The organism is Marinactinospora thermotolerans DSM 45154, from assembly GCF_900167435.1.
GTDB lineage: Bacteria > Actinomycetota > Actinomycetes > Streptosporangiales > Streptosporangiaceae > Marinactinospora > Marinactinospora thermotolerans.
Genome location: NZ_FUWS01000013.1, coordinates 1 through 55073, shown reverse-complemented (window position 1 = coordinate 55073; position 55073 = coordinate 1). Strand labels below are relative to the sequence as shown.

At 70.2% G+C, this 55073-nt stretch carries 59 protein-coding genes and 2 pseudogenes (1 of these 61 running past the window's edge); 36 read left to right on the top strand and 25 right to left on the bottom strand.

Features of this window, described 5'->3' with window-relative positions:
* The 4 genes from B5D66_RS21215 to B5D66_RS21200 form a co-directional block, all read right to left on the bottom strand.
* A protein-coding gene (locus B5D66_RS21215; RefSeq protein WP_159457295.1) for a type II secretion system F family protein crosses the window boundary here: on the bottom strand, positions 1–583 show its 5' portion. Its footprint begins 161 nt before the window's first position; only the first 583 of its 744 coding nucleotides appear in the window; it begins with the start codon at positions 581–583; the stop codon falls past the left edge of the window.
* Between the two features lie 5 nt (positions 584–588).
* Complete coding sequence (locus tag B5D66_RS21210; RefSeq protein WP_078763562.1) at positions 589–1797, bottom strand: TadA family conjugal transfer-associated ATPase; 1209 nt, start codon at positions 1795–1797, stop codon at positions 589–591.
* Positions 1798–1928: 131 nt separating this feature from the next.
* The gene (gene ssd, locus B5D66_RS21205) at positions 1929–3044 is read right to left on the bottom strand and encodes a septum site-determining protein Ssd (RefSeq protein ID WP_078763561.1); all 1116 of its coding nucleotides are present in this window, start codon (positions 3042–3044) and stop codon (positions 1929–1931) included.
* Positions 3045–3787: 743 nt separating this feature from the next.
* The gene (locus B5D66_RS21200; RefSeq protein WP_078763560.1) at positions 3788–4597 is read right to left on the bottom strand and encodes a Fic family protein; all 810 of its coding nucleotides are present in this window, start codon (positions 4595–4597) and stop codon (positions 3788–3790) included.
* 199 nt (positions 4598–4796) lie between these two features.
* Between B5D66_RS21200 and B5D66_RS21195 the strand changes: the two genes are divergently transcribed.
* The 5 genes from B5D66_RS21195 to B5D66_RS21175 all read left to right on the top strand — a co-directional run bounded on the left by B5D66_RS21195 (position 4797) and on the right by B5D66_RS21175 (position 10225).
* The gene (locus B5D66_RS21195; RefSeq protein ID WP_235001141.1) at positions 4797–5231 is read left to right on the top strand and encodes a phage holin family protein; all 435 of its coding nucleotides are present in this window, start codon (positions 4797–4799) and stop codon (positions 5229–5231) included.
* Between the two features lie 31 nt (positions 5232–5262).
* Positions 5263–6189, top strand: a complete 927-nt coding sequence (locus B5D66_RS21190) for an alpha/beta fold hydrolase (protein ID WP_078763559.1) — start codon at positions 5263–5265, stop codon at positions 6187–6189.
* A gap of 101 nt (positions 6190–6290) precedes the next feature.
* Positions 6291–6677: a DUF309 domain-containing protein gene (locus B5D66_RS21185; RefSeq protein ID WP_327309144.1), complete on the top strand. Its 387-nt coding sequence runs from the start codon at positions 6291–6293 to the stop codon at positions 6675–6677.
* A 540-nt stretch (positions 6678–7217) separates the two neighbouring features.
* Positions 7218–9563 carry a sodium-translocating pyrophosphatase gene (locus B5D66_RS21180; protein WP_394330079.1) on the top strand — a complete coding sequence of 782 codons (2346 nt, stop codon included), beginning with the start codon at positions 7218–7220 and terminating at the stop codon, positions 9561–9563.
* A gap of 182 nt (positions 9564–9745) precedes the next feature.
* On the top strand, positions 9746–10225 hold the full coding sequence (locus B5D66_RS21175) for a SixA phosphatase family protein (protein WP_078763556.1): 480 nt from the start codon (positions 9746–9748) through the stop codon (positions 10223–10225).
* A gap of 34 nt (positions 10226–10259) precedes the next feature.
* Here the strand turns inward: B5D66_RS21175 and serB are convergent, their stop codons facing one another.
* The 4 genes from serB to B5D66_RS21155 all read right to left on the bottom strand — a co-directional run bounded on the left by serB (position 10260) and on the right by B5D66_RS21155 (position 13766).
* Entirely contained in the window at positions 10260–11480 is a 1221-nt protein-coding gene (gene serB, locus B5D66_RS21170; RefSeq protein ID WP_144390240.1) for a phosphoserine phosphatase SerB, read from the bottom strand.
* A gap of 111 nt (positions 11481–11591) precedes the next feature.
* A complete protein-coding gene (locus B5D66_RS21165; protein ID WP_078763555.1) occupies positions 11592–12209 on the bottom strand; it encodes a DUF1707 SHOCT-like domain-containing protein in 618 nt (205 codons plus the stop codon).
* A 47-nt stretch (positions 12210–12256) separates the two neighbouring features.
* The gene (locus B5D66_RS21160) at positions 12257–12886 is read right to left on the bottom strand and encodes a DUF1707 SHOCT-like domain-containing protein (protein ID WP_078763554.1); all 630 of its coding nucleotides are present in this window, start codon (positions 12884–12886) and stop codon (positions 12257–12259) included.
* Positions 12887–12989: 103 nt separating this feature from the next.
* Positions 12990–13766 carry a hypothetical protein gene (locus tag B5D66_RS21155; RefSeq protein WP_078763553.1) on the bottom strand — a complete coding sequence of 259 codons (777 nt, stop codon included), beginning with the start codon at positions 13764–13766 and terminating at the stop codon, positions 12990–12992.
* Between the two features lie 78 nt (positions 13767–13844).
* Between B5D66_RS21155 and B5D66_RS21150 the strand changes: the two genes are divergently transcribed.
* A complete protein-coding gene (locus tag B5D66_RS21150; RefSeq protein WP_078763552.1) occupies positions 13845–14630 on the top strand; it encodes an ABC transporter ATP-binding protein in 786 nt (261 codons plus the stop codon).
* A gap of 347 nt (positions 14631–14977) precedes the next feature.
* Positions 14978–15742 (top strand): sulfite exporter TauE/SafE family protein, encoded by a 765-nt coding sequence (locus B5D66_RS21145; RefSeq protein ID WP_078763551.1) that lies wholly within the window; start codon positions 14978–14980, stop codon positions 15740–15742.
* Between the two features lie 37 nt (positions 15743–15779).
* On the opposite strand, the gene B5D66_RS21140 is transcribed toward B5D66_RS21145, so the two are convergent.
* Complete coding sequence (locus B5D66_RS21140) at positions 15780–16406, bottom strand: HD domain-containing protein (protein WP_078763550.1); 627 nt, start codon at positions 16404–16406, stop codon at positions 15780–15782.
* Positions 16407–16586: 180 nt separating this feature from the next.
* On the opposite strand from B5D66_RS21140, the gene B5D66_RS21135 reads away from it, so the two are divergent.
* The 3 genes and pseudogenes from B5D66_RS21135 (at position 16587) to B5D66_RS26365 (ending at position 18875) form a co-directional block, all read left to right on the top strand.
* Positions 16587–18008, top strand: coding sequence for an FAD-dependent oxidoreductase (locus B5D66_RS21135; protein WP_327309139.1), 1422 nt, complete (start codon positions 16587–16589; stop codon positions 18006–18008).
* A gap of 67 nt (positions 18009–18075) precedes the next feature.
* Positions 18076–18417 (top strand): annotated as a pseudogene (locus B5D66_RS26370) (SDR family NAD(P)-dependent oxidoreductase); the annotation flags it as partial.
* Positions 18418–18458: 41 nt separating this feature from the next.
* Positions 18459–18875 carry an SDR family oxidoreductase gene (locus B5D66_RS26365; RefSeq protein ID WP_268805623.1) on the top strand — a complete coding sequence of 139 codons (417 nt, stop codon included), beginning with the start codon at positions 18459–18461 and terminating at the stop codon, positions 18873–18875.
* 123 nt (positions 18876–18998) lie between these two features.
* Here the strand turns inward: B5D66_RS26365 and B5D66_RS21125 are convergent, their stop codons facing one another.
* Together B5D66_RS21125 and B5D66_RS21120 are read right to left on the bottom strand one after the other, a co-directional pair.
* Complete coding sequence (locus B5D66_RS21125) at positions 18999–19871, bottom strand: prolyl oligopeptidase family serine peptidase (protein ID WP_078763548.1); 873 nt, start codon at positions 19869–19871, stop codon at positions 18999–19001.
* Positions 19872–20187: 316 nt separating this feature from the next.
* The gene (locus B5D66_RS21120) at positions 20188–20760 is read right to left on the bottom strand and encodes a TetR/AcrR family transcriptional regulator (RefSeq protein WP_078763547.1); all 573 of its coding nucleotides are present in this window, start codon (positions 20758–20760) and stop codon (positions 20188–20190) included.
* Between the two features lie 241 nt (positions 20761–21001).
* Between B5D66_RS21120 and B5D66_RS21115 the strand changes: the two genes are divergently transcribed.
* The gene (locus B5D66_RS21115) at positions 21002–22456 is read left to right on the top strand and encodes a GH1 family beta-glucosidase (protein WP_078763546.1); all 1455 of its coding nucleotides are present in this window, start codon (positions 21002–21004) and stop codon (positions 22454–22456) included.
* 93 nt (positions 22457–22549) lie between these two features.
* The gene (gene add, locus B5D66_RS21110) at positions 22550–23578 is read left to right on the top strand and encodes an adenosine deaminase (protein WP_078763545.1); all 1029 of its coding nucleotides are present in this window, start codon (positions 22550–22552) and stop codon (positions 23576–23578) included.
* Positions 23579–23595: 17 nt separating this feature from the next.
* Here add and B5D66_RS21105 read toward each other — a convergent pair whose 3' ends face one another.
* Both B5D66_RS21105 and B5D66_RS21100 read right to left on the bottom strand, forming a co-directional pair.
* Positions 23596–24198: a pyridoxamine 5'-phosphate oxidase family protein gene (locus B5D66_RS21105; protein ID WP_078763647.1), complete on the bottom strand. Its 603-nt coding sequence runs from the start codon at positions 24196–24198 to the stop codon at positions 23596–23598.
* Between the two features lie 399 nt (positions 24199–24597).
* Positions 24598–25533, bottom strand: a complete 936-nt coding sequence (locus tag B5D66_RS21100) for a CapA family protein (RefSeq protein ID WP_327309136.1) — start codon at positions 25531–25533, stop codon at positions 24598–24600.
* A 216-nt stretch (positions 25534–25749) separates the two neighbouring features.
* Between B5D66_RS21100 and B5D66_RS21095 the strand changes: the two genes are divergently transcribed.
* The 3 genes from B5D66_RS21095 to B5D66_RS21085 all read left to right on the top strand — a co-directional run bounded on the left by B5D66_RS21095 (position 25750) and on the right by B5D66_RS21085 (position 29438).
* Positions 25750–26208: a Fur family transcriptional regulator gene (locus tag B5D66_RS21095; protein WP_078763544.1), complete on the top strand. Its 459-nt coding sequence runs from the start codon at positions 25750–25752 to the stop codon at positions 26206–26208.
* Positions 26209–26300: 92 nt separating this feature from the next.
* A complete protein-coding gene (locus B5D66_RS21090; RefSeq protein WP_394330077.1) occupies positions 26301–27746 on the top strand; it encodes a catalase in 1446 nt (481 codons plus the stop codon).
* A 564-nt stretch (positions 27747–28310) separates the two neighbouring features.
* Positions 28311–29438 (top strand): chaplin, encoded by a 1128-nt coding sequence (locus B5D66_RS21085; RefSeq protein WP_078763543.1) that lies wholly within the window; start codon positions 28311–28313, stop codon positions 29436–29438.
* A 123-nt stretch (positions 29439–29561) separates the two neighbouring features.
* On the opposite strand, the gene B5D66_RS21080 is transcribed toward B5D66_RS21085, so the two are convergent.
* Positions 29562–30071 carry a lytic polysaccharide monooxygenase auxiliary activity family 9 protein gene (locus B5D66_RS21080; RefSeq protein ID WP_078763542.1) on the bottom strand — a complete coding sequence of 170 codons (510 nt, stop codon included), beginning with the start codon at positions 30069–30071 and terminating at the stop codon, positions 29562–29564.
* A 653-nt stretch (positions 30072–30724) separates the two neighbouring features.
* Here B5D66_RS21080 and B5D66_RS21075 point away from each other — a divergent pair.
* From B5D66_RS21075 to B5D66_RS21055, 5 genes are read left to right on the top strand one after another with little or no spacing between them, the layout of a single operon-like run.
* Positions 30725–31558 carry an SURF1 family cytochrome oxidase biogenesis protein gene (locus B5D66_RS21075; protein WP_327309131.1) on the top strand — a complete coding sequence of 278 codons (834 nt, stop codon included), beginning with the start codon at positions 30725–30727 and terminating at the stop codon, positions 31556–31558.
* A 46-nt stretch (positions 31559–31604) separates the two neighbouring features.
* Complete coding sequence (locus tag B5D66_RS21070) at positions 31605–32438, top strand: class I SAM-dependent methyltransferase (protein WP_078763540.1); 834 nt, start codon at positions 31605–31607, stop codon at positions 32436–32438.
* 1 nt (position 32439) lies between these two features.
* Entirely contained in the window at positions 32440–32691 is a 252-nt protein-coding gene (locus tag B5D66_RS21065) for a Smr/MutS family protein (RefSeq protein WP_078763539.1), read from the top strand.
* A gap of 49 nt (positions 32692–32740) precedes the next feature.
* The gene (locus B5D66_RS21060; protein ID WP_078763538.1) at positions 32741–33019 is read left to right on the top strand and encodes an antitoxin of toxin-antitoxin stability system; all 279 of its coding nucleotides are present in this window, start codon (positions 32741–32743) and stop codon (positions 33017–33019) included.
* Positions 33016–33297, top strand: coding sequence for a type II toxin-antitoxin system RelE family toxin (locus B5D66_RS21055; RefSeq protein ID WP_078763537.1), 282 nt, complete (start codon positions 33016–33018; stop codon positions 33295–33297). The genes B5D66_RS21060 and B5D66_RS21055 overlap by 4 nt, the downstream gene beginning before the upstream one ends.
* A 616-nt stretch (positions 33298–33913) precedes the next feature.
* Here B5D66_RS21055 and B5D66_RS21050 read toward each other — a convergent pair.
* The 3 genes from B5D66_RS21050 to B5D66_RS21040 all read right to left on the bottom strand — a co-directional run bounded on the left by B5D66_RS21050 (position 33914) and on the right by B5D66_RS21040 (position 36190).
* Positions 33914–34360 carry a Clp protease N-terminal domain-containing protein gene (locus tag B5D66_RS21050; protein WP_078763536.1) on the bottom strand — a complete coding sequence of 149 codons (447 nt, stop codon included), beginning with the start codon at positions 34358–34360 and terminating at the stop codon, positions 33914–33916.
* Between the two features lie 134 nt (positions 34361–34494).
* The gene (locus B5D66_RS21045; protein WP_078763535.1) at positions 34495–35187 is read right to left on the bottom strand and encodes a class I SAM-dependent methyltransferase; all 693 of its coding nucleotides are present in this window, start codon (positions 35185–35187) and stop codon (positions 34495–34497) included.
* Positions 35188–35224: 37 nt separating this feature from the next.
* On the bottom strand, positions 35225–36190 hold the full coding sequence (locus B5D66_RS21040; RefSeq protein ID WP_078763534.1) for an alpha/beta hydrolase: 966 nt from the start codon (positions 36188–36190) through the stop codon (positions 35225–35227).
* Between the two features lie 127 nt (positions 36191–36317).
* On the opposite strand from B5D66_RS21040, the gene B5D66_RS21035 reads away from it, so the two are divergent.
* The 4 genes from B5D66_RS21035 to B5D66_RS21020 all read left to right on the top strand — a co-directional run bounded on the left by B5D66_RS21035 (position 36318) and on the right by B5D66_RS21020 (position 39205).
* Positions 36318–37127, top strand: coding sequence for an SDR family NAD(P)-dependent oxidoreductase (locus B5D66_RS21035; RefSeq protein WP_078763533.1), 810 nt, complete (start codon positions 36318–36320; stop codon positions 37125–37127).
* A gap of 141 nt (positions 37128–37268) precedes the next feature.
* Complete coding sequence (locus B5D66_RS21030) at positions 37269–37532, top strand: phosphoribosyl-ATP diphosphatase (protein ID WP_078763532.1); 264 nt, start codon at positions 37269–37271, stop codon at positions 37530–37532.
* 83 nt (positions 37533–37615) lie between these two features.
* Complete coding sequence (gene hisG / locus B5D66_RS21025; RefSeq protein WP_078763531.1) at positions 37616–38470, top strand: ATP phosphoribosyltransferase; 855 nt, start codon at positions 37616–37618, stop codon at positions 38468–38470.
* Positions 38471–38509: 39 nt separating this feature from the next.
* A complete protein-coding gene (locus tag B5D66_RS21020; RefSeq protein ID WP_078763530.1) occupies positions 38510–39205 on the top strand; it encodes a spermine/spermidine synthase domain-containing protein in 696 nt (231 codons plus the stop codon).
* Positions 39206–39284: 79 nt separating this feature from the next.
* On the opposite strand, the gene trxA is transcribed toward B5D66_RS21020, so the two are convergent.
* Positions 39285–39668, bottom strand: coding sequence for a thioredoxin (gene trxA, locus B5D66_RS21015; protein ID WP_078763529.1), 384 nt, complete (start codon positions 39666–39668; stop codon positions 39285–39287).
* A 203-nt stretch (positions 39669–39871) separates the two neighbouring features.
* On the opposite strand from trxA, the gene B5D66_RS21010 reads away from it, so the two are divergent.
* Both B5D66_RS21010 and B5D66_RS21005 read left to right on the top strand, forming a co-directional pair.
* Positions 39872–40234 (top strand): YidH family protein, encoded by a 363-nt coding sequence (locus tag B5D66_RS21010; protein ID WP_078763528.1) that lies wholly within the window; start codon positions 39872–39874, stop codon positions 40232–40234.
* Positions 40231–40602 (top strand): DUF202 domain-containing protein, encoded by a 372-nt coding sequence (locus B5D66_RS21005; RefSeq protein ID WP_078763527.1) that lies wholly within the window; start codon positions 40231–40233, stop codon positions 40600–40602. Before B5D66_RS21010 ends, B5D66_RS21005 begins: the two co-directional genes overlap by 4 nt.
* A gap of 15 nt (positions 40603–40617) precedes the next feature.
* Here B5D66_RS21005 and B5D66_RS21000 read toward each other — a convergent pair whose 3' ends face one another.
* From B5D66_RS21000 to B5D66_RS20990, 3 genes are all read right to left on the bottom strand, one after another.
* On the bottom strand, positions 40618–41607 hold the full coding sequence (locus B5D66_RS21000) for an NAD-dependent epimerase/dehydratase family protein (protein ID WP_078763526.1): 990 nt from the start codon (positions 41605–41607) through the stop codon (positions 40618–40620).
* Positions 41608–41671: 64 nt separating this feature from the next.
* Positions 41672–42385, bottom strand: coding sequence for a PIG-L deacetylase family protein (locus tag B5D66_RS20995; protein ID WP_078763525.1), 714 nt, complete (start codon positions 42383–42385; stop codon positions 41672–41674).
* Positions 42386–42480: 95 nt separating this feature from the next.
* Entirely contained in the window at positions 42481–43179 is a 699-nt protein-coding gene (locus B5D66_RS20990) for a WbqC family protein (protein ID WP_200813738.1), read from the bottom strand.
* Positions 43180–43548: 369 nt separating this feature from the next.
* Here B5D66_RS20990 and B5D66_RS20985 point away from each other — a divergent pair, with 369 nt between their 5' ends.
* Together B5D66_RS20985 and B5D66_RS20980 are read left to right on the top strand one after the other, a co-directional pair.
* Complete coding sequence (locus B5D66_RS20985; protein ID WP_078763523.1) at positions 43549–45108, top strand: glycosyltransferase family 2 protein; 1560 nt, start codon at positions 43549–43551, stop codon at positions 45106–45108.
* A gap of 123 nt (positions 45109–45231) precedes the next feature.
* Positions 45232–45582, top strand: coding sequence for a DUF3817 domain-containing protein (locus B5D66_RS20980; RefSeq protein ID WP_078763522.1), 351 nt, complete (start codon positions 45232–45234; stop codon positions 45580–45582).
* Here the strand turns inward: B5D66_RS20980 and B5D66_RS20975 are convergent.
* On the bottom strand, positions 45549–46388 hold the full coding sequence (locus B5D66_RS20975; RefSeq protein ID WP_078763521.1) for an SURF1 family protein: 840 nt from the start codon (positions 46386–46388) through the stop codon (positions 45549–45551). The two genes, B5D66_RS20980 and B5D66_RS20975, sit on opposite strands and share 34 nt — an antisense overlap.
* 469 nt (positions 46389–46857) lie before the next feature.
* Between B5D66_RS20975 and B5D66_RS20970 the strand changes: the two genes are divergently transcribed.
* Positions 46858–47964 (top strand): hypothetical protein, encoded by a 1107-nt coding sequence (locus B5D66_RS20970; protein ID WP_078763520.1) that lies wholly within the window; start codon positions 46858–46860, stop codon positions 47962–47964.
* 498 nt (positions 47965–48462) lie between these two features.
* Here B5D66_RS20970 and B5D66_RS20965 read toward each other — a convergent pair whose 3' ends face one another.
* Positions 48463–49020 carry a DinB family protein gene (locus B5D66_RS20965; protein ID WP_078763519.1) on the bottom strand — a complete coding sequence of 186 codons (558 nt, stop codon included), beginning with the start codon at positions 49018–49020 and terminating at the stop codon, positions 48463–48465.
* Positions 49021–49386: 366 nt separating this feature from the next.
* Here B5D66_RS20965 and B5D66_RS20960 point away from each other — a divergent pair, with 366 nt between their 5' ends.
* The 7 genes from B5D66_RS20960 (at position 49387) to B5D66_RS20930 (ending at position 53864) form a co-directional block, all read left to right on the top strand.
* A complete protein-coding gene (locus tag B5D66_RS20960) occupies positions 49387–50154 on the top strand; it encodes an alpha/beta fold hydrolase (protein WP_078763518.1) in 768 nt (255 codons plus the stop codon).
* A gap of 32 nt (positions 50155–50186) precedes the next feature.
* Positions 50187–50627 (top strand): fluoride efflux transporter FluC, encoded by a 441-nt coding sequence (locus tag B5D66_RS20955; protein WP_200813737.1) that lies wholly within the window; start codon positions 50187–50189, stop codon positions 50625–50627.
* The gene (gene crcB, locus B5D66_RS20950) at positions 50624–50986 is read left to right on the top strand and encodes a fluoride efflux transporter CrcB (RefSeq protein ID WP_078763516.1); all 363 of its coding nucleotides are present in this window, start codon (positions 50624–50626) and stop codon (positions 50984–50986) included. Before B5D66_RS20955 ends, crcB begins: the two co-directional genes overlap by 4 nt.
* A 233-nt stretch (positions 50987–51219) precedes the next feature.
* A complete protein-coding gene (locus tag B5D66_RS20945; RefSeq protein WP_078763645.1) occupies positions 51220–52104 on the top strand; it encodes an ABC transporter ATP-binding protein in 885 nt (294 codons plus the stop codon).
* Complete coding sequence (locus B5D66_RS20940) at positions 52101–52955, top strand: ABC transporter permease (RefSeq protein WP_078763515.1); 855 nt, start codon at positions 52101–52103, stop codon at positions 52953–52955. The genes B5D66_RS20945 and B5D66_RS20940 overlap by 4 nt, the downstream gene beginning before the upstream one ends.
* Positions 52956–53023: 68 nt before the next feature.
* Positions 53024–53305, top strand: a complete 282-nt coding sequence (locus tag B5D66_RS20935; protein WP_078763514.1) for a helix-turn-helix transcriptional regulator — start codon at positions 53024–53026, stop codon at positions 53303–53305.
* A gap of 13 nt (positions 53306–53318) precedes the next feature.
* On the top strand, positions 53319–53864 hold the full coding sequence (locus tag B5D66_RS20930) for a hypothetical protein (RefSeq protein WP_144390239.1): 546 nt from the start codon (positions 53319–53321) through the stop codon (positions 53862–53864).
* Positions 53865–53924: 60 nt separating this feature from the next.
* Here B5D66_RS20930 and B5D66_RS20925 read toward each other — a convergent pair whose 3' ends face one another.
* The gene (locus B5D66_RS20925) at positions 53925–54569 is read right to left on the bottom strand and encodes a class II aldolase/adducin family protein (RefSeq protein ID WP_078763512.1); all 645 of its coding nucleotides are present in this window, start codon (positions 54567–54569) and stop codon (positions 53925–53927) included.
* Positions 54570–54722: 153 nt separating this feature from the next.
* Positions 54723–54982, bottom strand: a pseudogene (locus B5D66_RS26620) (IS982 family transposase); the annotation flags it as partial.
* Positions 54983–55073: the final 91 nt, after the last annotated feature.

Below are 55073 nucleotides of genomic sequence, written 5' to 3'. Positions count from 1 at the left end.
GACCGGCGACGGGGAGCAGGGAGAGCAGGAGCGCGGTGGTGCGAGGGCCGGCGAGGTGGGCGGAGAGCTCCCGCAGATGGGCCTCGTCCCGGGCGAGGGAGTCGGCCAGGCGGTCCATGACATCGGCCAGGCCGGCCCCGGTGTCGTAGGCGACCCGCCAGCAGGACGCGACATGCCGCATCCCGGCGAACCCCGGTAGTTCCGCAACGCGCGACAGCGCAGGGACAGGGTCGTCTCCACCGCGCAGGGCGGCGACGACCCTACCGAGGTCGGCGGCGACCGAGGCGTCGAGTTCGTCCACGGCGGAGGCCAGCGCGTCGGAGGGGGCACGGCCGCCCCGAAGCTCGGCGGCCGTGGCCCGGCACAGGTCGATGGCGGCCCTGCGCCGGCGTGCGCGGTCGCGGTCGAGGACCGCGCTCGCCCACCCATGCGGTCGTTGCCAGAAGGAACCCGAGGGTAAGGGGGCGTTTCCGATGATCCGGCGCAGCCGGACGGCGCTGGGGGAAGGGAGGGCGCACAGCACCGTCCAGCCGGCGGTTCCCAGGACGAGCAGTGATTCGGGGGAGAACGGGGGAACGGGCACGGGGATCACCCCTCTCCCGGGGGAGGGGCCCACAGACCGGCCAGGCGGGTGGCGAGGTCGGTGACGCCGGTGTGCGCGCGTACACCGCCCTCGGCCGGGAACTCGATCGCGGGCACGGTGTGGACGAGGCCGTTAGCGTCGCGACGCAACACGTGCAGCTCGGTGAGGCGGCGGACACCGTCGGGGAATCGGGCGAGGTGGATGATGAGTGCCCTGGTGGCGCAGAGCTGGCTGTGGACGGCCTGGCGGCTCATCCCCGCCGCGCATCCGAGCGCCTCGACGCGGGCCGGTACGTCGGCGGCCGCGTTGGCGTGGAGGGTGCCGCATCCCCCCTCGTGGCCGGTGTTGAGGGCCGCGAGCAGGTCCACGACCTCGGCCCCGCGGACCTCGCCGACGACGAGCCGGTCGGGACGCATGCGCAGCGCCTGACGGACGAGCTGGTGGAGATCGACGCCACCGGTTCCCTCGATGTTGGGGGGCCGGGCCTGGAGCCGTACCACGTGGGGATGCTCGGGGCGCAGCTCAGCGGAGTCCTCGACGAGGAGAAGCCGCTCGTCGTGCCGGGTCAGGGACAACAGGGCGGACAGCAACGTGGTCTTGCCGCTGCCGGTGCCGCCACAGACGAGGAACGCGGCTTTCGCCGCCACCACGGCTTGGAGCAGGTGCGCTCCTGCAGCGGGGAGTGTTCCCGAGGAGACGAGCTCGTCCATGGAGAAGACCCGGTGCCGGGGCAGGCGCAGGGAGACACAGGTGCCCTCGGGCGCGATGGGGGCGAGCACCGCGTGGAGCCGGGCGCCGTTGGGGAGACGGGCGTCCACCCATGGCGCGGCGGAGTCGAGGCGCCGTCCCGCCTGGGCCGCGAGTCGTTGGGCGAGCCGGCGGACCGCGCCGTCGTCGCGGAAGCGGATCTGCGGAACCCGGCGCAGGCCGCCGCCATCGTCGACCCACACCTGATCGGGGCCGTTCACCAGGATGTCGGTGATGCCGGGGTTGTTGAGGAGCGGATCGAGGGGGCCGGCACCGGTGAGGTCGGCCCGGAGCACCCGGACGATCGAGAGGAGTTCGGAATCGCCGAGCACACCCCCCTCGGCACGGAGCGCGGCGGCCACCCGGGCCGGAGTGGGATCGACGCGGTCGCGGATGAGCCGGGCGCGGACCGCGTCGAGGAGACCGGGGGAGAGGTGGGGCTGTCGGGGGGAGATCACCGTGTTCATGGGGTGGGCGTGGAGGATGGGCGCCGAACGGGAAGCGGCGCGGGCCGGAGGTCGGGAGGAGGGCAGGACATGGGGGTCCCTTCTCGAGGTCTCCTCGGGGAGGAGGGCGGCCTGTGTCGGGAACGTCGAGGTCAGGAGCGAGAACAGATATCCCGGACGACCGCGTCACCGAATGCGGCCAGCGGCGAACGGGGACCGGTCGCGGGAGGGGCGCCCTTGGCCAGGGTGGCCGAGAGCCGTGGTTCGTCGGTGAGCGAGCCGGCGAGCGGGAGATCGAGGGAGAGGGAGAGCGTGTCCGCGGTGAGGGTGGCCGGGGAGGCGCCGCGCACGACCAGCCCGAGATCGGTGACGCGTTCGCGGAGCAACGGGAGCAGGCGCGCGGCCGCGATCGTCGCGTGGACGTCGGCCGGCACCACGAGAAGGGCGCGGGTGGTGCGCCGTAACACCTCGTCGGTCGCGGGATCGAACGCGCGGGGGAGATCGGCGATGACGAGGTCGGCGCCGCGTAGCGCGGTGGCCACAACGGCCTGCATCGCGACGGCCGGAACGGGGGAGGGGCGGCCACGCCCCCAGGCGAGGAGCGCGATCCCGCGCGCCGATGGCAGGGAGTCGCGCAGAGCGGGCCAGTTGAGCCGTCCCCGGCGCGCGGCGAGGTCGGGCCATCGGGCTCCGGGCGCGTCCTCATGGCCGAGGAGCAGGTCCAGCCCGCCGCCGAGGGGATCGGCATCGAGCAGCACGGTCTGCTTCCCCGCCCGGCGCGCGGCGAGGGCGAGGGCGACGGCGAGCAGGCTCGCGCCCGCGCCACCCCGTCCGCCGATGACGGAGATGAGCGGGGCGCACCGTGGACCGCCGTCGGCGGCGTCGGCGAACAGGTCCACGAGCCGGGACTCGTGGTCGGGTAGGGACATGACCTCGTGGGCGCCGACGCGCAGCGCCTGGCTCCACACCTGGTCGCCGCCGGACGGGGCGCGCGCGGGCGCGGGCAGCACGACGACGGCGTTGGGATGGCGATCGGGGAGGGCCGCGGCGAGGGGAGCGAGCAGGTCGGCGCCGATCACGACGAGCGGTGCCGTGGACCACGCGCGTTCGGCATGGTTCACGGAGTGGGCGACGGTGACCTCGACGTCGGCCGCGGCGGCCAGGCGCAGCAGGTCGTCCAGGAGCGCGGGATGGTCGGTGACGAGCAGTGGCCGGGGCTCGGCGGGCCGGGCGGGGGGACGGGGAGCGGGGCGGGGATCGATGTCCATGACGGCCTTCCGTGCGGGGACTCCCCTCCACGGTGCGGGTGGGGAGGCCGTCACGGAAAGCGGAGACATCGACCTGTGGAAAACCGGAGGCGGGGAAAAGCGACGGCCCCCGCCGGGGGGAGCGCGGGGGCCGTCTCACGGCCCGGCCCCGGGGGGGAGAGCCGGATCCGTATCCGGAGGAGATCGTCGAGTGGCGACGGTGGGCGCACACGCCCGTGCCGGTCGCCCGTAACGGCGTATCGCGCCCGTGCCGCCACCGTGGTGCCCGGGGGAAGGTCGGGCACCTTCGGGGAAGGCGACACGCACGCGATGCGCGTAACAAATCTAATACGCAACGTTACCACGGCATTTTGCATCCTGGTCCGGGAATGGTCGGACGAGGCCCTTTTCAAGTGGGGGGAAGAAGCGTAGAAAGGAAGGAGGAGGTGGGCTTGTCCCACTGGGCACTGACACCGGGTACCCACGCGTCACCAAGCCGCGGGAGGCTCGTCCAGGCCAGGTTTCACCTGGTCGGACAACACCACAATGCACGCTTGCTAGCCCGGAAGCGAAGTGCCGTGGCGGCGCCCCGTTTCAGCCGTGGAGCCGGCGGGGCGCCGTCCGTCTTTTCCGGTGCCGGGAAAGGCGGCTTCGGGTGATATGGCGGAAAATTCGCCTAAGTGAGTCAGGTCATCGGGCCGGACCGCCCCGTCGGGGAACGCCCCCGATCGGAGGAGTGACGCCGGACACGGCGGGAGGCGGGTTCACCCCCGTTTGAGCGCCTCGCAGGTCGCCAACGAGTCGCGGGCGCCGGCCGCCACCGCACCGGCACAGTGGATGATCCAGGACGCCAGCCCTTCGGGACGACCACTCACGTAGCCGCGTAGCGCCTCGCCGTACTCCTCGCGCAACTCAGCGTGTCCCAGCTCCGAGGAGACCAGCGACTTGGGATCCAGGCCGCGTTCGACCAACGTCAACCGCTCGGCGGCCCGGGCCACGAGCCCGTCACCCCAGCCGAACGGACGCAACGCCATCAGCTCGCCGTGCACGATCGAGCTCACCACGAGGGCCGGGACCGAGGCGCGGGCCGCCAGGACCGTTCCCAGGGCCTCGATCCGCTCACCGACCTGTCCGGGGGCGGGCGCCGGGCCCAGACCGAAGGGGTCGCCGGCCTCCTCACCTGCCAGCCTCGGCCGGCCGAGCGCCTCGGCCGGTACGGCGTCGGCGCCGGCGAGCACGTGCAACCGGGCCAGGACCTGCCGGGGGGCCTTGCGCCAGGTCTCGACCAGCCCGCCGAGCTCGCCGGAGATGCGCAGCGCCCCCTTGACCCGGGGGTCCTCGACGTCCCCGGCGCGTACCTGTTCCAAGGCCACGTCCGCGCCCTCGAGCGCCGCGGAGGCGTGCGCGCCGCGCAGCGCCGACTCCAGGGAGACGTCGGCGCTGCGACGCCGCAGCACCCGATGGCCGAGAAGTCGGTCGACGAGTGCCCGGGCCTCCTGCACGGCCTCGTCGACACCGGGAAGTTCCGCGATCCGGACCAGCGGATCGGCTGACACAGCATTCACGTTGGTCACCCTACGCGCCGACGGCCGACGGCCTCCCCCGCGGCCCCGGCCCCGACGGTGGCCGTCCGGGTCCGGCCGTGTACCGCCCGCGCAGGTGGGGATGCCGGGCAGCCGATTACCGCGGCGCCGCCGTGGCGTCGAGGGTTTGAGCGAGGGGATATGTGCAAGGATGCGGAAGACGTTTGTCCGACTGAAGGGAGCCACCTCGATGCCCGAGACCCAGACGGGTGGCCAGGAACCGGGGGACCTCGACGCCGCCGAGCGCTCGCTGGGCGAGCTCGTCTCCGACGCCGGTGACAACATCTCCCGCTTGGTGCGCCTCGAACTGGAACTCGCGAAGCTGGAGATCGCCAGCGACGCGCGCAAGGTCGCCAAGAGTTCCGGGCTGTTCGTCGTCGCCGCGGTGCTGGGCCATCTGGTCCTCATCCTGGTGTCCATCACCATCGCGCTCGGGTTGGCCGCGCTCGGGCTCCAGCCCTGGCTCGCGTTCCTCATCGTCACGGTGTTCTACCTGCTGGTCGCCGGGGTCCTGGCGTTCGTGGGGGTCCGCTATCTCAGGCGGTTGCAGGGCACCCCGCGCACCAGCGCCACGATGACGAGGACCATGGCCGTGCTGCGGCGCGATCCGTCGGCCGGCAGGTAACCCGCCGCGGCGGGGCGATCGAGGGGGCGGGGTGTCCGACGAGTCGGTGGTCCTGGTCGACGGACCGTGGGAGCACCGGACGGTCAGCGCCGCCGGGACGCGGTTCCACGTCGCGGAGGCCGGCGAGGGGCCGCTGGTCCTGCTGTTGCACGGGTTTCCGCAGTTCTGGTGGTCCTGGCACCACCAGCTCACCGCGTTGGCGGAGGGCGGTTACCGGGCGGTGGCGGTCGATCTGCGCGGATACGGGGCCAGTGACAAGCCGCCACGCGGCTACGACCTGATCAACCTGGCCTCGGACACGGCCAGCCTGATCAGGGCGCTCGGCGAGCCGAGCGCGATCGTCGCGGGGCACGCCACGGGGGGCCTGCTGGCCTGGACGATGGGGGTGTACTTCCCGAGGTCGGTGCGCCGGCTGGCGGTGGTGTCGATGCCGCATCCTCTGCGGTTGCGCGCCGAGGTCCTGTCGGGGGTACAGGGCTGGCACGGACGGCACTTCTTCGGCTTCCAGGTGCCGATGCTTCCGGAGCGGCGACTGGTGGCCGATGACGCGGCGCTCGTCGGCAGGATGCTGCGCGCCTGGTCCCGCCCCGGCTGGCCGGACCCGCGGACGGAGCGGCTGTGTCGGGAGGCGTTCGGAATTCCCGGGGTGGCGCACTGCTCGCTGGAGTACCACCGTTGGCTGTTCCGCTCGCAGTTCCGTCCGGACGGGTACCGTTTCATGCGCCGGATGGCCCGTCCGATCGGGGTGCCGACGCTTCAGATCCACGGCAGGGGGGACCCGTTGCTGCCCGCGGCGACGGCTCGCGGGTCCGGCCGTTACGTCGACGCCCCCTACCGTTGGCGGCTGGTCGAGGGGGCCGGGCACTTTCCGCACCAGGAGCGGCCCCAGGTGGTCAACGAGGTGCTCCTGGGGTGGCTGGGCGACAGCGAGCCGGAGAGCCAGGGGGAGCGAAGATGACCGCCGACCGCGATCGCGATTCTGCGGGGCGTGCGCAGAACCAACGGCCGAGGGATCGTTTCGGACGGCCTCTGCCCTATGGCTCCCCCGGTGTGCCGCGGGTGCCCGACGACGCGGTGTTCACGCCGGAGGAGGGGCTGGCCGAGGCTCAGCGTCTGCTGGACGAAGGGTATGCCTTCCACGCGCACGAGGTGCTGGAGGCGGTGTGGAAGGCCGCGCCGGAACCGGAGCGGGAGCTGTGGCGGGGGCTGGCCCAGGTGGCGGTCGGTCTCACCCACGCCCAGCGGGGCAACGTGGCCGGCGCGGTCCGGTTGCTGCGCCGGGGCGCCGAACGGGTGGCGGCCTATGGCGCGCGTGCTCCCTACCGGATCGACGCGCCCGGTGTCGCGGCGCACGGGCGCGCGGTGGCGGATCACATCGCCGCGGATCCGGAGACATCGGTCGATCCCGCTCGACTGCGGTTGACCCTTACTCGCGATGTGGTGTAGTCCACATTTCCTCGAACGTGTGGCCGGACGGCCGTGATCCTGGTCTGCTGTAGGGGCGCTCTCGTCTTCGTTCCACGCCGCCCGGCCTCGAGGCCGCTGTGCCGCGTGGCGGAGCGATAGAGGTTATCGCCATCTTTCTCCTTTATGTTCCCTTTATCACTATTGTCACCTTAATCATTTTAAGTGACAAATGTAAATAAAGGACATTTATACCGATAATTGTCGGACTCTTTAGATCACCGAGTGATCACATATCCCCTGTGTGGCGTGGAAAATGGCGTCAGGCCCTCACTTTTTGCGACGGTGGTGCGTAGAATCCCGGCACACTGGTGCCGCCGTGCGCGGTGACACCAGTTGGCTGTTTCCGTAAGTGGTGGCACCCACACGACCCTGCACCGTGTGCCGTCGGGTCACCTTCGGTGCCCAGCTCCGGACGGCGGCACGCGAAAGCGCGGGGCGCGATGTGCCCGTCTCAAGGAGGACGGATTGTCTGGGCTCAACCTGGCCGCCGACGGCGGCACGGCACTGGTCCTGGACGGCATGAACCTCACACTGGTCATGGTGGTCCTGGTGGTGGCGCTGCTCGCGCTCGCCGTCGCCGGGATGCTCGTGCGTGAGGTTCTGGCCGCAGGCCAGGGGACCGAGCGGATGCAGGGCATCGCGCTCGCGGTCCAAGAGGGGGCGGCGGCGTATCTCAAACGCCAGTTCCGCACCCTGATCGTTTTCGTCATCGCCATTCCCATCCTTCTCCTCTTCCTGCCGGCGGATTCCGAATGGGTCCGTTACGGTCGTTCGCTCTTCTTCGCGCTGGGTGCCGTTTTCTCTGCCCTGACCGGATTCATCGGAATGTGGCTTGCGGTGCGGGGAAATGTCAGGGTCGCCGCGGCGGCGCGTGAGGGCGGTGAACACGCGGCCATGCGGATCGCGTTCCGCACCGGTGGCGTCGCCGGAATGTTCACGGTCGGGCTCGGACTGCTCGGCGCGGCGATCGTGGTACTCGTCTACCGGGGCGACGCGCCGATCGTGCTCGAGGGCTTCGGGTTCGGTGCCGCGCTGCTCGCGATGTTCATGCGCGTGGGCGGGGGCATCTTCACCAAGGCGGCCGACGTCGGCGCCGACCTTGTCGGCAAGGTCGAGCAGGGCATCCCCGAGGACGACCCGCGCAACGCGGCCACCATCGCCGACAACGTGGGCGACAACGTCGGCGACTGCGCGGGCATGGCCGCCGACCTGTTCGAGTCCTACGCCGTGGTGCTCGTCGCCTCGCTGATCCTCGGCCGGGTCGCCTTCGGCGTCGAGGGGCTGGTCTTCCCCCTCCTCGTCCCGATGATCGGTGTCATCACCGCGGTGATCGGCATCTTCGTCGTCGCGCCCCGCGCCAGGGACAAGAACGCCATGGCTGCGATCAACCGGGGTTTCTTCATCTCCGCGATCATCTCGGCCGTCCTGGTGGTCGTCACGGCGTTCCTCTACCTGCCGACGAGCTTCGCCGGCCTGGAGGGCGTCGGGCCGCAGATCGCGGCGCTGGAGGGCAACCCCCGTTACATCGCGATCGGCGCGGTGCTCATCGGCCTGGTGCTGGCCGCCGCGATCCAGCTGCTGACCGGATACTTCACCGAGACCAACCGCCGGCCGGTGCGTGAGATCGGGGAGAGTTCGGAGACCGGCGCGGCCACCGTCATCCTGTCCGGGATCTCGGTGGGCCTGGAGTCCGCGGTCTACTCCGCGCTGCTCATCGCCGGCGCGGTCTACAGCGCCTTCCTCCTCGGCGGCGGGGACATCACGACCAGCCTGTTCGCGGTCGCGCTCGCCGGTACCGGCCTGCTCACCACGGTCGGCGTGATCGTCGCGATGGACACCTTCGGTCCCGTGGCCGACAACGCCCAGGGCATCGCGGAGATGTCCGGCGATGTCACGGGTGCCGGAGCCGACGTCCTCACGAGCCTGGACGCTGTCGGCAACACGACCAAGGCCATCACCAAGGGGATCGCGATCGCCACCGCCGTGCTCGCCGCGACCGCGTTGTTCGGGGCCTTCCGGACCTCGGTCGAGGGCGCGCTCGGTCCGCAGGCCGACACGTTCAGCCTCTCCATCGACCGCCCGAACGTGCTGGTCGGTGTCATCATCGGGGCCTCCGTGGTGTTCCTCTTCTCCGGCCTGGCGGTCATGGCCGTGGGGCGCGCCGCCGGACGGGTGGTGCAGGAGGTGCGCGAGCAGTTCCGCACCCGGCCGGGGATCATGGACGGAACGGAGAAGCCCGAGTACGGGCGCGTGGTCGACATCTGCACCCGCGACTCGCTCCGCGAGCTCATCACCCCGGGCCTGCTCGCGGTGATGACGCCGATCGCCGTCGGCTTCGCCCTCGGCTACGCCTCGCTGGGGGCCTTCCTCGGCGGGGCGATCGCGGCCGGCGCGCTCATGGCGGTCTTCCTCGCCAACTCCGGCGGCGCGTGGGACAACGCCAAGAAGCTGGTCGAGGACGGACACCACGGGGGCAAGGGGTCGGAGTCCCACGCGGCCACCGTCATCGGCGACACGGTGGGGGACCCGTTCAAGGACACCGCGGGGCCGGCGATCAACCCGCTGTTGAAGGTGATGAACCTGGTGGCGTTGATCATCGCGCCCAGTGTGGTGATCTACGCCGACAACATGGTGCTGCGCGTCGTCGCCACCACGGTGGCGGTCGTCGTCATCGTCGGCGCGATCGTCTGGTCCAAGCGCCGTCCGGCGACCGAGACGCCGGGGACGCCGGTGCCCGACGCCCGTGATGGTTCGCCGGCGGTGGACGCGCCCGCGGCGTCGTACGGCGCGGGGGCGGCCGTCGGCGACACCGCGCCCAGGGAACGCGAGGAGGCCGGCGTGAGCGAGCGGTGCGCCGACGACTGATCGTCCCGTCCGCGCGGATGGCGCCCCGCTCCCGACAGGGGCGGGGCGCCACCTGCATACGGCCCCTGATGGGGACGTGGCAGACTGGCAACCATGTCCGGAATGAAAGGGCTCGCCGTCATCGTGGGGGCCATGCTGCTGTTCCTGGCCGCGCTGTCGGTCGTGGCCACCCTGCTGTCGCCGTGAACGGGCGTCTGGTCATCCTGCGCCACGCGCAGGCCGAGCCCGCGCTGGGCGGCCCAGACGCCGACCGCCCCCTCACCGCCGTGGGACGCTCCCAGGCCGAGGCCGTGGGGGCGGCGCTCGCCCGTGAGGGGCTCCTGCCCGACCAGGTCATCTGCTCCACCGCGCGGCGTACCCGCCAGACGTGGGAGCTCGTGGCCCGGCACCTTGCCGCGCGGCCGGAGACCGACTACTCGGACGCCGCCTACGGCGCCGGACTCGATGACGTGTTCGGCCTGATCAACCTCGTCGATCCCGCTGTCGGGACGCTGCTGTACGTCGGGCACAATCCCACGGCCGGGATGCTCGCCTCGGCCTTCATGGAGGAGGGGCCGGTCCCCTTTCCCCCGGCGTCCGTCGCGGTGGTCGACCTCGAAGTGGAGTGGCTCTACGCGGCGCCCGGCACCGGGACCGGGCGGATCCTGCCGGCCGTTCGGTGACCGGGGCCGGGCGCCGCACCCCGCTTCGGGGACCTCAGAGGCCGAGGTCGGCCGCCTCGATCTCCTCGCGCGAGACGCCCAACAGGAAGACGACCGTGTCCAGGTAGGGCACGTTCACCGAGGTGTCGGCCTGTTCGCGTACCACCGGCTTGGCGTTGAACGCCACGCCCAGCCCGGCCGCCTGGAGCATGTCGAGGTCGTTGGCGCCGTCGCCGATGGCGACGGTCTGGGAGAGCGGAACACCGGCCTCGGCAGCGAAGCGCTCCAACGCGATGGCCTTGCCCTTGCGGTCGATGATGGGACCGACCAGTTCGCCGGTGAGCCGCCCGTCCACGATCTCCAACGTGTTGGCCGCGGAGTAGTCGATGCCCAGGCGTTCCACGAGGGCGTCGGTGACCTGGGTGAACCCGCCACTGACGATCGCGCACTCATAGCCCAGCCGCTTGAGCGTGCGGATCAGCGTCCGGGCCCCCGGGGTCAGCACGATCCGGTCGCGGACGTCGTCGATGACGGAGGCGTCGAGGCCTTCCAGGAGGGCGACCCGGCGCCGCAGCGACTCCTCGAAGTCGAGCTCGCCGCGCATCGCCTCCTCGGTCACGCGGGCGACCTCTTCGGCGCAGCCGGCGTGTTCGGCGAGGAGCTCGATGACCTCGCCCTGGATCAGGGTGGAGTCGACGTCCATGACGACCAGGTGCTTCGCGCGCCGGTGCAGACCGGCCGGCTGCACGGCCACGTCGATCGACTGGGTGGCCGCCTCCAAGGCGAGGTCGGCGCGCAGCCGCTCGGGCTCGGCCCCCGAGACGACCAGTTCGATGGAGGTCACGGGGTAGCTGGCGAGACGCTCGATGCGGTCGATGTTGGCCCCCGCGCGCGCCACGCACGACGCGATGGCGCCCAGCGCGCCCGGCCGGAGCGGGTCGGCGAGGACGGTCACGTGCAACCGTCCCTGGGGAAGCGCGCCGACGCGGCCGTTGTCGCCGCCGTCGGCGAACTCCACGTCCATGCCCAGGTCGATGGCCGTCTTCTCGACGGCCGAGCGGACCTCGGCGAACGCTCGTTCGTGGCTGACACCGGGGGCGACGCGCTCATCGATGGCCAGCAGCGCGGCGAGGACGAGGCGGCCGCCGATGACGACCTGTTCCAGGTCGACCAGGGTCACGGGAAAGACCGACAGGGTGCTCAGCAGCCGGGCGCTCACACCGGGACGGTCGTGCCCGGTCACGGTCACCAGCAGCGTGGAGTTCGCAAGAGTCATGGCTCTACCACGGTACTGGGGGCCTTGTGGGACGTGGGCGTCAGGTGGGTGAACAATCGCCCCGGGAATCGTCTCCCGACGACCAGGACGGGGCCGGCGAGTGCCGGCCGGTCACCGCGCCTTTTTCTTCTTCGGTTTCTTCACCCGGACGTCGATGCCGCCGAACAGGCAGGTCCCGGTCAGCCGGATCGTGGGCGAGTTGGGGTCGGTCATGGTGTCGACCCCGTTCATGCTGGTGCCGCCGAAGATGGCGGTGGTGGAGTTGATCACCCGGACACCGGGGGGAACGATGATGTCGAGCCCGCCGAAGATCACGGCGCACTGGATCACCACCTCGCGTCGGCTCAGCACGGCCTCGCGCAGGTCGAGGTCGATGCCGCCGAAGAGGACCGAGGCGTTGGTGTGGGGTTCGACCAGCCAGCGGCCCTTGCGGTCGGCCCCGCCGAAGACGGCGATGATGTTCTCCCGCCCCTGTCCGCCGGCCGCGATCCGGTGGGCCTCCTCGGAGGAGACGGACAGTCCGGTGGGCTCGTCGGTGGACGGGACACCGGCGGCCGGGAGGTCGGCGGTGATGGGGACGAGGTCGCCGAGGGTTTTGGAGCGGTACAGCGCGTCGATGCGTTCGGAGTGCTCCTCGGGGGTGAGCCGCCCCTCAGCCAGTGCTTCGCGGAGCCGGTCGGCGACCCGGTCACGGTCGGCATCCGAGGCACGGATGTGGTCGGGCTCCATCGCGGTGCTTCCTCCTGGCTGGTCAACGGGTCCGTGTGTGATCAAGATTACTTCTTGGCTTCGCGGGAGCGGGTGCGTACGCTGACACCGCCGAACATGCACAGCCCGGTGAGAAGGACGACGGGGGCGTCCGGGGCGGCCGGGTTGTCCAGCTCGGCCGTGCTGACGCCGCCGAACAAGGCGGAGACCCTCGAGCGCACCCGTACCCCTGGCGGGACGGTGAGCGTGAGCCCGCCGAAGATCACGGCGCACTGGATGACGACCTCGGATTGGCTCAGCACGGCCTCGCGCAGGTCGAGGTCGACGCCGCCGAAGAGGACCGAGGCGTTGGTGCGTGGTTCGACGAGCCAGCGCTCCTTGCGTTCGGCCGCGCCGAACACGGCGACGATGTTCTCCGAGCCGACACTGGAGGCGAGCAGGTTCGGGTCGGCGCCGACGAGGTTCGGGGCGGGCGCGCTGGGACGCGCGCCCCCGGGCAGGTCGGCGGTCAACGGCGCGAGTTCGCCGATGGTCTTGGCCGCGTAGACGGCCTCCAGCCGCTCACCGTGCTCGTCGTGGTCGAGACGGCCTTCGGCCAGGGCCTCTCCCAGCAGCGCGGCGACACGGTCGCGGTCGGCATCCGACGCGCGCAACGATCCTGGGTCGGGGAGGGGAGCCGGGGTGTGAGGGTTCGCCATGATTCTCAGTATCGGTTCGTCTGGTCGGGCCCGGGATCCGGAGACGACCCTGGCGTTCCCCTGACCTTCGACCGTCCCGACCCTGATCGTCTTGTGGCGGAGGTCAACCGCCGACCGCGGAACAGTAGGCGGCGACCCTGGCCCGGCGGACCGCGCCGTCGAGGAGGCGCAGTGCCTCGCGCCGCGCCCGCATCTGGGCGGTGTCCAGTCCCCGACCAGGGTCTTCGCCGGCGAGGTGGACCACGACGGCCAACCGGTCGGCGAGGGCGGCGACCCGGTGTGCCCGCGGGGGATGGCCCGGGGGCAGCCCCGGCGTGGGGGAGCGCTCCGCGTCGCGCAGGGCGGACAGGGCCCGGACGACCTCGGGCCCCCACGGGGCGATGTCGTCGATCCGTCCGAACAGGTCGGTCGACTCGCGTACCGCGAGGGTGAGCCGGTGTTCGGCGTCGGCCAGGGGGAGCGGTTCGGGCATGCTGTCGACGGCGGGGTAGGGCGTCCAGAGGACACCCACGTAGGATGAGCCCCGCCGGTCTTCACCGGGGACGAGCCCCACCTGTCGGTCGCCCAGGCGCACCAGTACGGCCTCGCGGGCCTCGATCGCGGCCTTGTTGAGCTCTGCCGGCCCCACGAGCCCCAACGGGTCGCCGGGGACCGGCAGGCACAGCCGGAACGCGCTCAGGCCGCGCGGGCGCAATCCGGCCAGCGCCGCGCGTAGCGGAGTCCCGGCCGTGATGAGCGGGTCGCCGTCGGGGAGGGCGCCGACGACGTGGGGACCGGTGTTCCGCTCCACCGCGTCGACCGCGTCGTCCAGGCCGACCCGGCCGGACAGCCACGCGTTCCCCCAGGCGGTGAGCGGTGCGGAGGACAGTTCTCGAAGCATCGGTGCCAGCCTAGATCGGCCGCCGGACCACCAGGGGCGTCCAGTATGTTCGCTACTCGGGCGCGACGAAGGAGAGCGATGAACGGGCATGTGCTGCGCATGAGCGGTGTGGGCGTACGCCGGGGGGCGGCGGAGCTGCTGCGCGACGTGGACTGGGTCGTTGAGGAGGAGGACCGCTGGGCCGTCATCGGGCCCAACGGGGCGGGCAAGACGACGCTGTTGCGGATCGCCGCGACGCAGTTGTTCCCGACGTCCGGATCGGTGGACGTCCTGGGCGAACGCATGGGCGAGGGAGACGTGTTCGAGCTCCGGCCGCTCATCGGGTTCGCCGGGTCGGCGGTCGCCAACCAGGTGCCCGACACCCAGAACGTCCTCGACCTCGTCATCAGCGCCTCCTACGGTTACCTGGGCCGTTGGGGGGAGGAGTACGGGCAGCCCGACCACGACCGTGCGTATGCGATGTTGGGGCAGTGGGGGGCGCGTCACCTCGCCGATCGGGCGTTCGGCACGCTGTCGGAGGGGGAACGCAAACGGGTGCTGATCGCCCGGTCGCTGATGTCCGACCCGGAGCTGCTGCTGCTCGACGAGCCCGCCGCGGGGTTGGACCTGGGTGGGCGCGAGGACCTGGTACGCCGCCTGGCCACGTTGGCCGCCGACATCGACGCCCCGGCACTGGCGGTCGTGACCCATCACGTCGAGGAGATCCCGGCCGGATTCACGCACGGCCTGCTGCTGCGTGAGGGGCGGGTCGTGGCGGCGGGGCCGTTGGAGTACGTCATGACGGCCGACAACCTCAGCGAGACGTTCGGCCTGCCCCTGAAGGTGGAGCGTGTGGGCGACCGTTGGAGCGCGCGGGCGGTCTGATCGCTGTCGCCGCCGGCCGGGTCGCCGCAACGCCCGGCCGGCGCGTCGGCCCCGCGGTGCGCGCGTCTTTCCTCGGTGGTGGGCAAGCGTGCGGGGGGCGCCCGAACGCTCCCGCCGTAGGAGGGCCGGGAGGCCCGTCCGGACCTGACGGCCGACACGCCGGGGCGGCGTCGGGCCGTGCGCGTCCAGCGCGGCGCGTACCGTCCAGCCCGTCCCCTCCCTTCCCCCGGGGGGCGCCCACGCCTCACCGACACCAGATTCGTACACTGTATGCAAATCTGGTTCGGGCGTCATGGCACGGACAGGGCCGAAACGGGCGCGCGGCGTCCCCGACACGAAGGGCGCGGATGACGTGGTGGGAGGCGCTCGCCGTTCTGGCGGCGGGCATCGGCGCGGGGGGAATCAACGCGGTCGTGGGGTCGGGGACGCTGTTCACGTTCCCGGTGCTGCTGGCGCTGGGATACCCGCCGGTGGTGGCGACGGTCTCCAACAGCATCGGCCTGGCGCCGGGGTCGCTCACCGGCGCGATCGGCTACCGGCGTGAACTCGCCGGCCAGCGGACCCGGATACTGCGCTTCGGCGCCATGTCCTTCCTCGGCGCGATCACCGGCTGCGTGCTCCTGTTGACCCTGCCGGAGGAGGTCTTCACCTTCGTCGTCCCGGTCCTCATCCTGCTCGCCTGCACCCTGATCATCGCCCAGCCGCGGATCAACGCCTGGATGCGGCGACGGCGGCCCTCCCGCCCCAACGGTGGGCCACTGCTGCCGCTGGGGGTCTACGGAGCAGGCGCCTACGGCGGCTACTTCGCCGCCGCGCAGGGCATCGTCCTGATCGGGCTGCTGGGTTCGGCGCTGGACGACGACATCCAGCGGATCAACGCGCTGAAGAACGCGCTGACGTCGATCGTGAACGGTACCGCCGCGGTCTTCTACATGATCTTCGCCAACCCGAGCTGGCCGGTGGTCGGACTCATCGCCGGAGGGGCGATCGTCGGCGGTTATCTCGGGGCCAAGGTCGGCCGCAGGCTCAAGCCGCTGGCGCTGCGCATCCTCGTCGTGGTCATCGGGCTGACCGCGGCCGTCCAGCTGCTCATGGACGCGCTGGGCGGCTGAGCCCGTGCCCGGTGGCGGGCACGGGCGGGGTGAACGGCTACTTCCGCGAGAAGTAGCCGCGGCGGTCGGCGTCCTCGATGAGGGCGGTGGCGTAGGAGCCGAGCGCCTCGGACCCCTCGGCGATGATCCGGACCTTCTCCAGCACCTGGTCCTTGGTGACGCCGTACTGCACCCAGGTTCCGCCGTCGGTGTGCCAGTTGGCGAGCATGGGGGCGAGCCGGTCGATGGCCTTGGCGAAGCGGGCCTCGGGGGTGAGGCGGGCCTCGAACTCCTCCCACAGCCCGCGCGCGTAGGTGGCCTGGTCCTTGGGGAGCAGGGCGAAGATCCGGTCGGCGGCGACCCGTTCGCGCTCGGCCTGGGAGGCCGACATGCGCGTGTCGTAGACGAAGGTGTCCCCCGCGTCGATCTCGACGATGTCGTGGACGAGGAGGAGCTCCACCACGTGTTCGATGTCGGTCCCCTGGGGCGCGTACTCGGCGAACACCCGCGCGGTCAGGGCGAGGTGCCAGGAGTGCTCGGCGTCGTTCTCCCTCCGGGAACCGTCGACGAGCAGGTTGCGGCGCAGGATCCGCTTGAGCTTGTCGACCTCAAGGATGAACCGGAGCTGGGCCGTGAGTCGTTCGTGATCAACCCCGCTGGCGTACACCGGTGCCGGTTCAGTCACGTAAGTCGCCCTCCTAGAGAAGCTTGTCGCACGCGGGTCCCGGTGGAGAGGCGCTTGGCCACCTGGCGGAGCGGCGGCAGGGGGCGCTGGGGCCGTCCGGGCCGGGGAGGACACGCGTGATTAGCCATCACGTTAACCAAAACCAGGGGAAGATGCTCAGCCCACCATGGGGATGATCCCATGGAACGCGCACACGCTGACGCGAGAGCGTCCACCGAGGGAGGCTGCATGGAGCGACGGGTTAACGGCCGGTCACGTCTCATCGTGGTTGGCGGTGATGCCGGGGGGATGAGTGCCGCCTCTCAGGCGCGCCGCCGACGCGGTCCCGACGACCTGGAGATCCTCGCCCTGGAACGTGGCGCGCACACCTCTTACTCGGCGTGCGGCATCCCGTACCTGGTCGGGAAAACGGTATCGAGTGCCGACGAGCTGATCGCCCGCGCCCCCGACACCTTCCGCCGAGATTACGCCATCGATGTGCGCACCGGTACCGAGGTGACGGCCATCGACCTGGAACGACGTGTTGTCGGGATGATCGGTGGGGATGGGATGTTTCACGAGGAACATTTTGATCACCTCCTGATCGCGACCGGAGCCGTGCCGCGCCGTCCCGACCTTCCCGGTGCCGACGCCCAGGGGATCCATGGGGTGCAGACCCTCGATGACGGCATCCGGCTGCGCGCCGAGGTCGATGAGCGCTCCCCACGTCGCGCGGTGGTGGTCGGCGGCGGCTACATCGGGTTGGAGATGGCGGAGGCGTTCCTCGAACGGGGTGTCGAGGTCGACCTCATCGAGGCGGGGCCCGAGCCCATGGGCACGCTCGATCCCGACATGGGCCGTTTGGTGCGTGACGCGGTATGCGAGATGGGGGTGCGCTTCTTCCCCGGGACACGGGTGACCGGATTCGACACCAAGGACGGCCGGGTGCGCGCGGTCCTGACCGAGGACGCCGAGTTCCCCGCCGACATCGTCGTGCTGGGCATGGGGGTCCGGCCCAACAGCGACCTCGCGCGACAGGCCGGTCTGGAGGTCGGGCCCACGGGTGGGATCGTCGTCGACCCCCGGATGCGCACCTCGGTCGAAGGGGTCTGGGCGGCGGGTGACTGCGTGCAGACCGTCCACCGGATATCGGGGGCGCCCGTCGCGATCGCGCTGGGCACCCACGCCAACAAGCAGGGCCGGGTCGCGGGTATCAACATCGCCGGTGGGTACGCGCGCTTTCCCGGCGTCGTGGGGACGGCCATCACCAAGATCTGTGGGGTCGAGGTCGCGCGCACGGGGCTCGGCGAGGCCGAGGCCCGGCGGGCCGGGTTCGAGTTCGAGACGGTGACGGTGAGGTCCTCGACCCGTGCCGGGTACTACCCGGGAGCCTCGATGATGACGCTCAAGCTCATCGCCGAGCGCCGGACCGGCCGGTTGCTCGGCGGTCAGATCGTCGGTCGCGAGAACGCGGGCAAGCGTGTCGACGTGCTGGCCACCGCGCTGTGGAACGAGATGACCGTCGAGGAGATGGCGGGGATGGACCTCGGATACGCGCCGCCCTTCTCACCGGTGTGGGATCCGGTCCTCGTGGCGGCGCGGAAGCTGGAAGGGGCTCTCTGAGGGAGAGTGGCGTATCAGCGCACGTCAGAGCGGCGATGGCGAGAGTGGCATCCCGAATAGGACGTAAATGGTTTTTGTCTGTTTTTGGGAGGATTCTCGTGTAGAACAGGTTCGACGACAAGGTCGTCCCATCGCCGGCGGAGGCTCGGGACTGGGCCGGGCCACCGCTCTCCAGGTGGCCCGCGAGGGCGCGAAGCCCGCCCTTGTCGACCTGAACGAGGAGGGCCTCGCCGAGGCGGCCGCCGCCGTCAAGCGGGTCGCCCCGCAGGCCGAGGTCACCACGATCGTCGCCAACGTCGCGGCCGAGGACGGCACACGTGGCTACGTCGACAAGACGATCGAGGTCTACGGCCGCATCGACGCCTTCTCCGGCAACGCCGGCATCGAGGGCGGGCAGGACCTCACCCAGGACTTCGGGGCGAGGAGTTCGACCGTGTCGTATCGGTCAACCTGCGCGGGGTCTTCCTCGACCTCGAGTACGTCCTGCCCGTCATGCGGGAGCAGGGCCACGGCACGGTCGTCGACACCACCCGCGTCGGCGGAATCCGGGGTGTGGGCGACCGGTCCGGCTACGCCGCCTCCAAGCACGGCGTCGCCGGCCTGACCCGCGGCTCCGGCGTCGAGTACGGCCGGTTCGGGATCTCCGTCAAGGCCATCGCCCCCGGCGCCATCGTGACTCCCATGGTCGAGGCCTCGCTCAAGCAGATCGACCCCGTCAACCGGGAGGCCGCGGGCAAGGAGTTCGTCAGCGTCAACCCGACGAAACGGTCCGGCGGGCCGGTGGCGGCCTTCCTGCTGTCCGACCAGTCCTCCTCCAGCAACGCCACGGTCGTCGCGATCGACGGCGGGCAGTCCGAGAAGTACTGACCCGTTCCACGAGGACGGTCACACCGCCCTCGCCAGGCCCGCCGCGTTACGGGGGCGGACCGATCGCGTCGGCGCTCGGTGGGGCGGCGCGCGGAGAAGGAGCGCGGCGGGACACGGCGCGGATCAGCGGAACCGTACCGTCTCCTCCACCGCGGAGGTCAGGTGCAGGTGGAACCACTCGGTGAGCGCGCGGTCGACCAGCACGCTGCCGGGGGTCGGTGGTCCGGGGACCAGGCCGGGCTCGGGGCCCATCGTGTGAGCGAGGTCGGGGATCACCACGTGGCGCAGGGCCGGTGCCGGATGGTAGGGGGCGAGCGCGTCGTGGAAGGCCTGGCCGTGCTCGGGGCGGATCACCTCGTCGAGCCCGCCGGTGATCACCAGCAGGGGCGGCAGGGGCGCCCGCGCGCCGATCTCGGCGGCCCGCGCGGTGAAGTCCAGCCAGGCCGCGGCCTCGCGTGACTGCTCGCTCCAGTGGTAGGCGATGCCGAGATGGCGCTCGCGCGCCGCGAGCACCGGGGTGGGGTCGATGATGGGGTTGACGACCGCCATCGCGCCGATGGGAAGCCGGCTCTCGGCCAGCGCGAGAAGGGCCGCGGCCCCGCCGGCGCCGACCCCCGCCAACCCGAACGGACCGTCGTGGACGGGGAAACGTTCCCGCAGTTCCTCGGCCACCTCCACGAGCTCCATGGCGGCCTGCTCGATGACCGGACCGTAGAGGTGGAGGAGGTAGTCGGACTGGCCGAGATGGTTGACCTCGGCGACGCCGCCCTTGGGCAGGCGCGCCCCGAACATGGGCAGACCGAGGTAGAAGCGCCACGCGGGCAGGCGCGTCAACGGCAGTGTCCCGGCCAGGGCGGCCTCACTGCGCGGTGGCTCGAACGCGTGTAACGCGATGACCATCGGAGCCGCTCCGCCATCGTAGGGCGGCACCGCGACGTAGGGCACTCCGGCGGCGAATCCGGTCAACGGCCGGGCGAGCGTGCCGTCTGCTACCACTGAGGGTCCCTCCCCTGATCGAACCCCTCGTTACCGGACGCCGCGAGGACGGCCGGTCATACGCCTTGTCGTGTGGAGCCGACGAGGACGGAGCCGTCGGGAGCCCGGGGCACCGTGACGGCTGGGCACGTGGACAGGACGCTGCCACGCCACTCCCCCGTGACGTGTCGGCGCCGCTGCGCGTTCCCCCGATAGCCGACCGCCGTAGCGTCCGGTCCACCGTGTTCATCCTGCCAACCCGGGCACCGTCGTGAGGGTGCCGCGGTGAAATTACCTTATCGCCCTTTTTGTGAGAAACGTGGATCTCGTCCGAAATCTACCGTGGACCGAAGTGCCGACTGAGATAACTGTGGACGAGGAGTTTCGCTTCGGTGATCAGTGTCGGATCCCCATCCGGATCGTGGCGGAAGGCCAGTTTGAGGACCGCGTCGGAGGCTTCGACCGCGACCATGACGGCGCGGTCGAGTTCCTCTCCCTCCTTGGCCTCGGTGGTCGTGACGACGAGTTCGCGCAGTCGATTGGCGATGACCTGGTTGTTGTCCGCCTCGGGATCGAGGAGCCGGACGTCCACGACGTCACCGAAGTGCAGGCTGCGGAAACCCGGCACCGTCCGGTGCATGTCGATGTACTCGTCGATGATGGCCTCGACCGCCTCGGTCCAGTGCTCGAACGCCTCCTCGGCCAGGCGCTGGGTCACCCGCATGCTGAACAGGTCCAGGTAGCGCAGCCCCAACGCCTGGGTGATGGCCTTCTTGTCGGGGAAGAACTGGTACACCGACCCGATCGCCACACCGGCGCGTTCGGCGATCCGGGTGGTCGACAGCTCGCCGTAACCCCCCTCGTCGAGGAGCTCGGCGCAGGCGTCGAGCATCCGTTGCACGCGGGCCATGCTGCGCTGCTGTGCCGGAAGCCGGCGCAGGGGGGCGTGCGCCAGGGCAGGCTGGGACGTGTCGACACGCGCGTGGCGGGAGAGGGGCGGGGTGCCCGATCCGTCGGGGGTTCCGGAATCGCGACGCGGCCAGGGCGTGGCGGACGCGGAGCTGCGGGAAGTAGTCGTCACGTCTCTATCATGCCTTTCTGAATTCAAATGGTTCCCGTACTATTCCGGTTTTGGACGCGCGTCCGGTGGCATGAACCGTTCTGGCCACTTCCGGACTTCTCGTGTGTTCCCGGCCGGACACGCTCCCAGAGGAGTTGACGTGCCAAGCACCGACCATTCCGATTCGTCCACCGTTCTCTTCCCCAGGGATTTCCTATGGGGGGTTGCGACAGCGGCCTACCAGGTCGAAGGCGCGTCCGAACAGCGGGGAGCCTCGATCTGGGACGAGTTCTGCCGCATACCGGGCCGAATTGCCGACGGGTCCTCTGGGCGAGTCGCCTGTGATCACTACCATCGATTCCCCGGCGATGTCGCGTTGATGGCCGAACTCGGACTTAGCGCCTATCGCTTTTCCATCTCCTGGCCGCGGATCATGCCGCTGGGGCGGGGACGGATCGATACGGCGGGGGTCGATTTCTACGCCCGGCTGATCGATGAGCTCCTGGCCGTGGGTATCGAACCGGTCCCCACGCTCTACCACTGGGACCTTCCCCAGGCCCTGGAGGAGGAGGGCGGCTGGCTCGTCCGGAGCACCGCCGAACGCTTCGCCGACTACGCGCGGGCGGTCGCCGCCCGTCTCGGCGACCGGGTCACGCGCTGGATCACCCTGAACGAGCCGTTCGTGCACATGGCCTACGGCTACGCCTTCGGCGTGCACGCACCTGGCCGGACCCTCATGTTCGACGCCCTTCCGGTCGCCCACCACCAGCTGCTGGCGCACGCCTTGGCGGCCCGCGCGCTACGTGACGGTGGCCACCAGGTGCTCCTGGCCCACAACCACACCCCGGTCGTTCCGGCGAGCGGCGCGCCGCAGGACCGGGCCGCCGCCCAGGTCTACGACGCCCTGCACAACAGGCTCCTCCTCGACCCGCTCCTCCTGGGGCGTTACCCCGACCTGGCGGCACTGGCGGCGCTGGGGGCCCCGGACCTCGGGGATTTCGTGCGGGACGCGGACCTGGACCTGATGGCCGGGTCGTTGGACGGGCTCGGCGTCAACTACTACATGCCGACGCTCGTCGCCGCACCGGGGCCAGGGGAGGCGCTGCCCTTCGCCCTGCCGGACTACACCTCCCGGTTTCCGGGCACGCCGGTGACGGCCTTCGGCTGGCCGGTGGCGCCGGAGGGGCTGTACCGGGTGTTGACCGGGCTGCGTGACCGTTACGGTGCCGCGCTTCCGCCGCTCCACGTCACCGAGAACGGTTGCTCGCGGGCCGATACCCCGGACGGGGCCGGGCGCGTCGCCGATCCCGAGCGCATCGACTACCTCGACCGTCATCTGCGGGCCCTCGTCGCGGCGAAACGGGACGGGGTGGATGTCCGTGGCTATTTCGTGTGGTCGCTACTGGACAACTTCGAGTGGGCGGAGGGGTTCACCCAGCGCTTCGGCCTGGTGCACGTCGACTACCGGACCCAGGCGCGCACCCCCAAGGACTCCTTCGCCTGGTACCGGGACCGCATCGCCCGCGCTCGGGCCGGTACGGCGTGACGCCCGTCGGAGGCCCGGGCGTTTCTTACTTTTTGGGGTTAAAAACCCCCGCGTTTCCTTGGAGGGAGGGGAGAAGATCAGTAACGTCGCGGCATGACCGCTGCCGCAGAGATCCCCTCCAGCGTCGAGGCCTTCATCCGCGACCTGCCCAAAGTGGAACTTCACGTCCACCTGGAAGGGTCGATGCAGCCCGCCACGCTGCTCGAACTCGCCCGCAAACACGGCGTCGACGACCTACCGGACACGATCGAGGCGATCGCCGACTACTACGAGTTCCGCGACTTCCCGCACTTCATCGACGTCTATATCAACTCGGTGCGGACGCTGCGCGACGAGTCCGACTTCGCGCTGTTGACGCGCGACGTGGCGCGTCGCCTGGCCGCACAGAACGTCCGCTACGCGGAGGTGCACCTCAGCCTCTACAACCACCTGCTGCGGGGTGTCCCCGCACAGGTGGTGTTCGCCGGGGTCGAGCACGGGCGGATCGAGGCCGAGCGCGAACACGGCATCCGGTTGCGCTGGATCCCCGACTTCCCCGGCGACTACGGGGTCGAGGCGGGTGAGAGGACCCTGGAGGCGGTGCTCGCCCACGGCCCCGCCAGCGTCGTCGGCTTGGGCATCGGCGGGATCGAGGTGGACCGCGACCCGTTCGCCGACGTCTACGCGCGGGCCCGGGCCAACGGGCTGCACAGTCTGCCCCACGCCGGGGAGAACGGCGGTCCCGGACGGGTCTGGTCGGCGATCCGGGTCCTGGGGGCCGAACGCATCGGCCATGGCATCGACAGCATGAAGGATCCCGAGCTCGTGGCCTATCTGCGGGAGACGCAGCTTCCCCTGGACGTCTCACCGACCTCCAACCTGCGCACCCGCGCCGTCGAAGCGATCGGGGACCACCCGTTGCCGCGCATGGTGGAGGAGGGGCTCATGGTGACGCTCAACTCCGACGACCCGCCGATGTTCGGGACGGACCTGACCAACGAGTACCGCACCGCCTACCGGATCGGCCTGGGGCTCGACGACCTGGCGGGCCTGGCCCGTAACGGCGTCACGGCGTCCTTCCTGGACGACGCGGCGAAGCGGGAACTGACCGCGGAGATCGACGCCCTGGTGGCGCGCTCCTGAGGCGAGGGGCGGCGGCGTCAGCCCCTGGTGCGCAGCGGATCGCCCGACCAGGGGCTCGGCGTCCCCTTGGCGTCGAAGAAGTCGCCCCCCTTGCGGCGCATGTCGTCGCTTCCCCAGTTCGCGGGCTCCTGCGCGTCGACCCTGCGCATCCGCGGGATGTGCTTGCGGCAGTGGATGTAGGCCTCCTCGACCCGCGCCACCACCCACATCTGCGCGCGTTGGCCGGGGACGGCCGGTTCCGGCAGGTCGGGGCTGTGCCGGCGGAGTTCCACGTCGTCGAGGATGGCGGCGCGCCCGTTGACGTGCAGGCCGATGTGGTCGCGCTCGAAGTCGAGGAACATGAGACCGATATGCGGGTTCTCGCGGATGTTCCCGACGCTGGCGAGGACCCCGTTGCCCCGGTACTCGGGGTAGGCGAGGGTGCGCCGGTCGATGACGTGGACGAAGCCGGGCGGGCCGGCGCGCAGACTGGAGTCGCATTCGCCGCGTGAGTCGGAGGTGGCGACGAACACCATCTCCTGGCGTGCGATGAATTCGCGCATGCGGGGGTTGAGGTGGTCCAGGACCTGGTCCCGGTAGAAGCGTCGGGCGCGCTCCGAGGTGCCGTACAGCTCCTGCATGTGATGCTCACCGGCCGAGCCCGGGAGGCGTCCCGAGTCCTCCCCGGGCTGCTCCTGCCAGTGGGCGCGACGGTCGCCGGTTTCGGACATGCTCCCTCTCCATCTGCGATGATCGCGCCTGATTGTGCCATCTTCAACCTAGTTGTGGCGAGAAGAAGACGGAGTGAGGCCTTTCGCCTCTTGCTGTTTTGCTCCCGATTAGTGGCGATTTGTCGATAAAAATGGCTCCCGGTATTTCCTCAGGAGGCGGCCTCTGAACCAGAGGGGCCATCCAGTCCGGTCGCACAGGTGCTCCGGTCTTCCGCCCAGGTCAGTGGCGCCTGTTCCGCCGCCGCCCCCTCGTACAGGACGGGAACGCCCCCATCGTTCCGGGTGGGAAGCCACTCGCCCTCGATGACCTCATCGCCCGGCATGGCCAGCCGCAGTACGCCGGTCTCGGCGGTGGGAGGTGTGGAAGGCGAGGTTCCCCAAGCCGTAATGGACGTAGGCGCCGTCGAGGTGGCCGCCCGGTCCGAGGACGTGGGAGTGCCCGCCGACGACGGCGGCGGCGCCGGCCTCGACCAGCCGCCGGGCGAGATCGGACGCGTGCGGCAGTGGGCAGTGGTCGCCCTCACGGCCCCAGCGCAGGAACACGACGACGGTGTCGGCCTCGGCGGCCCGGACCGCGGTGACCAGCCGTTGGGGGTCTTCTCCCTTGGCGGAGGCCAGGCCGGCGGTCCACTCGGCCATCAGGTGGTCGTCCAGGACGTCGGTCGCCCCGAAGAGGGCGACGCGGTTGCCGGAGGCATCGAGGGCGTGCGGGGCGTAGGCGGCATCGGCGTCTGGACCGGCGCCCACGAGGGGGAGGCCGGCCTCCCCCTCGTGGGCGAGGGTGTCGGCCGGACCGGCGGGTCCGTGGTCCATGCCGTGGTTGTCGGCGAGGGGGGCGACGTCGAGGCCCGCCTCACGGAGCGCGGTGAAGGCCGTCGCGGGCGCGCGGAACAGGAACCGCCCGCCCGGAGCCGGCGTGCCGGCCTCGGTCACCGCCGTCTCCGGGTCGACCATCGCGATGTCGGCGGCGGAGAGCGTGGAGCCGACGTCTCCCAGCGCCTCCGCGGGGGAGGCGTCCAGCCGGGAGCGGAGCACGCCCTCGAAGTGGACGTCGCCGCCGAAGGCGATGGTGAACGGCACGGGGAGGCGGCCCTTTCGCCCCCCGCTCGGGCAGGACGCGCCGGCGACGGCCTCGGCTCCGGAGCCGAGCGCCGCTCCGTCGGCACCGCAGGACGTGGTGGTGAGGACGAGGAGGGCGAGCGCGGCCCGTAGCCGGTGGGACGTGCCGAGGGGGATGGGGGGCACGCGGACTCTGAATGCGTGAGTGAGACGCAGGTCGCACTCGTGACGCGCTCCGGGGATGGTGAGTTGTCGGAGTTCTCCGATGCGCCTGGTTGTGACTTGGGTCACCGCCAGCGGCGCACCCCCTCGGTGGGGCTGTCCACTGTGTCATACTTCACGGCTTATCTGTACTCGCTCGTTTTCTTGAGCTATTCCAGTTTGTGTCCTATGCTTGCGGCCATGGACAACGCCACCGACCTCCGCGCGGCCGGTCTGCGGGTCACCGCGGCCCGGCTGGCGATCCTCGACGCGGTCCGGGAGGGCAACCACCTGGACGCCGAGCACGTCGCACAAGCGGTCCGCGGCAAAGTGGGACACGTATCCACCCAGGCGGTCTATGACGCGCTCCACGCGCTGACCGGCGCCGGACTGCTGCGCCGCATCGAGCCCGCCGGTTCGCCGGCGCGCTACGAGGCGCGCGTCGGGGACAACCACCACCACCTCGTCTGCCGTGAATGCGGTGAGGTCACCGACATCGACTGCGTCGTGGGAGAGGCTCCCTGCCTGGAACCGTCGCAGACGAACGGCTACACCATCGCCGCGGCCGAGGTCGTGTTCTGGGGCGTGTGTCCGAACTGCCAGACCAAGGATGGCGACTCCTCCGGCGACAGCGTCGGCGCCCCCGCGCGCCCGGCGTGACGCCCGATCCCCGCGTCCGATCCCTCCCGGCGTAACCGGGTTCCTCCGCGAGCCACGAGGCCGGCTTGATCATGACCCGAAAGGTGCAAGCAGTGGTTGCTTACAGCACGGACGACAACGGTATCCCGGCACCGAGCGACGGTCTCTCGCAGTCGGTGGGCCCCAACGGCCCGCTGTTGCTGCAGGACCACTTCCTGATCCAGAAGATGGCGCACTTCAACCGCGAGCGGGTGCCCGAGCGCGTCGTGCACGCCAAGGGCGGCGGTGCCTTCGGTGAGCTGGAGATCACCGAGGACGTCAGCCAGTACACCAAGGCGGACCTGTTCCAGAAGGGCAAGAAGACCCCGCTGCTGCTGCGCTTCTCCACCGTCGCCGGTGAGCTGGGCAGCGCCGACACCGCCCGTGACCCGCGTGGTTTCGCCCTGAAGTTCTACACCGAGCAGGGCAACTACGACATCGTCGGCAACAACACGCCGATCTTCTTCATCCGCGACCCCTCGAAGTTCTCCGACTTCATCCACTCGCAGAAGCGGCGTGCCGACAACCAGCTGCGCGACCACAACATGCAGTGGGACTTCTGGACCCTCAACCCCGAGTCGGCCCACCAGGTCTCCTTCCTGATGACCGACCGCGGCACCCCGAAGACCTGGCGTCACCAGCACGGCTTCGGTAGCCACACCTTCCTGTGGTACAACGCCAACGGCGAGAAGTTCTGGGTCAAGTACCACTTCAAGACCGAGCAGGGCATCGAGAACTTCACCGCGGCCGAGGCCAAGGCCTTCGAGGCCGAGGACCCCGACCTGCACCGCCGTGACCTGTGGGAGTCCATCAAGAAGGGCGACTACCCGGCCTGGACCGTCAACGTCCAGATCATGCCCTTCGAGGACGCCGCCGACTACCGGTTCAACCCGTTCGACCTCACCAAGGTGTGGCCGCACGCGGACTACCCGGAGATCACGATCGGCCGGTTCGTCCTCAACCGGAACCCGGAGAACTACTTCGCCCAGATCGAGCAGGCGGCGTTCAGCCCGTCCAGCCTGGTGCCGGGCATCGCGATGAGCCCGGACAAGATGCTTCAGGGCCGGCTCTTCTCCTACCCCGACACCCAGCGCTACCGGATCGGCCCGAACTACCTGCACCTGCCGGTCAACCAGCCGAAGTCCCCGGTCAACAGCTACAACTTCGACGGTCCGATGGCCTACCGCTACGGTTCGGACCCGGTCTATGCCCCCAACACCGTTGGTGGCCCGGCCGCGGACCCGGAGTTCCACAAGGGCGAGAGCTACCACGTCGCGGGTGAGATCGTCCGCTCCGCCTACGACCTCCACAAGGAGGACGACGACTTCGGTCAGCCGCGCGCGCTGTGGGAGAAGGTCCTCTCCGAGACCGACCGCGCCAACATGGTGAGCAACATCGTCGGCCACGCCTCGGCCCCCGAGGTCACCGCCGACATGAAGAAGCGTGTGGTCGAGTACTGGACCAACGTCCACCCCGACCTCGGCGCCGGCGTCGCGAAGGGCCTCGGCGTCCAGGCCTGAGTGATCGTCCAGGTGGTCGGTCTGTGAGGCCGACCGCCGCCCGCACCCCGGGTGGGATCTCGGTATCCCGCCCGGGGTTTTCTTTTTGCTACTTTCGCGCGTGTTGACGGAATGATCCACATTTCTCCCTTCAACTATATTTCGTAGGAAATTAGTAATCCCCTCTTCTGGACTCGGGTTTTTCCAGGGAAAGCGTTCCGTGTGGTGACGGCGGTAAGCTGATCTTGCTCTGAACGGAGCCGTGAGCTGCGTCGACTCTCGGTCCGGGGGTGATGTGCGCTCTGCGGGAGTTTCGGGGGATTGCCGAAATTCGGCGGAAAAAGCCTGCCTTCCGCGCAGGGCTGCTAACGTAACCATTCGTCGGCGCGCCGGAGCGGGAAAACGTACCTTCCGGATGTCCCGTGCCGAGAAGGGTCGCTCCGGCCGTCGATGTCAGAGCGAGGAAACGTCCGGGGATCCCCGTACCTCGAAAGCGACCCGTGCTTCACCGACCCCCACCGCGGTGACGATCCGCCCTTGATGGGTCACTTTCCGTAACGCATTGAGCGAAAGGTCCTTCCGAACATGCGCAAGAAGCTCTACACCTCGGCCTCCGCGGCCCTGCTGGCCGCGGGGCTCACCGGGGCCTTCGCCCCCCACGCGGCGGCCGACCAGCTGACCGATGGAACCGGTGGAGTGGTCGCCGGCAACCAGGTCAGCGTGCCCGCCGACATCAAGGCGAACCTCTGCGGCAACTCCCTCGCCGTCCTCGGGATCTCCGAGGCCGAGTGCACGCAGGTGGCCAAGGTCCTCTACGCGGCCAGCGGCAAGGGGCAGGCGAGCCAGCAGACGGACGGCTCGGGCGGGATCGCCAGCGGCAACCAGATCAACATCCCGGTGGACGCGGCGATCGAGGTCTGCGGGAACTCCGTGGCCGTCGGTGGGATCTCCGAGGCCGAGTGCACCAAGATCGTCGAGAAGGTGGCCGACTCCCAGGAGAACGAGCAGCGCACCAGTGGCGCCGGCGGGATCGCCAGCGGCAACCAGATCAACGTCCCCGTCGACGTCGCCGTCAACATCTGCGGCAACTCCATCGGCGTCCTCGGCATCTCCAAGGCCGAGTGCAACACGGTCATCAACGTCATCCACGAGGCGCCGGAGAACAAGGCGGGCGGCCAGCAGACGGACGGCTCGGGCGGGATCGCCAGCGGCAACCAGGTGACCGTTCCGGTCGACGCCGCGGTCGAGATCTGCGGCAACGCCGTCTCCGTGCTCGGCCTGGGCGAGGCCGAGTGCGTCTCCGAGATCTCCGACGAGCAGAAGCCGCCCGCGGAGGACCCCAAGCCCGGGGACGACTGCAAGGGCAAGGACGAACACGGTTACGACACCGACTGCGAGGAGCGGCCGGGCGGCGACAAGCCCGGTGGCGAGGAGCCGGGCGGCGAGCGGCCGGGTGAGGGTAAGCCGGAGGAGCCGGGTGGCTCCGAGGGGCCGGGGACCCCGGGTGGTCCGGGCGACACCGAGGGGCAGAGCGGGCCTGGCGGTTCGGACGGCACCAGCGCGGACGAGTCCGCGACGCCCGGCGGTCTGCCGGTGACCGGTGCGGCCCTGGGCGGCCTGGTCGCCGCCGCGGTCGCGGCGGTCGGCGGTGGTGGCGCCGCCATGTACCTGGCCCGGCGTCGTAAGGCCGCCGCCGCGGCCGGCGAGGAGTAGTCCCGCGCCCAGGTGACGACGCGGCGCCCCCGGACCTTGCGGTCCGGGGGCGCTGTGCGGTGCGCCGACACCCTCTCCCGGTGAGCGCGGCGCGTGTCCGGCGGTCCTCCTGCTGTGTTCGGATCAGCTGACGTTGATGTCGATGCAGGAGTAGAAGGCGTTGGCGGTGTCGGCGATGTTCCAGACGGCGAGGAGCTTCTGCTTGCCGCTGTAGCCGTTGAGGTTGATGGTGTGGTTGACGGTGGAGCCGGGGCGGGCGCCGCCGTCGTTGAACACGGCGACGCGGGTGGAGCCGATGTAGTACTCCCACGTGCTGGTGGCGTGGGCGGCGGTGATACGCCAGGTGAGGTTGAGGGAGCGGCCGACCGGGGTGACCTGCCAGCCCTTGTTGTCGTCGTCGAGCTCGGCGAACCCGGCGTTGCCGCCGCTGCAGCTGCGCAGACCCTTGGGGCCCTCGACGCTCTGGGGCTCCCACTGGATCGCGCCGCACGAGACGACCCGGGCGGCGCACTGGGCCTGCCGGCTGGCGGGGGAGGAGACGTAGCCGTGGGCGTGGGCGGTGCTGGCGGGCAGCAGCACGAAAACGAACGGGGCGATCGCGGCGGCGGAGAGCAGTTTACGCTTCAACGACATGGCGGGTTCCTTATTGTAATGCGGAGGTATTTCCGATCCGATGGTCTGTTGTTGCGCCGGGAAAACGGCATGGAAAGCGGGGGAAAGGGGCGGGCGTTCCCGGGCGAGAAGGTCGTCGCCGGCCTCCTCGCCCGGTGGGGGACTCTGTTGCGGGGATTCTCGACTCCTCTGGACTTTCCGGAAAAGCGCTGATGGAAGCTGGGGTATGGCGGTTATTCCGGATTCTCCAGCTGGTCTAGACCGTATTTTGCTGTTTACTATGAGTCAAGAGGTGGTTTTCCTCTGATTCGGCTTCCTTGGCGAGGTCGGGGGCGTGAGAGTTCCGCCGCTTCGCCGGGGCTCTCTCCCGCCTGGTTCCATTTCCCTGGAATTGCCGAGGGGCGATGATCTGCGTCTTCGCCGCGGCGTGCCGGGCACTGGTCTAGTCCGGTACACGGCCGGGCGGGACGGTCGAATGTTGTGCATTGCACAAAAAGTGAGGGATTGCTTACCTTTGGGATTGATTTCTCGCGAGGACCGCGTCACCGGCCGGGACGGCGCCCGGTGGCGAGGGGGAGGCGTGTCCCCCCGCTCCTCTTTCGCCAGGTAAGGAGGGGAGCCTGTTACGCCGGGTCGATGCGGACGACACCGGGGGATCTCATAGCCTCGAAGACGTGCTCCGTGTTCTGTTCTCATCGCGCATGCTGGCGTTTCACGCCCTGGTGCTGCTGGTCGTCCCCTCCTTCATCGCCTTGGGGATGTGGCAGTACGGGCGCTGGGAGGTCAAGGCCGCCGCCGCGGACCTCCAGGAGGCCAACCTCACCGCCTCCCCCGTGCCGCTGGCCCAGGTGACCGAGGTCGGGGGTGAGGTCCGGCGGGAGGACCGGTGGAGGACCGTCACCGCGACCGGCGAGTACGACACCGGGAACGAGATGCTCGTCCGCAACCGCGACGGCTCCGGTGGGGTGGGTCTCCACGTCGTCACCCCGTTGGTCACCGACGACGGCGCGGCCGTGCTCGTCAACCGGGGGTGGGTGCCCCAGCCCCCCTCCTCGGCACAGCAGCCGGAGGTCCCCCGGGCGCCCGAGGGGGAGGTCACGGTCACCGGGCGCGTGCAGTTCGGCGAGACCCCGGAGAACACCGGCATCCGGCCGCGAGAGGGCCTGCCCGAGGGGCAGATCATGATCATCGACCTCGACGAGATCGGCCGGGAGCTGCCCTACCCGCTCTATGGCGGGTACGTGGAGCTCACCGCGCAGGACCCGCCCTCGGACCCGGCTCCCGAGGTCGTCTCCCCGCCCGAGACGAACACCGGCATGAACCTGTCCTACGCCGTGCAGTGGTGGGTCTTCGCGGTCATCGCGGTGGTCGGCTGGTTCTTCCTGATGCGCAAGGAGGTCCAGGACTCGAGGAACGCCGGCGGCGAGGACGGTCCTGGCGGGGACGGTGGCGGGGGAGGGCCGCAACGCCCCCTGCCGACCCCGGCCGAGCCCTCTGCCACCTCCTGAGCCGGCTCCGTGGCCGTGGGACCCCTCGGCCTGGCAGGATCGCGCTATGAGCGAGGACCTGACGCACCCGTCCGTGGCCCGGATCGCGCGCCGTGGGGCCGATCCCGACGAGAGCGCCCGTGCGAGCCGCGTCTGGTGGGAGCGCGAGGCCGACGAGTACCAGGCCGAGCACGGCGACTTCCTGCGCGATGTCGGCTTCGTGTGGGGACCGGAGGGGCTCGACGAGGAGAAGGCCCGGCTCCTGGGCGATCCGGCCGAGCTGTCCGGGGCGCGGGTCCTGGAGGTGGGGTGCGGGGCCGGGCAGTGCGGACGCTGGTTGCGCGCCCAAGGGGTGGACCGGGTGGTCGGCGTTGACGTCTCGTTGCGCCAGCTCCAGCACGGATTGCGCATTGACGAGGCCACCGGGTGCTCGCTGGCGACCGCTCAGGCCGACGCTCAGCGACTGCCCTTCGTCGACTCCGCGTTCGACGTCGTGTGCTCCGCCTATGGGGCCTTCCCCTTCGTCCCCGACGCCGTCGCCGCCCTGCGGGAGGTCGCCCGCGTGCTGCGGCCGGGCGGCCGGTTGGCGTTCTCGGTCTCGCATCCGGTCCGGTGGTGCTTCCCGGACGATCCCACCGGGAGGGGCCTCACCGCGACCGAGTCCTACTTCGACCGTCGTGCCTATGTCGAGGAGGACGACGAGGGGCGGGCGCTCTACGTCGAGCACCACCACACGGTCGGCGACTGGGTGCGCGCGATCACGGCCGCCGGCCTGTCGCTGATCGACCTGGTCGAGCCGGAGTGGCCCGCCGACAACGAACAGGTGTGGGGCGGTTGGAGCCCGCTGCGTGGGCGGATCCTCCCCGGCACCGCGATCTTCGTGGCGCGGAAGGGGGATTAGCGTGCGACTCAAACTGGACCTGCACGACATCTACAACCGTGGTACCGACATCGACCGCGCGTTGCGCGACATCCTCGACGAGGCCGTGCGCACCAAGGCGAAGACGGTCGAGATCATCCCCGGCAAGGGGTCGGGGCAGTTGAAGAAGCGGGTCCTGCGCTTTCTCGACCGCAAGGACGTCCGGCCGCTCTACCACCGGGTGGAGAAGGACTCCAAGAACTTCGGCCGCCTGTGGATTCATTTTCGTCATTGATGCGCCCCCAAGGGGCGCCAAGTTGGCCAACTTGGCGCACGATGGTGGCATGAGTGCTGATCGTGTCGAGCTGTCCGTGGCCCAAGCCCGTGACCACTTCTCTGAACGTGTGAACAGAGCCGCCTATGGAAACGAGGTCACCTATGTGACGCGCGGGCGTAAGCGTGAGCGGGTCGCGGCAATCGTTCCGATCGAGCTGGTCGAGGCCTATGAGGCGATGATCGATCTTGAGGACGGGCGCATCGCCCACCAGAGGCTGGAGGAGATCCGGTCCGGCGACGCCGAGGTCGTGTCCGCCGAAGAGGTGGCCAGGGAGCTCGGTCTGTGACGAACGAAGGATCGCGCGTCTTCGAGGTCGTGTTCGATGGCAGGGCCGGTAAGGAGCTCGGCAAGCTGGACAAGCCCGTAGCTCGCCGCGTGTATGCGGCTGTGATGGCCTTGGCCGAGGAACCGCGTCCAGAGGGAGGCCGTCGGCTCAGCGGTCACACGGATCTCTGGCGTATCCGGGTGGACGACCACCGGGTGGTCTACTCGATCGATGACGGCCGACTCGTCGTCGTGGCTCTGCGTGTCGCCCATCGTCGTGGGGTCTACAGAAAACTCTGAGGGCGGTCTTCCGCAAGTGCGCGCACCCGAGAACTTCGGCCGCCTGTTCGTCCGCTGCCGCCACTGAGGTAGGAACCGATGGTCGCCGACGTGGCCGAGTCGGCGTGGTACGGCGGCATGGGTGGCACCTTTCTCGAACTGTCGGTGGCCCGGGCTCGTGTCCGCTTCATCCCGGTGGGTGGACGGGGTGGCCTTCGGCGACGGGATCGCCCGGGCGAAACGGGGGCGCGAGCGGGTCGCGGCGATCGTCCGGGCCGAGCCGGCCGGGGCCTGCGAGGGGTTTCCCGACCGGTGGGACGGGCGTGCCGCACACCGGTGGCTGGAGGGGCCCGGTCCGGCGACGCCCAGGACGTGTCCGTCCGGGACGCCGCCGGGCTCGGCCCGTGACGGGCGATCGCGTCCCGGGGCACGTGGTGTTCGGCGGGTGGGGAACCGGCCGGACAGGTCCGTGATCCAGTGTGGGGATCCGGCCGTGACGGCCCTGGCCGAGGAGCCGCGGCCAAAAGCACGTCGTCGGCCTAGAACGGTCCAGGGCCGTGTCCCTGTGGGCGGCCGCCGCGGGTATCGGCTCCACGATGGCGGGGGTCGGGCCGGTGGGGTGTGTCGTCCGGCCCGGTCACACGTCGAGCAGGCGTTCGGCTGCGGCCCGTACGGCGGTGGCGTCCACGCCGATGTCGGTGAGGGACCGCGCGACGGCGGGATCCTCCAGGGAGGCGAGCAGGATGTGGCCGCCGCCGATGTGACGGTGCCGGTGGGCCAGGGCGATGCGCAGCGACCGCTCCAGCGTCTTCTTCGCCTCCGTGGTGAATGGCCGGTGCCGTCCGCGGGACAGCCGTGCGAGCGGGCCGCGCGGTGGTGTGGAGGGGAGGGCGGCGACCTGCCGGCGCAGCCTGTGGATGTCGGCGCCGTTGTCGTGGAGGAGGCGCGCGGCGGTGGACTCCTCCTGGGCGAGCAGGCCGAGCAGGAGGTGTTCGGAGCCGATGTGGTGGTGGCCGGCGTGGCGGGACTCGTCCTGGGCGAGTTTCACCGCCTGGCGGGCGTCGATGCGGAAGCGTTCGAACATGGTCTGCCTCCCGGTGGCGTGGGGCGTCCGTGTTCGTCAATGTAGGTTGACGCTTCGGGGTTGTCAACCCTGGTTGACTTTCGGGGAAGGGAAAGGCCCCGTGCCCGTCCGGACACGGGGCCAAGGGCGGCAGGTCACTCGGTGGGCTTGCGCAGGTGATGGATCCAGGCCGGAGGGATGTTCGGCAGCACGCGCTCGGTGCCGATGCCGTAACGGTCCACCCACTCCTGCACCACCCAGCTCGACCGCGCCTGGCGCAGGTAATCCTCGCGAGGGGCGATCACCGCCTTGACCTCCTTGGTGTAGAGGTAGCCGAAGAAGGACAGGTGCCCTCCCGGCTTGAGCACGGTGAAGTAGTACTCCAGGATCTCGCGGACCTCCTCGGCGGTGAAGTTCGCGAACGGCAGGCCGGAGACGATGACGTCGAAGCGGCGATCCGGGCCCAGGTCGGTCACCAGGGCCTGGTGGACCGTCACGCGGTCGGCGACCCGAACGAAGTCCGGGTCGGTCGCGAGCAGGTCCGCGAGATGGCCGACGAAGTGCGAGTTCGGCTCGACCAGGTCGAGGGTGTCGCCCGCGCGCATGTGCCGCACGATCGCCCGGGACACCGCTCCGGTCCCGGCACCGGCCTCAAGGATCGTCAAAGGCGCGCTGGGATCCTCACGTTCGTCGACGAATCGGGTCAGCGCGTTGGCCAGGGCGGGGCCGCTCGGGGCGATCGCTCCGGTTGCGCGGAAGGTCCGCAGTGCCTGCCGGAGGAAGAGGCCGACGTCCCGCAGTCGTTGGTCAGGGCGGAGGGATCCGGAGGGGCTCTGTGTCGCTGCCATGTGGGGAACGGTACTGCCTGGGGGCCTAAGGGCACCGTCAATCCGGGCAACGTGTCCGGCTCAGCACGGCCCGCAACGTTCCCGTGACGACGTCCTCGGCCTGGCGGCAGGGAGGGAGCGACTCCCCCATCCCGAACATGCCGTGGAATCCCCCATTGATCCGTACGGTGGTCGCGGGGACCCCCGCGGCGGCCAGCGCGCGGGCGTAGGCCTCGCCCTCGTCCCGCAGGGGATCGAAGTCGGCGGTCACGACCAGGGCCGGGGCCAGCCCGGACAGGTCACCGGCGCGGATCGGCGACGCCCGGAAGTCCGTGGCGTCCCGTGGATCGCCCAGGTACTGTCCGGCGAACCAGTGCATGCCCTCGGAGGTCAAGAGGTAGCCCGTGCCGTTGGAGATCCGCGACTCGTAGGGGGTGCCGGGGCGGACGGGATAGCCGCCCAGGTCGATGACCGGGTATACCAGGGCCTGGAAGGCGAGTTCCGGTCCACCGCCGTCGCGGGCCAGGATCGCCGCGACCGCGGCCAGCCCACCGCCGGCGCTGTCCCCGCACACCGCCAGCCGGTCCGGGTCGACGCCCAGGGCCGAGGCGTTGTCGCCGACCCAGCGCAGGGCCGTGAAGGCGTCCTGTACCGCGGCGGGAAAGCGGTGCCGGGGGGCCAGCCGGTAGTCGACGGCGACCACGACGACGCCGCTGCGCGCCGCGATCAACCGGCAGATGTGGTCGTGGGTGTCGAGGTCCCCGAAGACGAAGCCGCCGCCGTGGTAGTAGACCACGGCGGGAAGCGCGGCCTGCCCGGGATCCGGATGGTAGTGGCGCGCCCCCAGGGGGCCGCCGGGGCCGGGGATCTCCAGGTCGCGGACCAGGGCGACGCGGGGCGCCGGCGTCTGCGGCCAGGCCCCCCGTGGCGGATGCGATGTCCGCGCGGCCTGCCCCGAGTCGACGGGAGGCACGGTCGTGCTCAGGCCGTCGATGAACCTGCGGATCGTGGGGTCGAGGGTCATGGAGCGGCGTCCTCCCTGCACTGTGCGGTCACTCGGATCCGGGGTGGATCCGGCACCATAGTCGCTTCCCCCCGCCGCGTCAGGCAGACCGGTGGAATGCCGCGGGCGCGGGGTAGCATGCGGCGGTATGAGCCCCAACCGCGTCCGCACCGCCCTGATCACCGGAGCCTCCAGCGGCATCGGCGAGGAGTACGCCCGCCAGCTCGCCCAGCGGGGGTTCTCCCTGGTCCTCGTCGCCCGCCGGGGCGACCGGATCGCCGATCTCGCGGCGGAGCTCACCGACCGGCACGGTGTGCGGGTCGAGTCCCTGGCGGCCGACTTGGCGGAGGAGGAGGGGCTCCTCCGTGTCGAGGAGCGCCTGCGCGCCGACGGGACCGTCGAGCAGGCCCCTGTCGATCTCCTGGTCAACAACGCCGGGCGGGGGGCCAGCGACGGGCTCGCCGGGCAGGACGTCGCGGCCATCGACGGCATGATCGAGCTGAATGTGCGCGCGCTCACCCGGTTGACCCGAGCGGTGCTTCCGGTCCAGATCGATCGCCGCGAAGCCGGGATCACCGACCGCCCCATGGGGGTGATCAACGTCGCGTCGATGGCGGGCCTGCTCCCGGCCTCGCCCCTCGGCGCCGTCTACGCGGCCACGAAGGCCTACGTGGTCTCGTTCAGTGAGAGTGTCGCCCTGGAGGCGGCGCCGCACGGCCTGAAGGTCACGGTCGTCCTTCCCGGTTTCGTGCGCACGGACATGACGAGGTCGATGCAGGAGAGCGGCGCGCCCGACATCGCGTTCGTCCCCAAGGAGCGGGTCGTCACCGACTCCCTGCGCGCGTGGGCCGCGGGTATGGCCCGCGTCGTGCCCGGCCCGCAGTACCGGGCGGCGAGTTGGGTGCTGCGGGCGGTGCCCCACGGGGTGTTCCGCGGCATCGCCCGGCGAATGCGCTGATTCGGTCCCGGTCTCCAGCGGTGTGCGGCGGTCCGTATCCGGTCTGGTCACGACGTCGTCGGTCCCCGTTCCCCGGGTCGCGGCACGTACCACCTCGCTCTGCGCCTAGGCTAGAAGGGCACCTCGTCTAGGAAAGTGATCATGAAGACCTTCGAAGAGCTGTTCGCCGAGCTGTCCGAGAAGGCCCGTGTCCGCCCCGAGGGGTCGGGGACGGTCGCGGCCCTCGACGCCGGCGTCCATGCCATCGGCAAGAAGGTCGTCGAGGAGGCCGCCGAGGTCTGGATGGCAGCCGAGTACGAGTCGGACGAGCGCGCCGCCGAAGAGGTCTCCCAGCTCCTCTACCACCTCCAGGTCCTCATGCTGGCCCGCGGTCTGCGCCTGGAGGACGTCTACCGGCATCTGTAGGTCGGTCCCGGGCCGTCCCGAGACCGGCCGCGCGTCGACGTCCCCACGGCAACCTCCGTCGATGAGTAGAGGAAGAGACCTCAATGCCTGACCAGCTCCGTATCGCCGTGCCCAACAAGGGCCAGCTCGCCGAACCCGCCAGCGCCATGCTCCGCGAGGCCGGCTACCGCCAACGCAAGGACTCCCGCGACCTCGTCCTGGTCGACCCGGACAACCAGACCGAGTTCTTCTTCCTGCGCCCCCGGGACATCGCCGTCTATGTCGGAGAAGGCATCCTCCAGGCGGGGATCACCGGCCGGGACATGCTCATCGACTCCGGCGCGCAGGTCGAGGAGGTTCTGCCGCTCGGGTTCGGGGCGTCGACCTTCCGGTTCGCGGCGCGCGACGGCGCGTCGATGAAGCTCGACGACCTGCGGGGCAAGCGCGTCGCCACCTCGTTCGCGGGTCTGCTGCGCGGCTACCTCGACGAGCACGGTATCGACGCCCGGGTGATCCACCTCGACGGCGCCGTCGAGAGCGCGATCCAGCTCGGCGTGGCCGACGCCATCGCCGATGTCGTCTCCACCGGCACCACGTTGCGCAACGCCGGGCTGGAGATCTTCGGCGACCCGATCCTGGAGTCCGAGGCCGTGGTCATCCGTCAGCGTGACGCGGCGGACGACCCCAAGCTGGAGCAGATGCTGCGCCGGTTGCGGGGCGTGCTGGTCGCGCGCGACTACGTGATGATGGACTACGACGTCCACGCCGAGCACCTCGACGACGCCATCGCGCTCACCCCGGGGATGGAGGGGCCGACGGTCTCCCCGTTGCACCGCGAGGGGTGGGTGGCGGTCCGCGCCATGGTGCCGCGCGCCTCCGCCCAGCAGATCATGGACGACCTGTGGCAGATCGGCGCGCGCGCGATCCTGGTCACCGACATCTACGCCTGCCGCCTCTGAGCCCGTACCACCGCGACACCGAAAGGCCCGCCCCAGGAGATGAGCGCGTTGTTCCCCTCCCCGGAGTCCGAGGAGCCCGTTGTCGTGGAACGCGCGATCGGGAGGACGGGCGGCGAGGTGGTCCTGCGACGCGTGGGTGCCGACTGGGAGCTGGTCGCGAACGGGGTCTTCCTCATGGATACCCGTGACGGTGCCTCGGAGCGCGCCATGGTGCGCGCCTCGTTGGACGCGCTGCCCGCCGACCGCACCGGCGCGAGGGTCCTGATCGGGGGCCTGGGCATGGGGTTCTCCGCGCGTGAGGCCCTGGACCACGCGCGGGTCGCCCACGTCCACGTCATCGAGCTGGAGCCGCTCGTCATCACGTGGCACGCGGGACCGCTCGCGCCGGTCGCCGGACGGCTCCTGGAGGACCCGCGTTGTGAGGTGACCTGCGCCGACCTGGTTTCCTGGTTGGAGGAGGCCACCGGTTCCTACGACGCGATCTGCCTGGACACCGACAACGGGCCCGATTGGACCGTCACCGAGGGCAACGAGCGCCTCTACCGGCCCGCCGCGCTGGACCGGTTGGAGCGGTTGCTCTCCCCCGGCGGGGTCATCGCCTTTTGGAGCGCCATGCCGGCCCCGGAGTTCGCGCTGCTCCTGGAGCGGCGTTTCGGCGCCGTCGAGGTGATCGAGGTTCCGGCCCGCCGCGGCGGGCCCGACCTGGTCTACCTGACCCGGCCCCGACGGGGCTGATCCGGGTCGTGGGCCGGGTCTGGACCAAGAACGGGGCCGTACCGGGAGATCCGGCACGGCCCCGTCCGGGGTTGACGGGTCAGCCCTGGGGCTGGGCGCCGTCGCCCTGCTGCTTGGCGATCTCCTCGCGCACCTTGTCCATGTCGAGTTCGCGGGCCTGACGGATCAGGTCTTCCAGCGCTTCCTCGGGCAGCGCGCCGGGCTGGGCGTAGATCACCGTCTTGTCGCGGACGACCATCAGGGTCGGAATCGACTGGATCTCGAAGCTGGCGGCGAGTTCCTGCTGGGCCTCGGTGTCGACCTTGGCGAAGACCAGGTCTGTGTGCTTCTCCGAAGCCCGATCGAAGACCGGGCCGAACATCTTGCACGGACCGCACCACGACGCCCAGAAGTCGATCAGCACGAAGTCGTTGTCGTTGAGCGTCTCGTTGAAGTTGTCCTTGGTCAGCTCGATGGTAGCCACGGAGTCTCCTGATCGCGATGGGGTTTTCTCTCGTAGAGCGGTCTTGCCCGTTGTTTTGTTCCACAAGCCTCTCCGTGGCATGGAACACCTCCCCGCAACGTCAATTTCCGACAAAACCCCTGATAGATACCGACTTGGGAGGAAAATCCCGTCGAGGCTACCCTCAGGCTGTCGGGGCGGAGAACCGATGAGACGGGGGAACGGTGGGACTGCTGCCAGACCGGGGGCGGACCGGTGAGGAGGGGGAGCCGGACTACCGCTTCACCCTCGCCAACGAACGGACCTTCCTCGCCTGGATCCGTACGGCCCTGGCCCTGATCGCGGGAGCGGTCGCGGTACTGCACCTGGTTCCGCTCCAGTGGACCCCGTGGGCGCGGATGACCGTGGGCCTGGCGCTCACGGCCCTGGCGGTCGTCATCACGGTCTATGCCCCGCTGCGCTGGATCCGCGTGCAACGGGCCATGCGCCAGGGCCGACCGCTGCCGGTGAGCGCGCTGCCGGTGATCACCACGATAGGCGTCACGCTGGTGTGCGCGACCGTCGTCATCGGAAACTACTGGCCGTGAGCCGGCGTCCGGGAAGGGACCCGGGACTCCAGCCGGAACGGACGCTCCTCTCCTGGCAGCGCACGCTCATCGTCGTCATCGCGACGGTCCTGCTGTACGTGCGTGACCCCTTCCACGACGTCACGGCGGCGACCGGGCGCGCGGTGGAGGCGCTGCACCGGTTGCCGATCGGCCTGGTGGTGCTCGCCGTGGCGGGGGTGTTGATGGTCCATGTCCGCCGGCGATGGCGGGCGACCGACCACGGCTGCCACGACGACGCGACCGGCACCCCACCGGCGCCTGTTGCCCGGCCGTGGGCGTTGTTCCTGCTCAGTGGTTCCGTGGCGGCCCTCGGTGTCGTGGTCGCGGTGACCGCGGTACTCGGGTGAGGGCCGCCGGCCCGGTCAGGCGATCGTCACCCGCGGCGAGGGGGCGCCGGCACGCTTGTACTCGATGATGGAGGTGATGATGTCGTCGAGCCGGCGCTGTGGCTCGTATCCGATGAGGTCGGCCGCCAGGGAGGTGTCGGGCATGCGCCGTTGCATGTCCTCGTACCCCTCGCCGTAGGCGTCCTCGTAGGAGACCAACCGCACCTCGCTGGTGGAGCCGGTCAGCTCGATGACACGCTCGGCCAGGCCCTTGATGGAGACCTCCTCCATCCCCCCGAGGTTCACGGCCTGGTTGTAGGCCGCGGGGGTGTCCATGAGCCTGACCATCGCCGGGATGATGTCGAACACCGAACCGAAGCAGCGCCGCTGGGTGCCGTCACCGTAGACGGTGATCGGTTCGCCGGCCAGGGCCTGAGCGACGAAGCGCGGCACCACCATGCCGTAACGACCGGTCTGACGGGGACCGACGATGTTGAAGAACCGCGTGATGACACAGGGCAGGCCGGTCTCCTGGCCGTAGATGTAGGCGACGAGTTCGTCGAGCCCCTTGGCCGCGGCGTAGGACCAGCGGCTCTTCAAAGGGGATCCCAGGATGCGGTCGGCGTCCTCGGTGAGGCCGTCCGCGTCGTTCTTCCCGTAGACCTCGCTGGTGGAGGCCACCAGGAAGCGGGCGCCGTGGGATGCGGCGGCCTCCACGACGTTCTCCGTGCCGTGCAGGTTGATGCGCAGCGACTGCAACGGCTTGTCCACAATGGTGTGGACACCGACCGCGGCGGCCAGGTGGAACACCGTGTCGCAGTCGCCGACCAGGTCGCCGACCAGTGACTTGTCCAGGATGGAACCCTTGACCAGCTCGAAGGCGGGATTCCCGATGAGCTGTTCGAGGTTGCGTTCCGACCCCGTTGACAGATCGTCCAGGACGACCACCTCGTGCCCGTGGGCGACGAGGTAGTCGCAGAGATGGGAACCTATGAACCCGGCACCGCCGGTCACAACGGCCTTCATCGTCGTTTCCCCTCCAAGGGTGCTTGGTGTCTTCCCTGTCACAGGTCCCGGGCCGCGTCGGGGCTCAGGCCAGCCAGCGCAGCGTGTGGTAGCCCTCGGCGAAGGCCACCCCGCTCTGCATTCCGCGCAACGCGGCCAGGCTGCGTAGCGTCAGCTCCGAGCGGGTGTGCGGATGCCCGTGGATCTGGGTTCCGTAGAGGCGCATGGCGGTGATCTTGTCGTCGAGATGCTCCTCGGTCAGTTCCACGAGGAGGTTGGGCGAGGTGGTGGCCTCGTAACGCCACTGGTCGGCGGCCTCCTCGTAGGCCAGGACCAGGCGAGGATGGTGCCGCATCCGGTTGTCGGAAGGGCGCAGCGCGGTGTGCACGGCCTCGGCCGTGGCGCGATGGTCCTGGTTGTAGCTCGTCCAGTGGGGCGTGATGACCACGCTCGGGCGGAGCTCGGCGATGGCCAGAGGACTGTGGCGTTCGATCGCGTTGGCCAGTTCGAATCGTGGCAGCCGGTCCAGCTTCAGGTGGTACTCGTCGCCGGGGAAGGCGATGTTCCAGTCGTCCCAGCGGTAGAAGTCGGCGACTTCCTTGATCTCACGGAACCGCTCCTCGGCGGTGGACAGCCCCGCCGCGGAGAAGTCCGCGGTGTCGCCCACCGTGATGAACTGGACGAAGACCTCGGCTCCGGCCGCCTTCGCCTTGCTCATCAGCCCGCCGCACCCCAACGTCTCGTCATCGGGGTGAGGCGCGAAGATGAGAATCCGTTCCTTGGCCCAATCGATCGTCATGCCATGTCCTAACAGGGGGATTGCGGGTACGGAGTCACGCGGGAGGTATGCGGGATGCCGTGGCCGGCGGGACGGCGGCCGTGCCGCCGGGAGATCTAGCCGTCGGTGACGCGTGCCGCGCGCACCAGCTCCATCCCTTCGGGTCCGGCGTTGAGCAGCAGGTCCACAGCGGCCAACCGGGGCAGGAACTCCCCTCCCTTGCGGTGGAACTGCGGATACTCGGGATGCCGGAAGTTCTGCCACTCCACTTCGACGCCGTAGCGGCGGAAGACCTCCGGATCGACGTAGCCGCGGGCGCCGTCGCCGGAGAGCATGGTGTCGGCGCCGACCTTCGCGGAGATCTGGGCCAGGAGTTCGCTTTTCTGGCCCGGGAATTCCCCGAGTTCACTGGAACGGACAACCGGGGTGGTGATCCCGAAGGCGTTAAAAATGAAGTAAGTAGTGGCCAATGAGATGTCGATGAGGCGTTCCCAATCGGTGTCGTAGATGGCGGTGATCTCTGGACCGAAATCCTTCCAGAATGGGGCCGTCCGGTAGCCGTGTTCTGAGATAGCCCGTAGATGTTTTTCCCGCCATGGCCGGGTTCGGTCGATGACCTTGTCCCGGATCTGTTCGTTGCGGCTCCGGTTGACCACGGGGACCGTCAGCAGGACCGGGCCGCTCTTCGAGGCGATGTAGTTGCGGTTCTGCCACCCCCTCCGTTCGTACTGGACGTGGTCGAGCACAACGAACAGGTCGCTGCGATCGGCCTTGTCAAGGAGCCCCAGCCAGGGCAGATAGTGCGGCTGGTGCATGGCGACGCGCACTGTGGTTCCCTTCCGAGGCGTTGTGTGCCTGATGTGGCGCCGGCACCGGGAGGGCCGTCCACCACGTGGCCCCTGCGCCCGTCTCACGGATGGTTCCGTGGATGATTCGGCTTCCCGGTGGTCTTGAAGGTGAAGGAGCGAATACGAGGAAAGTTCGTAGAACAGGTGGCGCCAACTAAGCCCCTTCCGGTATTGCATCAATGGGGCACAGCGGTCGCAAGTCCGGGCATAGGATTTGCGTGGCCTACATAGGTCGCGATCACCGGTGAACTAGTCCCATAGGGGATGCGTCAACATATCGCCGGTTTCGTCGGTTACCGGTCGGCCGGAACCCGCCTGCACCCCGGAGGACAACCAGTGCGAACGGCACGTTTCATCGGAAGTTGGCTCGCGGGACTGCTCGCCTTGACGTTGGCGGTCGTCCTGTTCGTGCAATGGATCCGCTTCGCCCTCGACTCAGCGGGCACGGGAGACACCCCGGCGCCGCTGTTCCTCTGGATGGCGTTCGGGGTCAACCTGCTCGTCTGGTCCTTCGTCGGCCTGCTCCGTCTGGGAGACGAGTCGATTCAGACACTCGCCCGCCGCCGGGCCAGGGCGGTCGCGAGCGGGCACACGACCGAGGACAGGGCCCTCGGCGCGGTCGCCGAACGCGGCCGTTCCCTGGTCAGGGTCCGCTCCTCGGCCCAAGACGGCGACGGCGGTGACGACGTGGGGAATACCACGGCCGTCGCCGTCCGGACGGAATCGGACACGGCCGATCCCGCTCCGCCGCGGACAGCGGCGGAGCCGATGGCCCTGGCCGTCATCATCCCGGCCCACAACGAGGAGCCCGTCATCGACGGGGCCATCAGGTCGGCCCTGCGCCTGTTCAACCGCTGGGACATCTACGTCGTCTCCGACAGCTCCAACGACGCGACCGCCGACATCGCCGCCGAGACCGGTGTCAACGTCTTGGAGCTGCTCAGCAACCGCGGCAAGGCGGGCGCCATCGAAGCCGTGATCGCCGAGTTCGACCTGATCGAGAACTACGACGGCGTGGTGATCCTCGACGCCGACACCGAGCTGGACGAGAACTACGTCGAGGGGGCCCGGCGGCAGTTCGGCGATCCCACGGTCGCCGCGGTCGCGGGCTTCGTCGTGGCCGAGTGGAAGCCGAAGGAGCGCACGGTCGTGGGACGGCTCATCTCGGCCTACCGCGACCGGCTGTACTGGCTGCTCCAGTACCTGATCCGCTTCGGCCAGACCTGGCGGTTCACCAGCGCGACGTTCATCGTGCCGGGGTTCGCCAGCGCCTACCGGACCAGCGTCCTCAAGCACATCGACATCAACCCGCGAGGTCTGGTGATCGAGGACTTCAACATGACCTTCGAGGTCCACCACAAGAGCCTGGGGCGCATCTCGATGCGGCCCGACACCAAGGCCTACTGTCAGGACCCCTTCACCTTGGGCGACTACGTCAGCCAGGTGCGGCGCTGGACGCTCGGCTTCTGGCAGACGGTCCGGCGCCACGGCGTCTGGCCGAGTCTGTTCTGGTTCGCGCTGTTCTTCTACATCCTGGAAGTCGTGCTCGTCGCGGTGACCCTGCTGACCACGGTCGCGCTCGGGGTGTTCACCCTGCTGCCGATGCTCACCGACGACGCGGTCCTGGCGTTCGGGTGGTACGAGAGCGGCTACGCCGCGGTCACGGCGGTGCTTCCCCTGACCGTCATCGCGGTCGGCCTGTTCGTCCCCGACTACGTGCTCACATGCGTCATGGCGATGGTCCGGCGTCGGCCGGGCTACCTCGTCTACGGGTTGTTCTTCCTGCCGGTCCGCGTGATCGACGCCTATCTGACGCTGCGCACGATCCCGCAGGCGTGGACGGCGAAGTCCGACGGGCGGTGGAAGAGCCCGGAGCGCTCCGCCCAGACGCTGTGACGAACCCGGATAACGGCTGCTCACCACAGCACTTAGGCTCAGGGAGGAAGAACGCCCTCGGCGGTGCCCGTTCCCTCGGGCGCCGCTGAGGGCGTGTGCCGTCCCTAGTCCGAGGTGCCCTCTGTGGAAAAGAAGCGTCTCCCGCTCACGCTGTATCGGGTGCTGGCCTATGTGACGGGTGTGTGGCTGCTGCTGCTCACCTTCGTCGCCATGCCGGTGAAGTACCTCTACGACGAAGACACCTGGCTCATGCCGGCGATCGCCATCCCCCATGGGTACATCTACATGGTCTACGTGCTGGTCGTGCTGTGGCTGGCGATGGATCGCAAGTGGCCCGCCCTGCGGACGGTCGGGGTCATGCTCGCCGGCACGATCCCGGTGCTCGGTTTCTTCGTCGAGCACCGCATCGTCCGCCAGGAGAAGGCGGCCGAGGCCACGCCTCAGTCGGCCTCGACGCCGACCGCCGAACGCTGAGGCTCGTCCGCCGAGGCGGAACCGGGTGCGCCGCTGCCGGGGCCGGCCCCTTCGGAACGGTGGTCCGCGAGTTCGCGTCGCATCAGCGAGACCCAGAAGGCGATCGCGGCCACCGCGAAGACCAGCCACTGGGCCGCGTAGCTGAGGTTGCGGAAGTTCCAGGTGATCTTGGTCTCGGGCGGCGGCGGTGGCATCTCGCTCAGCCCCGGCGTCGAGCCGGCGCCGCCGGGGCTGTGCTCCGACAGCGCGACGTATCCGCCATAGAGCTGATAGGGCCACTCGTTGACGAGCAACGCCGGGGAGATGCGCTCGATCTGGCCTTCGGGGACGGACATCGCCGAATACCCCTCGGACGCCTGGTCCTGTGGCATCATCAGCCAGCCGTCCACGGTGACCTCTCCGGACGGGAGCGTGTCGAGGTCCTCGGCGGTGGTCGCCTCGGGGATCCAGCCCCGGTTGACGATGACGGCGACGCCCTCGTCGGTGACGAGGGGGACGATCACGTTGTAGCCCTCCTCGCCCTCGGGTGACAGCGCCGGCGACAGGAGCTGGGAGCCGGGGTCGTACTCGCCCGTGGCGGTGACGGCTTCGTTCGCCAGCGTCTGCGGCATGTACTCTCCGGGAGCGAGCATGTCGCCGAGCGCGCTGGCGTTGGCGAGGTCCTCCACCGGGTTGGTGATGGCCTCACGCGAGGGCTCCTGGGAGCGTTCGAACTGCCAATAGCCCAGCAGGGCGCAGCCGACCACGGCGAGCACGGCGATCAGGTGGAGTCCGAGCCAGCGAGGCTGGAGTAGAGGAAAGCGCACCTGTCCAGGCTATGTGCGTCTGCCGTGCGCGGCGCGTCACCCCCCTGCTGAAGGAGGGCGCGTCAGGACTTGGCCTGGATGAGAACCAGTCCTGGCGATTACTTTAAGTAATTGACTGTCACCGACGGTTGTCCTGGCAGGTGAGGCTGGATAATCTATGTACCAGCGAGGGAGAGATAAGCACTCTCCATCCGCTTCGCGAACTTTATAGAGGCCGCCGGCTCCAGGGGGGAGGAGTCCGCGGCCGTTCCCGAGGCGAGGGCCGTCTCCGTGATTTTGAGGGGGGACACGGAGGCGGCCCTCGCGCTTTCGCGTGTCCGCGCCCTTCTCCCCGTTCCTCCGCCCGCTTCCCGCCCTTCGCGCCGCCCCTGCGCCTGCCGGCGGTGGCCCGCCACCACTGGGCGGTTCCGTGTCGTAGGAGGGTGCCAGGATCACCGCGATCCCGACACCGACGACCTGAGGGAACCGAATGCCGGACATCCACGTGGACGACAGCGACGTGCGGGAACTCGCGCGCAGGCTCCGTGAGGCCCGCCCCGGGGACTGGCGGGAGGGGGACCTGCGTCGGGTGGCCGCGACCCTGGGGTGGGAGTGGGACGAGGGGACGCCGCCGCGGCTGCGCACCGGACTGCCCGCTGGAGACGCCTGGCTGCGTCCGGTCGGCCGGTATGAGAGCGACTACACGGACACCGAGGAGTTCGTCGGTCTGCATGTCCCGTTGGCCAGGATCGAGGGCGGTCCGCAGGAGAAGGCCCACGCCTTCGCTCGCGCCGCCGGCCTCGTCCACCAGGCTCTGGGCCGTCCGGCGTCCATCATCGGTTCCTACGGCAACCTCGGTCCCTTCTTCGACTCTCCCCCGGGCTGGGGAGCGCCCTTCCGGCGTTGGCGCGACCAGAGGACGGGGACGACGCTGGAGGTGCACGCCGGTGCCGGCGGTCCCGAACTCCTCCTCTTCCCCAACGACCCCGTCGAGGGCTGGATGTGGCGGCAGGGGCATGGTGCCCCCTACGCCCTGAGCGGCTTCTTCGCCACCTCGAACGCCGGGGAGAACGCCGGACTGGGGATCCCCGGGAAGTGGCGCGCCGGCGACTGGGCGGAGTTCGCCCGGACCCTGGCCGACTTCCTGCGCAACCTGCCCGCCGAGACCCTGGCCCTGGGGATCGGGCTGTCCCTGGGCGTCCACGGCAGGATTCCGGGCACCCACGGGCCGTGGGTCTTCCACATCGCCTGCGAGGGGACCCTGGAACTCGCGGTGTACCCGCTGGAGGGGGAGGGGATCAACCTCGCGTCCCTGGGCCTGCCCGACCTGGGCTGGATATCCGCCGCCGAGAGACCGGCGCGGCTGGACCACCTTGAGCGGGTCGCCTACCACTCCGACGGGTTCGCCCCCGGCGAGGCCGACGGCACGCGGCTGGCCTGGATGCTGGTCGAGACGGCCAAGGCGCTGGGCATCCCCTCGCCCGGGGACCTCTCCCTGATCGACTCCGCCGAGACGATCACGGTCCTCGACGGCGAGGGCGGCCGACACCGCTACCAGGCCGACTACTACGGACTGACCCTCTCCGAGAACCCGTGAGCCGACGGACCTCACCGGGGAGCGCCGGGGCTTCCCGGTGAGGTCGGCGTCCGTTCCTCCTCGGCCCGCGCGGCATATAGGTGGAGGTGCAGGTTCGCGATCGATCCGCTCTGGACGACGGTTCCCGAAGCCGACCCCGTGAAGCGGTTCTCCACGCCCGGCACCGGTCCGGCCCGGGGGTCCCTCCCCGGAGGGGCCCGCCCCTCGGGGGAGGGACCCGACTCAAGGCGGCGGAGCAGGAGGCGGGCGTAGCCCCGGCCGAGGGTGACGGCGAAGGCGACGAGTCCGCAGAGCAGGGCGAGCAGGAGGATCGCGACGATGACCGCGAGGAGAAGAAGGGCAGGCTCCGCTAGTCGGCTGAGCCGTAAGAGGGGTGCGCCGACCCTCCAAGCGCGAAGTGGTACATCGTCACCGTGGTGGGAAGCCTAGCCCGAAAGGCCGGCGTGGGGAAGGGGAGGACCGCGCAGCAGCGGTCCTCCCCTTCCCCACGCCGGCGGGTCACCCCTGGAGGGCGCCCTCGCCCCAGGCCGCGGTGGTGGACGCCCCGTCCAGCGACTCGCGGATGATGTCGGCGTGCCCGGCGTGCTGGGAGGTCTCCCTGATCAAGTGGAGCAGGATCCGCCTGACCGACCAGGCGCTTCCCGGAGGGAACCAGGGAGCCGGGGGCAGGGGGCAGAGCCGGTCCAGATCGGGCAGTGCGGCGAGGGCCTCCGCGGTCTCCCGCGCCGCCCGCGCGTAATCGTCGAGCAGACCGGCCAGCGTCTCCCCGGCCGTCATGTGGAAGTCGTCCGCCCACGCCTTCCGCTGCTCACGCGCCGACTCCCGTGGCCGGTCCGTTCCGGCGCGGCCGGACATGATGTCCACCCAGCCGCGTTCGGTCCGCGTGACGTGTTTGATCAACCCGGCGAGCGTCAGTTCGCTCGCGGTCGTGCGCCGCGAGGCCGACACGTCGTCCAGGCCGCGCACGGTCAGCCGGAGGGTGGCGCGCTGTTCGGCCAGGATCGACATCAGGTCGGCGCGCTCGCCGGTGGGCGAGGTCGTCTCCAGGGCTGTCATGGTGTCCGTCCTTCCGTTGCTCGGGAGACCGAGGTTATGGAGAATTGCGGTCGATTCCCGTCCGCAATCCGGGGTCGATCTCCCTGGGCGCGTCGTCCACGCGGAACATGGGGGACCCTGCTCTCGGGGAGGGGCGGTCGCCGGCGAGGAAGGCGGGACCGGGCACCGGAACGCGGCTGTCGGACCGCTCGGAAGGGGACCGGCGGGGCGTCGCGGGGGACCGCCGACACGCCACCGGCCACGATGGGAGCGGCGTCACGGGTGTGCCGCGGAGGAAGGGCGGTGGAGGCGGTCCAGTGCGGGAAAGGCCCCTACACCACCTGGGATTGGCGGTAGGCTTTTGACCGGCTGTCCAGGAGGTCGTACATGGCCGTCGTTCCCCTTCAGTACCGGTTTGACGGGCCCCGACATGCGCCGGTGGTACTGCTGCTGCCCCACCTCGGCGCGAAGTGGTCCATGTGGGAACCCCAGATGCCCGACCTCACCCGCGACCTGCGCGTCCTGCGCGTCAACCATCGTGGGCACGGCGGCTCTCCCGCCCCCCAGGGCGCCTACAGCGTCGCCGAACTCGGCGGGGATCTGCTGGCCCTTCTCGACACGTGCGAACTCGAACGCTTCTCCGTGATCGGCGCCGGCCTGGGAGGTATGTTGGCCACTTGGCTGGCGGCCCGAGAGCCTGATCGGGTGCACCGACTGGCCCTGCTGGCGACGTCCGCGTGGGCGCCGCCGGCGCGCCGGTGGCAGCGTCTGGCTTCGCAGACGCGGGCCGGGGGAACGGTCGCGGTGGTCGAGGAGGTGACCCGCTCCTGGTTCACGCCGGCCTTCGTGGACCGCCGTCCCGACATCCTCGCCCGGATGGTCGAGGAGTTCGAGTCGGTGGACCGGCAGGGGTACGCGGGATGCTGTGACGCTCTGGCCGAGGGCGACCAGCGCGCGGCGTTGTCGAGGGTGCGGGCGCCCACGGTGGTGGTGTCCGCCGCGCACGACCCCGTCCTTCCGCCGGGGCACGGCCGCCGGTTGAGCAACGGCATCCCCGGCGCCCGCTTCGAGGTGGTCTCGGGGGCCGCGCACCTGGTCAACGTCGAACGGGCGGATCGGGTCAACGAACTGCTGGTGGCACACGTCGCGTCCTGACCCGGGCCGGGACGCCGACAGGGGGCACGGGGATGGACGGTTCCGGTAGGCGAACGGAGAACCCGGGAACGGGGGCCGTGCTCGTCGCGGTCTCCCTCGGCGGCGCCCTTGGGGCGGTCGCCCGGTGCCTGGCCGGTGCCGTGCCCGGCGTTTCCGAGACGGGGCTCCCCTGGGTCACGTTGCTGGTCAACGTCAGCGGCTCCTTCCTGATCGGCGTCCTGATGGTGTTCGCCGCGGCCCTGTGGCCTCAGCGCCGGCTCACGCAGGCCTTCCTGGGAACCGGCTTCCTCGGGGGGTACACCACCTTCTCCACCTACGCGGCCGACGCCGGGATGCTGCTTGAAAGGGGCGACGCCGCGGCCGGGCTCGGCTACCTGGCCCTGACGTTGTTCGCCGCACTGGCCGCCGTGGCGCTGGGCAGCGCCGCCGCCTCGCTGATCGTCCGCTCCCGTCCGGTGGGGGGCCGGCGGTGAGCGTGCTGCTCGTCGCGGTCGGCGCGGCGGTCGGCGCGCCGTTGCGGTATCTCGTGAGCCGGTTCGTGCAGGCCCGGCACGACTCGGCGTTTCCCTGGGGGACGCATGTCGTCAACGTCGTGGGCTGCCTGCTCATCGGGATGGTGGGCGCGCTGACGCTGCCCGGTTGGGGGATGGTCCTGGTCGTCACGGGTTTCCTCGGCGCCTTCACCACCTATTCGACCTTCGCCTACGAGACCTTCCAGCTCGCGGTGGGGCGGCGGTTCCTCCTCGCCGTGATCAACGCCGCGGTGACCGTCGCCGCGGGGATGGGGGCGTTCGTCCTGGGTGAGGCGATCGTGCGCGCCCTCACCGGCTGAACCCCGGTTTCCCGCGGGGCCTTCGGGCCCACCCTTGTCCCGATCACCACGTCCATCGCCGTCCTGTCATGCGGTAGGGAAGCATCTCTTTTTCGATATGTAGTACATGTGCTATCAATAGTCATAGGGAAACGATAGACAAGAGGAGACCTGTGACAGTGGTGAACGAGCCGCGCGCCGTCCCCGCGCGCATCGGGTCCACCGAGACCGTGGTCGAGGTCCGTGACCTGTGGATGCGTTACGGGCAGGTGGAGGTGCTGAAAGGGGTGGACTTCACCGCGCGGCGCGGCGAGGTGCTGGCTCTGCTCGGTCCCAACGGGGCCGGCAAGACGACGACCATCGAGATCCTGGAGGGATTCCGGGCCCGTTCCTCCGGTCATGTGCGGGTGCTGGGAACGGACCCCGCGGAGGGGGACGAGAGGTGGCGGTCCCGTCTGGGGATCGTGCTCCAGTCGTGGCGCGACCACGGGAAGTGGCGGGTCCGGGAGCTCCTCGGCCACCTCGCCGCCCACTACCGGCCCCACTCCGAGCCGGATCGCGTCCGACCCCGTGACGTGGACGAGCTGATCTCCACGGTCGGCCTGGAGCAGCACGCGAACAAGCGGGTCTCGATGCTGTCGGGGGGCCAACGGCGCCGACTGGACGTGGCGATCGGGATCGTGGGACGGCCGGAGCTGCTGTTCCTGGACGAGCCGACGGCCGGGTTCGACCCGGAGGCGCGCCGGGACTTCCACGATCTGGTGCACCGCCTGTCGGACCTGGAGGACACCACGGTCCTGCTGACCACCCACGACCTGGACGAGGCGGAGAAGCTCGCCGACCGCATCCTCATCCTGGCGGGTGGCCGCATCGTCGCCGACGGCAGCGCCGAGACGCTGGCGCGCGGTGTCGCCCGCGACGCCGAGATCCGGTGGACCAGGGGTGGAGACCGCTACGTGCACACCGCGGACGACGCCACCGCCTTCGTCCGCGACCTCTTCGACCAGTACGGCGACGCGGTCACCGACCTGGAGGTCCGGCGGGCGACCCTGGAGGACGTCTACCTGTCCCTGGTCCACCGCCACGAGACCGGACGAACGGACGAGGCCGCCATGGCCTTCGAGAAGGAGACACGATGACATCGGCGGCCCACACGCTCCGGATCGGGATCGCCCGTGGCTGGATCGAGTTCCGCCAGACCCTGAGGACGCCTTCGGACCTGGCCTCCTATCTGCTCAACAGCGTGATCATGCTGGTGATCCTGTCCTTCCTCGACCGTAACGAACCGGCGGCGGGGGCGATCTCCCTCGGCATGATCGGACTTCCCGGCGCCCTCGCCACGATGATCGTCTTCGGAGGGGTCACGTCGATGGCCCAGTACCTGTCGATCGAGCGCGAGGACGGCACGCTGCTCCGTTGCCGGGCGCTGCCCGGCGGAGTCGCCGGCTACCTCACCGGCAAGGTGGTCAGCGTCTCGCTGATGACGCTGCTGTCCATGCTGGTGATCCTGCTCCCCGGCCTGTTCCTGATCGACGGCATGCTCGGCAACGGGATCTCCACCCTGCCGACGGCGCTGTGGGTCACCCTGCTCGGTCTCCTGGCGACCCTCCCCTATGGGGCGATCGCCGGGGCGTTGTTCACCAACCCGCGTGTCGCCACGGGCATCATGCTGGTCCCGATCATGGGCCTGATCGTGATCTCGGGGGTCTTCGCCCCGATCGACGGGTTCCCCGGCTGGATCCAGACGGCCGCCCAGGTCTTCCCGCTCTACTGGCTCGGGCTGGGAATGCGTTCGGCCTTCCTGCCCGACACCGCGCTGGCCGTGGAGATCGGGGAGTCCTGGCGGACCCTGGAGACCGTGGGGGTGCTCGGCGCCTGGGCGGTGGTCGGCCTGATCCTCGCCCCGATCGTGCTGCGCCGGATGGCGCGCCGGGAGTCGGGGGCGGCCATGGAGGCGCGCAAGCACAAGGTGATGCAGCGTGTGGTCTGAGCCGGCGTGGGTCGTTCCGGTGGGCCTGACGCCCTGCTGTTCCCTCCGGAAACCTAGGGGGAGCCGACGTGGCCGGAACTGAACGGACGAGCCCGCGGAGCAGGACGAAGGCGGGCGTCGCGAGCGAGACGATCTACAACCGCATCGCGGTGCTGCGGGCCGAGCGGGGCGTCTCCCGGCGCCAGCTCGCCGAGGCACTGGGCGTGCACTACCAGACCGTGGGCTATCTGGAGCGCGGGGAGTACAGCCCCAGCCTGTACCTCGCGCTGCGGATCGCGCGTTACTTCGAGGTTCCGGTGGAAGTGGTCTTCTCGATCACGCCCTTCCCCCGGATCGGCAGTGGGGAGTAGGAGTATGGGAACGGTGCGGGAACGCGCTGGCGAGGTCGGCGTCGGAGGCTGGTGGGACCGGCTGTTCGCCGGGGCGCTGGAACAGGCGCTGGGCAACGAACGGCTCCGCCGCCGCTGGGCGCCGCGGAGCAGACGCAGGAAGCTGGTGATGGCGGAGGCGGCGGCCACCGTGGCCACCCTGGCCGTGTTCGGCGCGGTGACGCCGTCGTCGCGCCCCTGGGGGCTCCTCCTGGCGCTGGGGGTGCTGACCGTCCTCACGTGCTACCTGGCGAGTCAGGTGAACATCGCGACCCGGCTCATCACCGAGATAGGGACCCGGGCTCTGGACGAGCGCCAGCTCGCCTGGCACACCCGGGCACGCACGGTCTCGCACGGGGTGACCAGGGTGTCCCTGCTCGTGCTGTGGGTGGCGGCCTGCGCCGCCTGGGGCGGGGAGATCGACGTCCCCGCGCGGGTCCTGATCCCGCTGATCGGGTTGGCCACGTTCCTGCACGTGGGCTTTCCCGCGGCCTACCTCGCCTGGACACTGCCGGACGAGCCGGTCGACGACGAGGAGTGACCCCCGGCGGGACCGGCGGAAGCGCCCGGCGGTCCCGTCGCGCACCCGCTCCGGGCGCGTTCACACGATGTCGGGGCCGCCCCAGCCGTAGGTGTCGCGGTGCCGGACCTCGGCGAGTTCGTCCTCGGTGAGGACGCGGGGGGCGCCCAGTGTCCGGGCCCGGATGTAGACGTCACACAGCCACTCCAACAGGCCGAAGCGCTCGATGGCCTGTCCCAGGTCGGCGCCCAGGGCGATTCCGCCGTGGTTGGCCAAGAGCGCGGCGTTGCGGCCGGCCAGGGCCTTGCAGACCTGGTCGGCGAGTTCGCCGGTGCCGTAGGTGGCGTAGGGCGTGACGGGGATGGCGCCGCCCAGCCGGGCGGCGGCGTGGTGGATCGGCGGAAGCTCGGCGAGCGTGGCCGCGACCGCGGCGGCGGCGGGGGAGCCGGCGCGGACAACGGCACCGGCGTCACCGGTGCGGTGCACCGCGAGGTGCATCGTGGTCTCCGCCGCGGGGTCGCGACGGCCCTCCAGGAGGCGGCCGTCCAGGGAGAGGACCGGGCAGTCGGCGGGCTCGGTGCGGTCGGGGGCGACACCGGCCGGGGTCACCACGACGAGCTCGCCGGCGCGGACGCTGACGGTCGGGGACTCGCCCGGGACCGGGCCGTCACCGGCGAGACGGCGGACGGCGAGGCAGACATCCCTGCGGTGTTGTTCCAGCAGCATGGTTCCTCGAAGGGGATCGGCGCGTGTGGGCAACAGGAGGCGGGGGGTCCCGGCGGGGGGAGGCCGAGGAGTAAGGCATACCTAAACTACGTCAACCGGCCCGGTCCGTCACCCGGGAGCCCCCTTCCGTCACTTTGGGCGGCCGGGCTGGATCGCTGCCGTGCGTGGGGCTGGTCCCGGATCGCGCGGGTGAGGGTCGTATTCGGACGGGTCTGGCCGGCGGGGCAAGAGGTGGCCGATACGGGCGGGGGCGGCGCGTATCCAGTGACGCTTGGAGTCATGGCGTAGCAGGACCTGGGCCACCGCGACGCAGACCGGTTCGGCGTCGGTGAGCAGCCGGTCGGGGCCGCGTTTGACGGGTTGTCCGCGCGAAGGCGGGACTGGTCGTCCAGGTGGACGGAGAGTGCACTCAGAAGGGCGTCAGGGTTGGTCGGCGCACACCGACCCTCGACGCCCTTCGCCGTGTCCGCGGGAGATCCAGAAACCCCCCATCAACGATCCAGC

Coding starts and splice junctions, on each gene's coding strand:
- B5D66_RS21120 (WP_078763547.1), bottom strand. CDS start 20,760: ATGGCCCGCGTGCAACGGATGCTCGACGCCTGCGCCGAGCTCCTCGAC.
- B5D66_RS21040 (WP_078763534.1), bottom strand. CDS start 36,190: ATGACCCTCGACCCCACGATCCGCAGGTTCATCGACGGCCTGAGCACG.
- B5D66_RS21105 (WP_078763647.1), bottom strand. CDS start 24,198: ATGCAGGAGCTGTACGGCACCTCGGAGCGCGCCCGACGCTTCTACCGG.
- B5D66_RS20940 (WP_078763515.1), top strand. CDS start 52,101: ATGACATCGGCGGCCCACACGCTCCGGATCGGGATCGCCCGTGGCTGG.
- B5D66_RS21030 (WP_078763532.1), top strand. CDS start 37,269: ATGAAGACCTTCGAAGAGCTGTTCGCCGAGCTGTCCGAGAAGGCCCGT.
- B5D66_RS21060 (WP_078763538.1), top strand. CDS start 32,741: ATGAGTGCTGATCGTGTCGAGCTGTCCGTGGCCCAAGCCCGTGACCAC.
- B5D66_RS21195 (WP_235001141.1), top strand. CDS start 4,797: ATGCCCGAGACCCAGACGGGTGGCCAGGAACCGGGGGACCTCGACGCC.
- B5D66_RS20960 (WP_078763518.1), top strand. CDS start 49,387: ATGGCCGTCGTTCCCCTTCAGTACCGGTTTGACGGGCCCCGACATGCG.
- B5D66_RS21165 (WP_078763555.1), bottom strand. CDS start 12,209: ATGGAGCCCGACCACATCCGTGCCTCGGATGCCGACCGTGACCGGGTC.
- add (WP_078763545.1), top strand. CDS start 22,550: ATGACCGCTGCCGCAGAGATCCCCTCCAGCGTCGAGGCCTTCATCCGC.
- B5D66_RS21180 (WP_394330079.1), top strand. CDS start 7,218: ATGAACCTCACACTGGTCATGGTGGTCCTGGTGGTGGCGCTGCTCGCG.
- B5D66_RS21155 (WP_078763553.1), bottom strand. CDS start 13,766: ATGCTTCGAGAACTGTCCTCCGCACCGCTCACCGCCTGGGGGAACGCG.
- B5D66_RS20925 (WP_078763512.1), bottom strand. CDS start 54,569: ATGCTGCTGGAACAACACCGCAGGGATGTCTGCCTCGCCGTCCGCCGT.
- B5D66_RS21080 (WP_078763542.1), bottom strand. CDS start 30,071: ATGTCGTTGAAGCGTAAACTGCTCTCCGCCGCCGCGATCGCCCCGTTC.
- B5D66_RS21145 (WP_078763551.1), top strand. CDS start 14,978: ATGACGTGGTGGGAGGCGCTCGCCGTTCTGGCGGCGGGCATCGGCGCG.
- serB (WP_144390240.1), bottom strand. CDS start 11,480: ATGACTCTTGCGAACTCCACGCTGCTGGTGACCGTGACCGGGCACGAC.
- ssd (WP_078763561.1), bottom strand. CDS start 3,044: ATGGACATCGATCCCCGCCCCGCTCCCCGTCCCCCCGCCCGGCCCGCC.
- B5D66_RS20970 (WP_078763520.1), top strand. CDS start 46,858: ATGCCGGACATCCACGTGGACGACAGCGACGTGCGGGAACTCGCGCGC.
- B5D66_RS21070 (WP_078763540.1), top strand. CDS start 31,605: ATGAGCGAGGACCTGACGCACCCGTCCGTGGCCCGGATCGCGCGCCGT.
- B5D66_RS21045 (WP_078763535.1), bottom strand. CDS start 35,187: ATGGCAGCGACACAGAGCCCCTCCGGATCCCTCCGCCCTGACCAACGA.
- B5D66_RS21150 (WP_078763552.1), top strand. CDS start 13,845: ATGAACGGGCATGTGCTGCGCATGAGCGGTGTGGGCGTACGCCGGGGG.
- B5D66_RS21085 (WP_078763543.1), top strand. CDS start 28,311: ATGCGCAAGAAGCTCTACACCTCGGCCTCCGCGGCCCTGCTGGCCGCG.
- B5D66_RS20990 (WP_200813738.1), bottom strand. CDS start 43,179: ATGCACCAGCCGCACTATCTGCCCTGGCTGGGGCTCCTTGACAAGGCC.
- B5D66_RS21020 (WP_078763530.1), top strand. CDS start 38,510: ATGAGCGCGTTGTTCCCCTCCCCGGAGTCCGAGGAGCCCGTTGTCGTG.
- B5D66_RS21095 (WP_078763544.1), top strand. CDS start 25,750: ATGGACAACGCCACCGACCTCCGCGCGGCCGGTCTGCGGGTCACCGCG.
- B5D66_RS21000 (WP_078763526.1), bottom strand. CDS start 41,607: ATGAAGGCCGTTGTGACCGGCGGTGCCGGGTTCATAGGTTCCCATCTC.
- B5D66_RS20945 (WP_078763645.1), top strand. CDS start 51,220: ATGCGTTACGGGCAGGTGGAGGTGCTGAAAGGGGTGGACTTCACCGCG.
- B5D66_RS21210 (WP_078763562.1), bottom strand. CDS start 1,797: ATGAACACGGTGATCTCCCCCCGACAGCCCCACCTCTCCCCCGGTCTC.
- hisG (WP_078763531.1), top strand. CDS start 37,616: ATGCCTGACCAGCTCCGTATCGCCGTGCCCAACAAGGGCCAGCTCGCC.
- B5D66_RS21135 (WP_327309139.1), top strand. CDS start 16,587: ATGGAACGCGCACACGCTGACGCGAGAGCGTCCACCGAGGGAGGCTGC.
- B5D66_RS20995 (WP_078763525.1), bottom strand. CDS start 42,385: ATGACGATCGATTGGGCCAAGGAACGGATTCTCATCTTCGCGCCTCAC.
- B5D66_RS20955 (WP_200813737.1), top strand. CDS start 50,187: ATGGACGGTTCCGGTAGGCGAACGGAGAACCCGGGAACGGGGGCCGTG.
- B5D66_RS21050 (WP_078763536.1), bottom strand. CDS start 34,360: ATGTTCGAACGCTTCCGCATCGACGCCCGCCAGGCGGTGAAACTCGCC.
- B5D66_RS21035 (WP_078763533.1), top strand. CDS start 36,318: ATGAGCCCCAACCGCGTCCGCACCGCCCTGATCACCGGAGCCTCCAGC.
- B5D66_RS21115 (WP_078763546.1), top strand. CDS start 21,002: ATGAACCGTTCTGGCCACTTCCGGACTTCTCGTGTGTTCCCGGCCGGA.
- B5D66_RS21160 (WP_078763554.1), bottom strand. CDS start 12,886: ATGGCGAACCCTCACACCCCGGCTCCCCTCCCCGACCCAGGATCGTTG.
- B5D66_RS20965 (WP_078763519.1), bottom strand. CDS start 49,020: ATGACAGCCCTGGAGACGACCTCGCCCACCGGCGAGCGCGCCGACCTG.